Origin of the sequence: Streptomyces bluensis, from assembly GCF_014650715.1 — a bacterium.
Taxonomy (GTDB): domain Bacteria; phylum Actinomycetota; class Actinomycetes; order Streptomycetales; family Streptomycetaceae; genus Streptomyces; species Streptomyces bluensis.
Genome location: NZ_BMVM01000009.1, coordinates 57,672 through 114,508, shown reverse-complemented (window position 1 = coordinate 114,508; position 56,837 = coordinate 57,672). Strand labels below are relative to the sequence as shown.

Here is a 56,837-nt window from a genome sequence, read left to right as displayed (position 1 = left end):
CCCGCCCTCGACGGGACGCCGGCCACCCCCGAACTCCTCGCCCAGGTCGAGGCGCTGCCCCCGGCCACCGACACCCCGGGCATCGACGAGGCGCGGGCGGTCACGCCGGAGGAGTCGTACGGCCTGCGGCGGCTGCTGCGGGGCTTCGGGGTCCCCCTGCTCATCAGCCTCGGGCTCGTCGCCGTCGACGCCGGCATGGGACTGCTCCTCCCCGTCCTGATCCGGCACGGCATCGACAACGGCGTCTCCGAACTGGCCCTCGGCGGAGTGTGGGCGGCCTCCGTGCTGGCGCTGCTCGCCGTACTCGCCCAGTGGGCGGCGCAGATCGGCGAGACGCGGATGACCGGACGGACCGGTGAGCGCGTCCTGTACTCGCTCCGGCTGAAGATCTTCGCCCAGCTCCAGCGGCTCGGACTCGACTACTACGAGCGGGAGCTGACCGGCCGGATCATGACGAGGATGACGACGGACGTCGACGCCCTCTCCACCTTCCTCCAGACGGGCCTGGTCACCGCGTTCGTCTCGGTCGTCACGTTCTTCGGCATCATGGTCGCGCTGCTCGTGATCGACGTGCAGCTGGCGCTGGTCGTCTTCACCACGCTGCCGCCGCTGATCATCAGCACGTTCTTCTTCCGCCGGGCGAGCGTGAAGGCGTACGAACTCGCCCGCGAACGCGTGGCGCTGGTCAACGCCGACCTCCAGGAGTCGGTGTCCGGGCTGCGGATCGTGCAGGCGTTCCGGCGCGAGCGGGACGGCGGCGAGCGCTTCGCGGCCGGCAGCGACAGCTACCGCACGGCGCGCGTCCGCGGCCAGTGGCTGATATCCGTGTACTTCCCGTTCGTGCAGCTGCTGTCGTCGGTGGCCGCGGCCGCCGTACTGGTCGTGGGCGCGCAGCGGGTGGACTCCGCGACGCTGACGACGGGCGCGCTGGTCGCGTACCTGCTCTACATCGACCTGTTCTTCGCGCCCGTGCAGCAGCTCTCCCAGGTCTTCGACGGCTACCAGCAGGCCACGGTGTCGCTGGGCCGCATCCAGGAACTGCTCCGCGAACCCACCTCGACGAAGGCGGCGAAGGAGCCGCTGGAGGTGCTGTCCCTGCGCGGGGACATCGTCTTCGAGGACGTCCACTTCGCGTACGGCGACGACGAGGAAGCCCTCGGAGGGGTCGCGTTGACGATCCCCGCCGGGCAGACGGTCGCCTTCGTCGGGGAGACGGGCGCGGGCAAGTCGACCCTGGTGAAGCTCGTCGCGCGCTTCTACGACCCCACGAGCGGGCGCGTGCTCGTGGACGGCACCGATCTGCGGCACCTGGACATCACGTCGTACCGGCACCGGCTGGGCGTCGTCCCGCAGGAGGCGTACCTCTTCCAGGGCACCGTCCGTGACGCCATCGCCTACGGCCGCCCCGACGCCACCGACGCCGAGGTGGAGGCCGCGGCCCGGGCCGTCGGCGCGCACGACATGATCGCCACGCTGGAGGGCGGCTACCTCCACGAGGTCGCCGAACGCGGCCGCAATCTCTCCGCCGGACAGCGCCAGCTGATCGCGCTGGCCCGCGCCGAACTCGTCGACCCTGACATCCTGCTCCTCGACGAGGCCACCGCCGCCCTCGACCTGGCCACCGAGGCCCAGGTCAACCAGGCCACGGACCGTCTCGCGGGCCGCCGCACCACGCTCGTGGTCGCCCACCGGCTCACGACCGCCGCCCGCGCGGACCGCGTCGTGGTGATGGACCACGGCCGCGTGACCGAGGACGGCACCCACGACGAGCTGCTCCGACTGGGCGGCCGGTACGCGCAGTTGTGGCGCACCTTCGTGGGGGAGCCGGTCAGCGCGCCGAGCTGACACCTCGCCAGTGGACGTGCAACCATCCGGCATACGTCGCGCGTCCGTACACCAGTACGTCACACCAGTACGTCTGGCAGTACGTCTTCTGCGCGGGGAGGGATGTCATCCGGTGAGCGGTGGAGCGACGGGGACGCACGGTGCGGTACGCCGCCGGATGGCGCTCGTACTGGCCCTGCTGGCCGCGTCCGGGCTGCTCGTGGTGGCCGGGCCGGGCAGCGCCGAGGCGGCGTCCTGTGCGGGACGCAAGGTCCGTACGCTGCCCTTCTCCACCGGCCGCGTGGACGTCTACAAGCGCGGCGGTTACGTCTGTGCGGTGACCGTCGCCAAGAAGCGGGGCGCCGCCAAGTGGATGTCGGTCAGCGTGCAGGCTCGCGGGAGCCGGCCGGTGCGGCGGGAGGGCAAGCGGGAGGAGCGCATCGGGACGGGCGCCGTGCATGCCGGGCGACGGTGTGTGTGGGTGAAGGGGGCGGTGAGCAGGGGCAGTACGAGCTCGGGGTGGATCCTCTGCTGACGGGGGCTGTGCCCCTTTGAGGCATCCCCCCGTCCGCCCGCACAGGGTTTTCCCTAAGCTCCCCTCCTGACTGGCCAGTTGGCGCCCTCCTCCCCTGGTGCCGGCACCGGTCGCTCGACTAGGTTCCGGCGCACGATGAGTCACAGGGGAGATTCCATGCGCAAGGCGCTCAGATGGATGCTGGCGCTCGTGGTGCTCATAGGCACGGTGAGCACGGCAGGGGCGGCGACCGCCGCCCAGCCGGACGACACGGGAACCGGCACCAGTGCCACCACCGACATCAAGGACCAGCTCCTCGCGATCCCGGGCATGAGCCTGATCGAGGAGAAGCCGTACCCCGGCTACCGCTTCTTCGTCCTCAACTACACCCAGCCGATCGACCACCGGCGTCCGTCCAAGGGCACGTTCCAGCAGCGGATCACCGTGCTGCACAAGGACACCAGCCGCCCGACGGTCTTCTACACCGGCGGCTACAACGTCTCCACGAACCCCGGCCGCCGCGAACCCACCCAGATCGTGGACGGCAACCAGGTCTCCATGGAGTACCGTTTCTTCACCCCGTCCCGCCCCGCCGCCCCGGCCGACTGGTCCAAGCTCGACATCTGGCAGGCGGCCAGCGACCAGCACCGCATCTTCACCGCGCTGAAGAAGATCTACTCGAAGAAGTGGATCTCCACCGGCGGCTCCAAGGGCGGCATGACCGCCACCTACTACGAGCGGTTCTACCCGCGTGACATGGACGGCGTCGTCGCCTACGTCGCCCCGAACGACGTGGTGAACAAGGAGGACTCGGCCTACGACCGGTTCTTCGCCACCGTCGGCACCAAGGAGTGCCGCGACCGCCTGAACGCCGTGCAGCGCGAGGCACTCGTGCGCCGTGAAGCGCTGGAGAAGAAGTACGCGGAGTACGCCGCCGCCGAGGGCTTCACCTTCGACACGATCGGCGGCCTGGACAAGGCGTACGAGGCCGTCGTGCTCGACTACGTGTGGGGCTTCTGGCAGTACAGCCTGCTCGCGGACTGCGACAGCGACGTCATCCCGAAGGACGCCAAGACCGCGACCGACGACGAGATCTGGACGTCCATTGACACGATCGGCGGCTTCTCCTCGTACACCGACCAGGGCCTGGAGCCGTACACGCCGTACTACTACCAGGCGGGTACGCAGCTGGGTGCGCCGACCATCGAGTTCCCGCACATCGAGAAGAAGTACATCCGCTACGGCTACCAGCCGCCGCGGAACTTCGTGCCGCGCGAGATCCCGATGACGTTCCAGCCGTCCGCCATGCGTGACGTGGACACCTGGGTCCGCCACAACGCCACCCGCATGCTCTTCGTGTACGGCGAGAACGACCCGTGGGGCGCCGAGCCGTTCCGCCTCGGCAAGGGCGCGCGTGACAGTTACGTCTTCACGGCGCCCGGCCGCAACCACGGCGCGAACGTGGCCGGTCTGGTGGCCGACGAGAAGGCCCTGGCGACGGCCCGCATCCTGGAGTGGGCGGGCGTGGCCTCCGCCGCGGTCCAGGCGGACCCGGACGCGGCGAAGCCGCTGGCCAGGTACGACGCCAAGCTGGACAAGCGTGACATAGAGCGGGAGATGACGCTCAGGCCGTAATCGGCCGCAGCCGCCCGGTGAACGCTGGGTGAGCCCCGGTACCGCCGTGATCGTGACGCGGTACCGGGGCTCACTTCTGCCCGGTGTCCTCCGTGTCGAGCGTGTCCAGACTCACCCAGCCCGCCTTCGACGACGGGGCGTAGATGATCCCGCCCGCCACCATCGGCTCCGTGTCCAGGCCCAGCTCCATACCGCTGTCGTCCTCGATGTCCGGCACGCTGTGCTGGTAGAGGAGCTTGCCCGTGCGCGCCGCGTAGACGGCGACTCCCCGGAGGTTGGCGACGTACACGCGGTCGCCGGCCTGCACGGGGGGCGCGTCGGCCGGGCCCCTGCCGGGCAGGGACCTGCGCCACAGCTCGGTCCGCGCGACCGGATCGACGGCGACCAGTTCGCCGCCCGTCTCGGTGGGCGCCACGAACAGCACCCGGCGCGGGGTGACCGACAGTTCGGGCGCCCCGACCTGACCGTTGCCCAGCATCGCGTCGACCGGCGTGCGGACGCCCCTGGCGCCCTCCGCCAGCTCCTGACGCAGGATGGCGCTCTTCGTACCCGTCGCGTCCGTCATGGCGCAGTACAGCCGCGTGGTGCCGTCCTCGTCGAGCAGCGCCTCGCTGCCGGCGTCGCACGACGCGGACAGGCCGAACGCGGCGACGCGCGACCCGTTGGCGGTGCTGAACACCGTGACGAAGTCCTCGCCGACCGAGTCGGGGGAGGCGCTCGCGAAGACGTAGAGCCGGTCGCCCACGACCCGCAGCGCGGGCGGATGCCCGGACCCGCCCTCGGCGGACACACGGGCCGTCACCGTCCACCTGCTCCTGCCCGACGCCGCGTCGACGGCGTGCACCCGCCCCTCGTGATCCACCGCGTACACCCGCTGCCCGTCGCCGATGAGCCGCTGGGTGAGCGTCGGCGTCGTGTAGCGCCACTTCACCGCGCCGTCGGTGAGCGACAGACCCACGATCCGGTCACCGATGTCGACGATCGCGGTGTCACCGACGACGACGGGGGTGTTCTGGCCGTACGCCGACGCCTTGTCGGTCCGCCACAGCTCCTTGCCGGTCGCGGCGTCGATCCGGACGGTCCGGTCGCCGACGCACACCAGGGACGCGTCGGCGTACACGCAGTCGCTGTTCTGGAGGTTGTACTGCCACTGCCGCCAGCCCTGCGGCCGGCGCTCCGGGCTGTCGCGGTACGTGAACGTGAAGCCGCCCGACCCCGACTGCGTGCTCATGTAGCCCGCCGAGCCCTCCGGCTGCGCGACGGTGTGCGCGCTCCCGCCGGGTGCCGTGCCGGGACCCGCGGGGCCGCGGTCCTCGCCGCCGTCGAGCGCGTACATCAGCCCGCCCGTCAGGAAGGCCGCGACGACCGCGGACGCCACCGAGAGGACGAGGCGCCGGCGCCGCCGGGGCGGGGGAGTGGGTGCGGAACCCGCGCCCGCGGTGGTCGGCTCCGCCGGAAGGCCGGGTGCGCCGGGTGCGCGGGGTGCGGGCGCGCGGAGCACCACGGTGTCCGGCGAGTCGAGGACGGCCGGCCCTGACGTGCTCTGCAGCAGGGCGAGCAGCTCGTCCGCGTCCGGCCGCTCGGTCTGCTCCTTGGCCAGACAGCGCTCGACCACCGGCAGCAGCCAGTCGGGCACGCCGTCCAGGTCGGGCGGCTCGTGGACCAGTTGGTACGCCACCGCGTACACGTCCGTGGCGTCGAACGGCACATGGCCGCTCGCCGCGTACGTCAGCACCGAGCCCAGCGAGAAGATGTCGCTCGGCGGCCCGACGTCCTTCTGGGCGCGGATCTGCTCGGGCGACATGAACGGCGGGGTACCCACCGTGATCCCGGTACCCGTGGGCATGTCGGCGTCGGCGGCGCGCACGATGCCGAAGTCGATGACGCGGGGGCCGTCGTCGGCGAGCAGGACGTTGGCCGGTTTGAGGTCGCGGTGCACTATTCCGGCGCGGTGGATGTCCCGCAGCGCCTCGGCGAGGCCCGTGGCCAGGCGGTACAGCTCCTCGGCGGCCAGCAGGGGTCCCCGCTTGATGCGCTGGTCCAGCGGCTGTCCCGGGACGAAGAGGGTCGCCATCCAGGGCGGGTCGGCGTCCGGGTCGGCGTCCACGACCGGTGCGGTGAAGGCGCCGCTGACCCGGCGGGCGGCGGTGACCTCGCGCCGGAACCGCTGCCGGAAGTCGGGCCGGTGGACGAGGTCGGTGCGGATCACCTTGACGGCGACCTGGCGGCCCGAGGGCGACGTACCGAGATAGACGCGGCCCATGCCGCCGGAGCCGAGAAGCGAGTCGAGACGGTACCCGGGGATCTCCGGCAGTTCGCCCTTGCCCGGACCGTCCTGAGCGCCCTTGGTGTCCTTGGCGTCCTTGGTGTCCTTGGCGTCCTGGGCCATCGTCCCCCCATCCTCGGACTGCGATCGCCGGACTTTCATCGCCGGACTTTCATCGTCGTACTGCCGTCGCCGTACGGTCGGCAAGCGGATGATATCGATCCCGAGTGCCGCTCCCGGAGCCCGGAGACCCTCGTACGCCGGGAGCTGAGGGCTCAGACGGGCCGGGCGCAGCCCACCGGGTCGTCGCCGCCGAGCTGGACGTAGAGGGCCGTGGACGCGGGGCAGTCGCCGCGTTCGCCGACGGCCGAGGTGACCTCGTACTCGGGTTCGTTCTCGCCCTTGCCGTCGCAGGACGTCTCGCGGACCTCACCCTCACCGGTGCTGTAGACGCAGTCGCCGACGATGGTGCGGGGCCCGCCACCGCCGCCCGGGTCGCCCGGATGCGGCGGCGTGAGCTTCCGCATACAGGCGTAGCCCTCGTGGTCCTGTCGGGCCTCGCTGACGTGGAGGACGAAGTCCGTGGTCGCGGGGCAGGCCGGGCCCTCGGACACGGTGCCCGCGTACCGGGCCACCACCCGGGCCGCGGCCCGCTCGCCGGTGCAGGGCACCTCCGTGAAACGTGTCGTGCCGAAGGAACTGCACTCGTCGACCCCGAGGAACACCGCCCCGAACCCCGACGAGCGTGCCGACGACGCGGCCGAGGCGGGAGCCCCGCCCCCGGACCCGCCCGCCCCCGACCATTGCCGGCACCCGCTGAGCACCGCCGTCGCCACCAACACGGCCACCGCGGTCATCGCAGCCATCGCCACCGCGGCACCCCGCGAAGCGGACCGCACGCGCAGGCGGAGACCCCCGCCACCCCCGCCCCGCACGACCATGAATCCGTCCCCCCGACGCACCCCCGACGCACCCCGCCGTCCAGCGTGACCCGCCGGGAAGGGGTCACGCCAGACGAACGGGGCGCTTTGCGAACTCTTGGGGGCGTTAGGCCCGTTCTGTGACGTAGGTCTAGTACGTCAGCCCGTGCCCGACCGGGTACAGCACCTGCGCCGGGTCGTCCGCGTGCTGCACCGGCACCGGCAGCCGCCCGCGCGGCGCCACGCGCCCGGCCACCACCCGCGCCGCCGCCCGCAGCTCGACGTCCGTCCACGAGTACGACGCCAAGCAGGCACCCACGCCGGGGAGGTGGGCGACGTCGTACGGATTGCGCATCGCGAGGGCGACGACGGGTACACCGGTGGCGGCGAGCGCGTCGACGAGGGTCCTCTGCGCGTCGGCCGCCGTCACGTTGTACGTCCCCACGACCACCGCGTCCTTGCCCTGTGCCGCCGCCACCGCCCTGTCGATGGTCGCCTGCGAGGGCGCCGTGCCGGTGGACAACGCCGTGGCGGTGAAGCCCAGTTCGGTGAGGGCGGTGGCGAGGACGGTGGTCGGCGGCCCCGTGGTGCCGGAAGGGGAGGCCGGGTCCGCGCCCACGACGAGCACGTTCCGGTGGGTACGGCGCGACAGCGGCAGCAGCCGCTGCCTGTTGACCAGCAGCGTGGTCGTCCGCTCGGCGATGCGGTCGGCGGTCGCGAGATGGGCGTCGCTGCCCACGACCCGGTCGACCTCGTCCTGGCTGACGTACGGCTTCTTGAAGAGCCCGAGCTTCGCCTTGAGCCGCAGCACGCGCAGAATCGATTCGTCGAGGCGGGCCTCGGTGAGCTCGCCGCTTCGTACGGCGTTCAGGACCGCGTTCCAGGCGATGTCCAGCGAGGGCGGGTTGAGGAGCTGGTCGACACCGGCCTTGAGCGCGAGCACGGGCACCCGGTCGTCGCCGTACTTGGTCCGCACTCCCTGCATGCCCAGCGAGTCGGTGACGACCACGCCGTCGTAACCGAGCTCCTCGCGCAGGATGCCGGTGAGGATCGGGCGGGACAGGGTGGCCGGGTCCCCGGACGGGTCGAGGGCCGGGACCATGATGTGCGCGGTCATGACGGCGTCGATGCCGGCGCGGATCGCGGCCCTGAACGGCGGGGCGTCGAGCCGGGTCCACTGCTCCCGGGTGTGCTTGATCTCGGGGAAGCCGTAGTGGCTGTCGGTCTCGGTGTCGCCGTGCCCCGGGAAGTGCTTGGCCGTGGCGGCCACGCCGGAGCGCTGGTACCCGCCGACCTGCGCGGCGACCATCCCGGCCACGGCCCCGGGGTCGGCTCCGAAGGAACGGACACCGATGACCGGGTTGGCCGGGTTGACGTTCACGTCGGCGACGGGTGCGAAGTCCTGCCGGATGCCGAGGGCGCGCAGCTCGGCGCCGCCGATGCGGGCGGCCGTGCGGGCATCGGAGCGGGAGCCGCCCGCGCCGAGGGCCATCGCGCCGGGGAAGAGCGTGGCGGGCTTGCCCACGCGCGCCACGATCCCGTGCTCCTGGTCGGTGGAGATGAGCACGGGCAGTCCCCGGGGCAGACCGAGGGAGGCGCGCTGGATGCCGTTCGACAGATCGGCGATCTGCCGGGGGTTCCGGGTGTTGTGCGCCCAGGCGAAGTAGATGATCCCGCCGACGCGGTACCTGGCGATCAGCTCGGCGGCCGTCCGTACGCCGATCTCCTTGAGGTTGGCGTCGATGTCGGCCTGGTCCGGCGTGGTCGCCGAGTGCCCGTACACCCGCATCACGAAGAGCTGGCCGACCTTCTCCTCCAGCGTCATACGGGAGATGAGGGCGCGGAGTTCTTTGTCGTCCGCACCCGCTTGCGTCCCTGCCGCGTCGGCGGACGTGGCGTCCAGGGCCAGGGTGGCGGTGACACCTGCGGTCGCGGCGAGGACGGTGCGTCTGGAGGGGCGGCTGGAGGTGCTTCCTGTGCTGGAGTCGCGCATGGGCGCTCCTTCCCTCATGAAGGAAACTTCCGAGGAGTCACGAATAACCGGGAAGTTTCTTCCGGTCAAGGGACCGCACCGAACCTGGTGAGGGGCCGTCACGGGCGCTGTGCGGGTGTGTGCGGAGCCCGCGGTGCGTTGCGGCGGCGGGTGCGCCCGCGCTCTTAAGGGGCGCGGGGCTGTGCTGAATATGCGGCTCCGCCGCGTGGGCGCGACCAGCCACGACGAACCCGCAGCCGACCACCGACAAGAACCCGGCAGACGAGACTTACCGACCAACTTCAGTCACGGACCATCACCTTGGGCCAGTGCCCCTGAAGCGTCCGCACCGTTTCCGCTATCGCCGGACGGCGAGACGCCCCCGTACGCCACAGGGCGTACAGACGACGCACCGGCATGGGATCGAGCGCCACCTCGACAACCCCCGCGGGCAGCGGCCCACGCCCCAGGCGGGGAATCAGCGCGACCCCGAGCCCCGCCGCGACGAGGGCGACGAGCGTCGGGTTCTCCTCGGCCTGGTGGACGATGTCGGGCTCGCACCCGGCCGCCCGGAGCGTACGGACCAGCCAGTCGTGACAGACCCGCCCCGGCGGCTGGCAGATCCAGCGCTCACCCTTGAGATCCGTACGGCGCACGGAGCGGCGCGCGGCGAAGGGGTGCCCGGAGGGGACCAGCAGGTCGCACAGATCCTCACCGATCACCGCCTGCTCCACGCCCTCAGGGGCCGGCAGCGGCGCGATGTCCCAGTCGTGGGCGACCGCCATGTCGACCGCGCCCTTGGCCACCAGGTCCACGGACAGGTGCGGCTCCACCTCCGTGAGGCGCGCGTCGAGCGCCGGATGGCGCACCGCCAGGTCGGCGAGCACGCCCGGCATCAGCCCCCGCGCCGCGCTCGCGAACGCCGCCACCGTCAGCCGCCCCGCCGGCACCCCGCGACGCTCCTCCAGTTCGGTCTCCGCCCGCTCGACGATCGTGAGCAACTCCCCTGCCGTGGCGACGAGATGCTGCGCCTGCTCGGTGAGCCGGACACCGCGGCCCTGGCGCTCCAGCAGCACGGTCCGCGTCTCCCGCTCCAGTTTCGCTATCTGCTGGGACACGGCGGAGGGCGTGTAACCGAGGGCGGCGGCCGCGGCGCCGACCGTGCCGTGGACGGAGACGGCGTGAAGGGCGCGCAGGCGCTGGAGGTCGAGCATGCGTGCATCTTACGTAAGCACTGCTTCATCCAAACATGCAGAAAACATCGCTGGTGCTGAACGGTCCGGGCCCCGATGCTCGAACCATGCGCCCCACCCACCTTTGTCTCGCCGTTCTCGTCGCCGCCGTCTGGGGCGTGAACTTCACCGTCATCGAGATCGGCCTCGGCCACTTCCCGCCCCTCCTCTTCTCGGCCCTGCGCTTCCTGGCGGCCGCCCTGCCCGCCGTCTTCTTCGTGGGGCGGCCCAAGGTCGCGTGGAAGTGGATCCTGGGGGTGGGCCTCGCGCTGGGGGTGGCCAAGTTCGGGTTGCTGTTCGTCGGCATGGACGCGGGTATGCCCGCCGGGCTGTCCTCGCTCGTCCTGCAGATCCAGGCGGTCTTCACGGCTCTCATCGCGTTCGCGGTCCTCGGTGAACGGCCCACGCGCATACGGCTCCTGGGCATGGCGGTCGCCCTGTGCGGGGTGGGCCTCGCCGCCGTGGACGAGGGGGCGGGCGGCCCGCTCGGCGCCTTCGCGCTCGTCATCGCGGCCGCGGTCTGCTGGGGAGTCTCCAACGTCCTCACCCGCAGGGCGTCCCCGCCCGACTCCCTGAACTTCATGGTGTGGGTCAGCACGGTGCCGGTCCTGCCCCTGCTGCTCCTGTCCCTCCTCACCGAGGGCCCCTCCGCCGACCTCGCCGCCCTGCGCGCGCTGGACTGGCAGGGTGCGGGAGTGATCCTGTACGTCGCCTGGGTCACCACGGTCTTCGGTTTCGGTGCCTGGGGCTGGCTGCTGCGCCGGCACCCGGCGTCGACGGTGGCCCCCTTCTCGCTCCTGGTACCGGTCTTCGGGATGTCCTCGGCGGCCCTGTTCCTCGGGGAGCCGGTCAGCGGACTGCGGTGGTGCGCGGCGGCCCTGCTCGTGGGCGGCGTGGCGCTGACCTCGCCAGTGCCCCAACAGGCACTGGCTCCGGCGTCGACGAAGGCTTCCAGGGCTTCCGTGCGGCCGGCGAAGGTCCATGCCCGTCTGCCGGGCGCCCCGGCACGGGACCGGGGGCAGCGCTGGACGGTGGGGCGGCGGGGGTGAGGGCGCTCACCACTTCTGGACGTGCTGCGCCCGCGACCTCTGCCAGTCCTTGGCGTGGCGGGCCGCCGGAGGCGGCGGCTCGAAGAGGGACTCGGCGCGCGGCGCGGTACGCGAGGCTTGGCGGGGTATGGCGCCCAGTCGCCGTCCGGAGCGGTCCGTCTCCACGTCGCCCAGCAGCAGCGGATCGAACATCACCACCACCCCGGCCAGGACCAGGAAGACGACCGGACCGATGAGCATGGGCAGCAGGAGCGAGGTGGGCGACTGACCCGTCCACATGTCGCCGGGCGTGGTGTGCAGTTGCACGCTCACGGCGGCTATCCCCGTGTAGTGCATGCCCGACACGGCGAGCCCCATGATCAGGCTGGCTCCCAGGCTGGGCAGGAACCCGTGGATCGAGACGGCCGCCCACAGCGCGCTGGTCGCCGCGACGACGGCGATCAGCACCGAGAGCGCGACGGTGAACGTGTCGTACCGGATGGTGCCGTTCATGTGCATGGCCGCCATGCCCAGGTAGTGCATGGCGGCGACACCGAGGCCGGTGACGGTCCCCGCGATGCCCAGCGTGCGCCTGTCGACCCCGCGGTATCCGACCGCGAACACGCCGATGCCGACGACGGTGATCGCCACGGCGAGGCTCAGCACCGTCAGCCCCACGTCGTAGCGGATCTGGGTCTCCTCGACCCGGAAGCCGATCATGGCGATGAAGTGCATGGTCCAGATGCCGCACCCGATCGACGTCGCGCCGAGCGCCAGCCAGCCGGGCTTCCAGGACTGCTCGTTGAACACGGACCGGACTACGCAGCGTAGCCCCAGGGCGCCGCCCAGGCAGGCCATGATGTACGCCGCCAGCGGGGTGACCGCACCGTAACTGAAGGCGTCAATTGTGCCTTGCATATGCCAACTCTCCCCGGGATATGACCAGTTGGGGGAGGGTCTCCCGCGACGGGAGGGCTTTGCAATCCCTTACCGCAGGTAGCCGAACAGCTTTGTACTGTCGGGTAGGGGGCCGATATTGAATCCGGTCAGTAATGGACACGATTCAGTCGAGTTCGTGGTTTCCCTTGCGGCGCCGACTCAGATGTCACTCGGGTGCCACTCGGGTGCCACTCGGGCCTGCCAGTCACGCTCAGCTCAGGTCAGTCCCCTGGCCCCCCGTCACGCCGCGTCGTTCAGGAGACGGCCCAGGTGCTCCCGGCCCGCCCGCAGCAGTCCGGGCAGCGGCGCGATCCCCTCGTACCAGCGCTTCTCGTACTCCCAGCACAGCCAGCCGTCCCAGCCCTCCCGGGTGAGCAGGTCCACGCACTCGGTGAGCGGCAGCACGCCCGCGCCGAGCGGCAGCGGAGTGGTGTCGTCGGCCGAGGCGATGTCCTTGACCTGCACGTACCCCAGGAACGGAGACAGCGCCGCGTACGACGCCGCCGGCTCCTCGCCGCCCAGCCAGGTGTGCATGACGTCCCAGAGCGCGCCGACCTGGCGGTGGCCGACCAGCCCGAGCACGCGGGTCACGTCGGCGCCGGTCCGGTGTGAGTCATGGGTCTCCAGCAGGATGCGCACGCCCGCGTCGGTGGCGTACTCGGCCGCCACGCCGAGCCGCCGGGCCGCCGCCGCGTCCGCCTCCCGGACGTCCTGCTCACCGCCTCCGGGGAAGACACGGACGAACGGGGCGCCCAGGTCCCGTGCCAGGTCGAGCAGCGCGCGCAGTTCGGCGAGTACGGGGTCGTCGTCCCCCGGCGCCGCCACGCGCGCGTACCCCGCCAGGCCCAGGATCTCCACGCCCGCCGCCTTGAATCCGGCGGCGATGTCGGCCCGTTCGGCGGCCCCGAGTCCGGGGTGCACCGGCTCGTCGGGGTGTGTGCGCAGCTCGACGCCGTGGTAGCCGTGCTCGACGGCCAGCCACTGCACGTCGGTCGGTGGGAGACCGGGGACGCCGAGGGTGGAGAAGGCCAGTTTCACCGTGACTCCTTTTCGTGGTCCGGTTTTCGTGGTCCGGCCGGGGGTCGGTGCTTCCGTCTCAGTCCTACTCTCACTCAGTCTCAGTCCGAGTGTCCCTCGGGACGCACGGCATAACGGGGGACGATCCTCATCACTCGTCCGCACCGTGGAGATCCAGTCGCCAGTCCTGGCCCACGAGGTCCACGCCGAAGGAGTGGTGGGGCTTCTCGGCGACGAGCGTGAAGCCGTGGTGCTGGTAGATCCTGCGCGCCGAGGCGAGGCAGTCGTTCGTCCAGAGCACCATCTCGCGGTAGCCGGCCTCACGCGCGAACTCGACACAGGCCCGCACCAGCCGGTTGCCGATCCCCAGCCCCCGCGCGTCGGGCTCGACCAGCAGCAGCCGCAGCCGGGCCGCACCCGGCGGGTCGTTGTCGTCCCGTACGCACATCACACCCCCGACCGGCCGCCCGTCCAGCTCCGCGATCCACACCCGCTCCCGGTCCGGGTCGTGGTCCTCGGCGAAGTCCGCGACGATCCTCGCGACCAGGCCCTCGTAGTCCGCGTCGAAGCCGTACTCCGCCGCGTAGACGGCGGCGTTGCGCTGCACGATCCAGCCCAGGTCGCCGGGGGCGGGCCCACGCAGGACCACATCCTCGGGACGGGGTTCCCGGCCGTCGGCCAGGACCGTCCGGATCGTGCGCATGGCCTCGGCGAGCCGCGGCCGGTCCGCCGCCGGGACCCGGGCCAGCAGCGAGCTCACCGAGTCGTTGGACCGCTCGTTCAGCAGATCGGCCGTCTCGCGCCCGCGTGCGGTCAGCGTGACCCGGCGGCGACGCGGATCACGCGTCGACCGTGACCGCTCGACCAGCCCGTCCTCCTCGAACTTGCTCAGCAGCCGGCTCAAGTACCCCGAGTCCAGCGACAGTTCGGTCCGCAGGTCCGCCGCGTCCGTCCGCGAGGAGTGCGCCAGCTCCCACAGCACGCGCGCCTCGGTGAGGGTGTACGGCGCGTAGAGGTGGCGGCCGTAGTCCAGCGCGCCGATGACGTTCGTGTAGAAGCGGTTGAACGAGCGGATGTCCTGCACGGTCATGATCGTCGCCCCCGTCCGTTACGGGCCCGAGCCCGATAGTTGACTCAGTCAGAGATGTGTGTGGGGTGAGCGTACGACCGCGCCCCCTCGGGCGTCCAGGGACACGGACGGGTGACGGCCCTGTCAGACGAGGCCCGCCCGGTACACCAGAAGCGCGATCTGGACCCGGTTGTTGAGGTCGAGCTTGGTCAGGATGTGGGAGACGTGCGCCTTCACCGTGGGCAGGCTCATATAGCAGGTCTCGGCGATCTCCGCGTTGGTCCTGCCCTCGGCGACGGCGAGGGCCACTTCCCGCTCCCGGGGGCCCAGTTGGTTCAGCATCGCCTCGGCCTTCGCACGTTCCTCGCCGGGGGACGGTGCCGGGTCGCCCGCGCCGCCGGTGACGGTGACGGCGTCGATCAGTTGCGCAGGGCCTGCAGAACGTAGCTGTCCGTGGTGAACGTGGTCAGGATCAGCACCTCCGGCGGCCGGGGCTGCCGCCGGAGCGCCGCGGTGGCCGCGAGACCGTCGATGCGCCCGCCGCGGGGACGGACCGACGACGACGTCTCCGCCGTGATGAGGAGACTCGGCCTGGCCCAGGTCCTGTGGAGCGTCACGGCCAAGGACTACGCCACGACGGACACCACCCTGATCACCCGCCGGGTACTGGACCAGACCCGCCGTGACGGCATCATCCTGCTGCACGAGCGCTACAAGGGCACCATTCCCGCCGTGCCGGACGTCATCGACACCCTCCGGCAGCGCGGCTACACCTTCGTGACGGTCTCGCAGCTCCTGGCTCCGGCCACGCCGGAACCCGGGGCCGTGTACCGCCCCTGACCAGCGGCTACGAGGGGCAGCCTGCCCTGCGTGGTGGTGAGGGCAGGCTGCCGTGCCGTCCTTGTCGTCACACGGCGCCCCTACGCCGCGTGCTCCACGAACCGTGCCGCCGTCTCCGCCAGCACCTCACGGCCGTCCCGGGCCCACAGCCCGTCGTTGAACAGCTCGACCTCGATGGGGCCGGTGTAGCCGGCGGCCTCGACGTACCCCTTCCACTCCCGCATGTCGATCGCGCCGTCACCGATCTGACCGCGCCCGGTCAGCACGCCCTCGGGCAGCGGGGTCGTCCAGTCGGCGAGCTGGAAGGTGTGGATGCGGCCACCCGCACCCGCGCGGGCGATCTGCGCGGGTGCCGTGTCGTCCCACCAGATGTGGTACGTGTCCACGGTCACACCCACCTGGTCCGCGGGGAAGCGCTCCGCGAGGTCCAGGGCCTGGGCCAGGGTGGACACCACGCAGCGGTCCGAGGCGTACATCGGGTGGAGGGGCTCGATGGCCAGCCGTACGCCACGGGCGGCGGCGTACGGACCCAGCTCGGCCAGCGCGTCCGCGATGCGCTCGCGGGCGCCGTGCAGGTCCTTCGAACCGGCCGGGAGGCCCCCGGAGACCAGCACCAGAGTGTCCGTGCCGAGGGTGGCCGCCTCGTCGACGGCCCGCCGGTTGTCGTCCAGGGCCTTCGCCCGCTCCCCGGGGTCGATCGCCGTGAAGAAGCCACCCCGGCACAGTGTGGTGACCGCCAGGCCCGCGTCGCGGACCAGCTTGGCCGACGCCTCCAGGCCGTACGACTGGACCGGCTCCCGCCACAGGCCGACACCCGGAACGCCCAACTCGACGCACGCGCCGACCAGTTCGGGCAGGGACAACTGCTTCACCGTCATCTGGTTGATGGAGAAGCGCGACAGATCACCGATCGAGCGGGACAGATCACCAACCGTGCCAACTCGGCTGTTCATCGGGCTGCTCACTGGGCCACCCCGTACACCGCCAGCAGGTTCTTCATCCGCGCCTCCGCCAGCGCCGGGTCCGGGAACAGGCCCAGGCCGTCCGCCAGCTCGTACGCCCGCGCGAAGTGCGGGAGCGAGCGGGCCGACTGCAGGCCGCCGACCATCGTGAAGTGCGCCTGGTGCCCCGCCAGCCAGGCGAGGAAGACGACCCCCGTCTTGTAGAAGCGGGTGGGCGCCTGGAAGAGATGGCGGGACAGTTCGACCGTGGGGTCCAGCAGCTCGCGGAAGCCCTTCACGTCACCCGTGTCCAGCACGCGGACCGCCTCGGCCGCCAGCGGGCCCAGCGGGTCGAAGATGCCGAGCAGGGCGTGGCTGAAGCCCTGGTCGTCGCCCGCGATCAGCTCGGGGTAGTGGAAGTCGTCGCCCGTGTAGCAGCGGACGCCGTCGGGCAGGCGGCGGCGCAGATCGATCTCCCGCTGGGCGTCCAGGAGGGAGACCTTGATGCCGTCCACCTTGTCCGGGTGCGCCGCGATCACGTCCAGGAAGGTGTCCGTGGCCGCGTCCAGGTCCGACGATCCCCAGTAGCCCTCCAGCGCCGGGTCGAACATCGGGCCGAGCCAGTGCAGGATGACCGGCTCGGCGGACTGGCGCAGCAGATGACCGTAGATCTCCAGGTAGTCCTCGGGGCCCGAGGCGGCCGCGGCCAGCGCACGGGAGGCCATCAGGATCGCCTGGGCACCCGACTCCTCGACGACGGCCAGCTGCTCCTCGTACGCCTTGCGGATCTCCTCCAACGAGCCGGGGGCGATCAGGGAGCCGGCGGTGATCTGGTCGGTCCCGACCCCGCACGCGATCCGGCCGCCGACCGCCTTCGCCTCGGCGGCGCTGCGGCGGATCAGCTCCGCCGCGCCCGCCCAGTCCAGGCCCATCCCGCGCTGGGCGGTGTCCATGGCCTCGGCGACGCCCAGCCCGTGCGACCACAGATGGCGGCGGAAGGCGAGGGTGGCGTCCCAGTCGACGGCGGCGGGCGAGTCGGGGGACACGTCGGCGTACGGATCGGCGACCACGTGCGCCGCCGAAAAGACCGTACGGGAGGTGAAGGGCGCGCCCGTGGTGAGGGCGAGGGGCTGAGTGCGGGGAGTGTAGGCGCGCGACTCCCCGCCCGCACCCGGTAGTTGGATCGTCACAGCTGGATCTCCGGTACGTCGATACGGCGGCCCTCCGACGAGGACTTCAGGCCCAGCTCGGCGAGCTGCACGCCACGGGCACCGGCCAGCAGGTCCCAGTGGTAGTCGGCGTCGGCGTAGACGTGCTTGAGGAACAGCTCCCACTGGGCCTTGAAGCCGTTGTCGAACTCCTCGTTGTCCGGGACCTCCTGCCACTGGTCGCGGAAGGAGTAGGTGGCCGGGATGTCCGGGTTCCACACGGGCTTGGGTGTGGCGCTGCGGTGCTGGACGCGGCAGTTGCGCAGCCCGGCGACCGCCGAGCCCTCCGTGCCGTCCACCTGGAACTCGACCAGCTCGTCACGGTTGACGCGCACCGCCCAGGAGGAGTTGATCTGGGCGACGGCGCCGCCGTCCAGCTCGAAGATGCCGTACGCGGCGTCGTCGGCCGTGGCGTCGTACGGCTTGTCCTGCTCGTCCCAGCGCTGCGGGATGTGGGTGGCGGTGAGCGCCTGGACGGACGTGACCCGGCCGAAGAGCTCGTGGAGGACGTACTCCCAGTGCGGGAACATGTCGACGACGATGCCGCCGCCGTCCTCCGCGCGGTAGTTCCAGGAGGGGCGCTGGGCGGGCTGCCAGTCGCCCTCGAAGACCCAGTAGCCGAACTCGCCGCGCACGGAGAGGATGCGGCCGAAGAAGCCGCCGTCGATCAGCCGCTTGAGCTTGAGCAGGCCGGGGAGGAACAGCTTGTCCTGGACCACACCGTGCTTGATGCCGGCCGCGTTCGCGAGCCGGGCCAGCTCCAGGGCGCCCTCCAGGCCCGTCGCGGTCGGCTTCTCGGTGTAGATGTGCTTGCCGGCGGCGATCGCCTTCTTGATCGCCTCCTCGCGGGCCGAGGTGACCTGGGCGTCGAAGTAGAGGTCCACGGTCTCGTCGGCGAGGACCGCGTCCACGTCGGTCGACCAGTGCTCCAGGTCGTGCTGCTCCGCGAGCGCCCTGAGGGCGTGTTCGCGGCGGCCGACGAGGACCGGTTCGGGCCACAGCAGGGTGCCGTCGCCCAGGTCGAGACCGCCCTCCTCGCGGATGGCGAGGATGGACCGGACGAGGTGCTGGCGGTAGCCCATGCGCCCGGTCACGCCGTTCATGGCGATACGCACCGTCTTGCGTGTCACGTCATTCCCTTCGTACGCGCGTGCGCCGCGTACGCCCCCGTCGGCCGGTTCGTCGATGAGGGTGACAGCAAGCGCTTTCTATGTGATGAGACGCTAGCCTCTGTGCGGCGGATCGGACAAGACCGCGCGGGCGAGAGTCGCGCGGTTTCGTGCACGACTTTCCCGTGAGGGTTTCTGAAGGTGTCTGAGGGCTGTCTGAGGATGTCCGTGAGGCTTCTGTTCGGTTGCCGCAGGGCATCAGCCCATCGGCCGGAGGTGCGGGCGGTACGGCAACGGTGTCCGGCGGCCGGTACGGCAACGGTGTCCGGCCGAGGCGCTCCACGGCAACCGCGACGGCCGCACGGGGCGTCTGTACCGCTGCGCCGGGCGCCTGTAGCGGCGGGCGAGGGCGGGTGCGAGTGCGACGGCGAGACGACGAGTCGAAGAGACAAACGGACGACGGACGACGGACGACCGACACGGTGACGAGCAGGCGTGACGAGCAGATGTGACGAGTAGACGTGACGAGCAGACGTGACGAGCAGACGTGACCAAGAGACGTGAGAACTGGACGTGGGCGAGGACCGGACCGGAGGACGAGGAACGATGACTGTGACCCTGGCGGACGTGGCGGCCCGCGCGCAGGTGTCGCCCGCGACCGTCTCCCGGGTGCTGAACGGGAACTATCCGGTGGCCGCGTCCACCCGTGAGCGGGTACTGCGGGCCGTGGACGAGTTGGACTACGTCCTGAACGGCCCCGCGAGCGCGCTGGCGGCCGCCACCTCGGACCTGGTCGGCATCCTGGTGAACGACATCGCCGACCCCTTCTTCGGCATCATGGCGAGCGCCATCCAGTCGGAGATCGGCGGGCCTGGCGGCCGTGCGGGCGGCGAGCGGCTGGCCGTGGTGTGCAACACGGGCGGCTCCCCCGAGCGCGAACTGACCTACCTCACGCTCCTCCAGCGCCAGCGCGCCGCCGCGGTCGTCCTCACCGGGGGCGCGGTCGAGGACGCCGCGCATGTGGCCGCCGTCGACAACAAGCTGCGCAAACTGGCGGACGCGGGCACCCGGGTCGTCCTGTGCGGACGTCCGCCCTCGCCCGACGCGATCGCGCTCACCTTCGACAACCGCGGTGGCGGCCGGCAGCTCACCGAGCACCTCATCGGCCTCGGCCATCGTCGCCTCGGCTACATCGCCGGTCCCGAGGAGCGCACGACCACCCGCCACCGGCTGGAGGGCCACCGCGACGCGCTGGCCGCCCACGGCATCGAGGACGACCCGAAGCGCACGGTGTGGGGCCGCTACGACCGCCGCGCCGGGTACGACGCCACCCTTGAACTCCTGCGCCGCGACCCGTCGTTGACGGCGGTGGTGGCCGCCAACGACACGGTAGCGCTGGGCGCCTGCGCGGCACTCCGTGACGCGGACCTGCGCATCCCCGACGACGTCTCGGTGGCCGGCTTCGACGACCTCCCCTTCAGTATCGACGCGGTACCGGCCCTGACGACGGTCCACCTGCCCCTCTCGGACGCGGGCGCGCGGGCGGGCCGCATCGCGATGGGCCGCGAGGACCCGCCACCGGGCGGGATCGCCACGGTGCGCGGGGAGTTGATGGTGCGGGGCTCGACGGGGGCGCCGCGGGAGTGACCCGGGTGTGCGGCGGCCCGGCGGGGGCCCCGGGAGCCCCCGAAGGGCCGGGGGTCGTCGGCCGGGCGCACCCGTGCCCTGCTCGCCGAGCGCTTCTGCTCAGACCTGCCTGACCTCGATGTTCTTGCCGCAGAGCGGTGCGAGGCCGTCGAGATCGGAAGTGAGGACGGTGACGGGGGGCTGTGCGGTACGGGCGGTGGCGGCGATGATCGCGTCCAGTGCGTACTTGTGTCCGCCGGTCCTGCCGCTCTCCTTCATCCGTGCGACGGCTTCCTTGGCGGTGTCCTTGGTCACCGGCTCCACCACGAGCTGGGAAAGCGCCCAGTTCAGGCGGGCGGTGTGCATGCCCTGTGGGTCGGCTTCGACGATCGCGACCGCACTGGTGATCACACGGACGTCTCGCCTGCGGGCTGCGGCGAGCCTGGCGGTCATGGTGCGGTCGGCACGAAGGTAGAGAGACAGGGCCTGACTGTCGAGGACCCAGGTGCCGCTCAAGCCGCCTCCCGGTTGTCCTTGGTATCGCCGAACATCTCGCGTTCGGCTGCGTCAATCTCCTCCTGGGTGAGAGGGCCGTGGAGTTCTTCGTTCGCAGCGATCAGCTCGTCGAGTTGGTCGCGCTCGATCTGGCGTTGGATGGCGGCTTCGACGTAGGCGGAGAGGCCACGTTTGCCGACGCGGGTGCGGACAGCCGCGATGGTGCCTTCATGGACGGATACCGACACGGTCTTCGTGGGGCCCTCGCCGGGGCTGTAGCTGGGATCGCTCACGCACCCACTCTAACAAAACTTCTATGAGAACCTGCCGCGCGGCGGGGTGGCCGTCACTCCTGCTCCAGCCGGATCGCCGCGGCCGGGCAGACGGCTGCCGCTTCCCGGACATCGTCGTGGTGCTCGGCGGTGGGGCGCTCGTCGAGCAGGAGGACGATGCCGTCGTCGTCCTGGTCGAAGACCGCGGGTGCCATCAGAACGCACTGCCCGGATGCGACGCACTTGGGCTGGTCGACTTCCACGCGCATGGGGTTTCTCGATTCCCTTCGTGAGGGGAGGTATGGGCGTTGTTCGTGAGCGGGACGGTGGAGCGCTACCAGGTGACGGGGAGTTCGTACACGCCGTAGACGAAGCCGTCGTGCTTGAACTCCAGGTGGTCGACGTCGGTGGCCAGGGCCAGGGTGGGGATGCGGGAGTACAGGGTGTTGTAGACGACCTGGAGTTCCACGCGGGCCAGCGGCTGGCCGAGGCACTGGTGCACGCCGTACCCGAAGGCGACGTGGCGCCGGGCGTCGCGGGTGATGTCGAGCTGGTCGGGTGCGGGGAAGGCTTTCGGGTCCCGGTTGGCGATGTCGTTGGCGAAAACGACGCCGTCGCCGGCGCGGATGACCTCGCCGCCGATCTCGATGTCCTCCAGCGCCACGCGGCGCCGACCGGAGTGCGTGATGTTCAGGTAGCGCAGCAGCTCCTCCACTGCCCCGGCGACCGTCTTGGGGTCCTCGGCGTCGCGGATCAGGGCGAGTTGGTCCGGGTGCTGGAGCAGGGCCAGGGTGCCCAGCGCGATCATGTTCGCGGTGGTCTCGTGACCGGCCCCGAGCAGCAGGACGCCCATCTCGGCGGCCTCCCGCCGGGTCATCTCGCCGGTGGCCACCCGTTCCGTGGCGAGCACGGAGAGCAGGTCGTCCTGGGGGTGGGCCCGTTTGGCGGCCAGGAGGTCGTCCAGGTAGTCGGTGAGCGTGGTGAGGGCCGCCAGGACCTGCTCGGGTGTCGACGTACGGCGAACGACGACTTTGGTGTTGCGCTGGAAGAGGTCGTGGTCCTCGTAGGGCACGCCCAGCAGTGCGCAGATGACCAGGCTGGGAACCGGCAGCGCGAACGCCTCGACCAGATCGACCGGTTTCGGCCCGGCGAGCATCTCGTCGATCAGGTCGTCGACGATCTTCTGGATCGACGGCCGCAGCGCCTCCATCTTCTTGATCGCGAAGGGTGCCGTCACCATCCGGCGCAGGCGGGCGTGGTCCGGGTCGTCCATGGTGATGAACGTGCGGCGGGCCTGATCGCCCGCTTTGGTGCCGGCTGTGCGGTGCGGATAGCCGGGGCGTGTGGCGTCGGAGCTGATGCGCGGGTCGCCCAGCAGGCTCCGCAGATGGTCGTAGCCGGTGATCAGCCACGGGGTGCTGCCATCCCAGATCCGCACCTTGGCCAGGGGCTTGTCGGACTGCAGGGCATGCAGTGCCGGCGGCGGGTCGAAGGGGCAGCCGGCGGCCCGGGGGCTCGGGTGGTGAGGAAGGCCGACTGCCGCGCCCGCTTGTGCCTCGGTTTGTGCCTCGGTCATGCGTGCCTCCGTGGGGGAGAGGGGGATGAGACCGTCACCGTCCTCACTTTCCTCACAAGGTTAGGCGACTGAGGCAACCATATTCCTGGAGTGCGACCGCTCGTACCGCGCTATTTGGTCATGGCGAGATCAAGGAGGTCGTCCGCCATCTCCTCCAGCCCCCGCCGACTGGCCGCGAACGGCATCGCCATGACCATGGCCGCGATCCCGTGCAAGGAGAACCACACCAGCTCGGCCACACGCTCATCGTCCGCCGTCCCGATGCGGTCAGCACCCGCGGTGGCGGCCAGGGTAATTGGCAGATCTGAGCCACTCGTGCCCCCGTCCTCCATGGTCATGGCCATCGAGGCTGTCCTAAATCTGCCAATGGCGCCCCCTGCGGTCTCGACGGCCGTCAGTGGCAAAGCGCCGGCGGCCCGCTCGGCGTCCTCGATCAGCCCTCGATCAGTCCTCGATCAGCCCTCGATCAGCCCTCGGCGGTCGATCCCCGTGGTGGGCGGGAGTCCACGACTCGGGTGACGAAGGCCGCCAGCTGGGCCCGAATTCTCTCGCGCGGCACGCCCTCCTCTCCGGCCCGGCGTTCGACGAGGTCGGCCCGGACGGCGGCGAGCAGGGCATGGGCGGTGAATTCGCTGTCCGCCGCCAGGTCGGGGATCTGCTCCAGTACGGCCTGGAGCAGGCGGTGCCACCGCTCGTAGTGCTCCGCCTGGTACGGGCTGGTGCTTCCGCTCTCCTCCAGGGCCAGCGCGAGACCGCGGTTGTCGAGTTTGAAGCACAGGAGGGCGTCGAGCAGGGCGGGTACGCGCTGATGCGGTGGGGAGCCGGGCCCCAGGGGCGGCGGGCCCGCCTCGACGGCCTCTCTGACCGGTTCGAGCCGTGCCTCGTGCAGCGCGCGGAGCAGCCCGCCGCGGTCGCCGAAGGCGCGGAAGAGCGTTCCCTTGCCGACGCCCGCCGCCGCCGCGACGTCGGCCATGGTGATGTCCTCGGGACTCTCGCTGCGGGCGAAGAGTGCGTCGGCGGCCGCGAGGACGGCCTCCCGGTTGCGGGCGGCGTCCTTGCGGGGTTTGCGCTCGGGCACGCGGTTCCTCCAGTCCTCCGTTTGCAAAGCGGACCCCGGGTCCGTATCGTCGAAACGGACTCACGGTCCGGATTCTATGGGATGACGAGACCACGCGATGACGAGACGGAGGACACCCATGTCCGCACCCACCTCACCGGCGGATGTGTACCGCCACAGCCTGCGCCTGCTGCTGGACAAGGACATTCCCGCATGGGTCGGCCTGTGGGCCGAGGACGGCCTCATGGAGTTCCCCTTCGCCCCCGACGGCTGGCCCCGGCGCCTGGAGGGCAAGGAGGCCATCGCCGCCTACATGCGCCCGTACCCGGACCACATCGACCTGCACGACTTCCCTGACCTGCGGATCCACCCGACCACCGATCCGGAGACCATCGTGGTCGAGATGCGCGGCGTCGGCCGCCTGGTGCAGACCGACAGCCCCTTCGACATGACGTACATCGCCGTCGTGACCGTCCAGGACGGGCTCATCACCTCCTACCGCGACTACTGGAACCCGCTCGCCGTCCTCGAACCCGGCACCGACTTCACCGGGAGCACCCGTTGACCACCACCAGTACCTCCGCCAGCACCACCGGCACCCCCGGCACCACACTGGTCATCGGCGCCACTGGCACCACCGGCAGCCGCACCGCCGCGCGGCTGACCGCCGCCGGCTACCGCGTCAAGGCCGCCAGCCGTCACGCCACGCCCGTCCCCGGCGCGCAGCCGGTCCGCTTCGACTGGTACGACGCCGCCACCCATGCCGCCGCCCTCGACGGAGCCGACCGCGTCTACCTCATACCGCCCCTGGGCGACCCCGACCCGGCGGCGGTCATGCTGCCCTTCCTCCGGCAGGCCCGCACCGTCGGCGTCCACCGCGCGGTGCTGCTCAGCTCCTCGGCCATCCCCGAGGGCGGCCCGGCCGTGGGAACGGTGCACCGGGCCCTGCCCGGCCTGTTCGACCAGTGGGCGGTACTGCGGCCCTCCTGGTTCATGCAGAACTTCACCGGCACGCACGCGCACGCGGTGAGCATCCGTGAGGACGGCATCATCGCGACCGCCACCGGGACCGGCCGGGTCGGCTTCGTCGACGCCGAGGACATCGCGGCCGTCGCCGTCCACGCGCTGACCGACGAGCACGCCCCCAACACCGATCTCGTCCTCACCGGGCCGGAGGCGCTCAGCTACGACGACATCGCCACGATCACCACCGAGGTCACCGGCCGGCCCGTGGCCCACCGCCCGCTGTCCTACGAGCAGATGCGCGACCGGCTCGCGGCGCTGATGCCGCTGGAGTTCGCCTCCATGCTGGCCGGCCTGGACCGTGCCATCGCCGAGGGGGCGGAGGACCGCGTCACCGACACCGTCCAACGCCTCACCGGCCGCCCCGCGCGCACTTTCCGCGCCCTCCTGGAACGGCAACGTCCCTGACCAGGAGCGCTCCTGATCAGGAGGCGGCCCTGAGCGCGGCAGCCATCCGCCGTACCGCCTCCGTGATCAGCTCCGGCGAGGTGGCCAGGTTCAGGCGGACGAAGCCCGCGCCGCCGGTCCCGAAGTCCGTCCCGGAGCTGAGGGCCACACGGCCGCGTTCGAGGAAGACCGCGGCCGGGTCGTCGCCGAGGCCCAGCTCCCGGCAGTCCAGCCACGCCAGGTAGGTGGCCTGCGCGGGGGCGTAACGGACGGCGGGCAGGTGCTCGGCCAGCAGCTCCGCCAGGAGACGGCGGTTCTCGTCGAGCCCGGACAGTACGGCGTCGAGCCAGTCGCCGCCCTCCCGCAGGGCTGCCGTGTGGGCGATCACCCCGACATGGCTCGGGCCGTGGCCGACCTCCTCGGGCAGCCGGGCGAGGTCGTCAGCAGCGTCAGGTCCGGCGATGGCCAGGGCGGCCTTGAGTCCGGCCAGGTTCCACGCCTTGGACGCCGACATCACGGACAGGCCGCTCTCCCCGCCGGGGACACTCAGATACGGCACGAAGGACGCGCCGGCGGCCACGATCGGGGCGTGGATCTCGTCCGCCACGACACGCACCCCGTACGTCCGCGCCAGCCGCGCGACCCGCGTCAGCTCGTCGGCGGTGTGCACGGTTCCGGTCGGGTTGTGAGGGCTGCACAACAGATACACGGGCTGGTCCGCCTGCTCAGCCACCTCCCTGAACGCGCTCTCCAGGACGGCGAAGTCGATCCGGCCGTCCACACCCAGCGGAGCCTCCACGACCGGCCGCCCCATATTGCCGACGAACTGGTAGAACGGCGGGTACACAGGGGAGTTGACGACCACGGGGTCCCCGGGGCCGGAGACCAGCTTGAGCATCTCGACGATGCCCAGCATCACATCGGGCACGATCGCCGTACGCTCCGCGGCCGGCCCGTCCCAGCCCCACCGCTCCCGGGCGAACCCGGCCAGCGCCTCGGCGTACGCCGTCCCGGCCGGATAGCCCGTGTCCCCGAGCGCCACCGCCTCACCGATCGCCCGCACCACCGGCTCGGCCAGCGGCACGTCCATCTCGGCCACCCAGAGCGGCAGTACGTCCTCGGGGTACGTCCGCCACTTCATGCTCGTACGGCGTCGCAGCTCCTCCAGGGAGAGCTGGCTCAGCGGATCAGCTTCGCGAGGCATAGGCGAGGAAGTCGGCCCAAGCGGTGGGGGAGAGGGTGAGGTGGGGGGCTTGGGGGTTCTTGGAGTCGCGGACGTGGACGGTGTCGGGGGTGGTGGCTATTTCGACGCAGTCGCCAGAACCGCTGCTGCTGTAGCTGGACTTGAACCAAGTCAGTTCGCTGGTGCTCATAGCGCTCCTCGCATCCGCTGCAACAGGCCCACGGAGTCTTCGGGGGTGAGAGCCTGTGAACGCATCCTGGCATATCGCCCTTGAAGCACACTTACGATCTTGCGATCAGAGATCAACTGGCCGCTCTCGGGTGCCTCTGTATAAGCGAACCACTCGTTGTCCTGAGTTTCCAGCAACTGCATGGAGCCGTGCAGTCCAGCATGCGATTCTCGCACCAGCGGCATGATCTGGATCTCGATGTTCCGCAACTCGGCGAGTTCCAGCATGTGATCGATCAGCTCCCGTGTGACGTCGACCCCGCCGGTGCGCCGAAGGAAGAGCTGCTCTTCGAGGATGAAGCTGAACTCGGTGTGTGGGCGTTCTCGCAGCAGCCGCTGACGCATTGCACGCGCTTCCCACTGGGCCTCGATCTGTTCGTCGACCAGTGGGGGCAGCTCGTCGGCGAACAACTGCCGTGCGTACGCCTCTGTCTGCAACAGCCCAGGAACGAGGCGGCACTCATACGTGTAGAGCTTGATCGCCACCGACTCCAACCGCGCCCACTGCCGAAACCAAGCCGCCAACCCAGGCTGTCGCACAAGCTTCCCCGCCGCCTTCCGCAGCGCACCCGTGTTCCCCAACGCCTCGTCCGCCCGTTCCACGAACGTCACGTCGGGCATGCGTCTCCCCAACTCCACGGAGGCCACCGTGTGCTTGGAGAAGCGGACCAGGTCGCCGAACTCCTCCCGGCTCAGCCCCGCATGCTCCCGCAACCCCTGGATCACCGCCCCGAACGTCCGCAGACTGTCCGACGACTCCGGCTCCCCGCCGCCCGTCCCCACCGTGCTGTCGACCACCGTCGGCCACCTCCCACGCACCTGCCTCGCTGCACCACACCCAACAACGGCCATGATTACGCACAGTCACGAGTACTGTCCAGTGAGTTACCGCGTACATCACGCAGCGTACGCCGCGTCGACCTGGCGAATTCCCCCTCTCAGCCGCCAGATTGGCCGCATGACAGCACCACCCGCCCCCCAACGCCCGGTCACCGTACGTGTGTTCACCCAGCGTTTCAGCTCGACCCCACTGGGCGCCCGACTGGCCCGTCACCTCACCCTCAACCAGCTCCAGGCCTGGGGCATCCCGTACGGCTCGGACGTCTCGGAGACGGCCGCGGCGGTCGTCGCCGAACTGGCGGCCAACGCGGTGACCCACGGCCGCGTACCGGGCCGGGACTTCGAGCTGCGGCTCACTCTGGCCGCCGACTCCCTGCGCGTCGAGGTGACGGACACACGAGCCGAACGGCTCCCGCCCGCCCCCGGTGACGTACGCCCCGCGCACCCCCTAGACGAGTCCGGACGCGGACTGCTCCTCGTCGACGCGCTCGCCGACCGCTGGCAGGTGCTGGACCGAGACCCGCCGGGCAAGACCGTACGCGCCGAGATCGACCTGCCGCTCAAAAACTCCCAAGGCTCCGTGCAACCGTTCCGGCACCTGGCGGGTCGTACTTGGCATCAGGACCACTCGGGGGGATCTGGGGGATCGCGGGGGTTCTGACAGGGGGAAGCCGAGGGCCCGGTCCATGGACGGGGCCCTCGGAGCATGTGGGCCAAGATGCGTTGCCGCTGGCCGTGCTGCCCTCTGTGGCGGCCGCGCCCCACACTGCTCCCCGGTGCGGTACGACCGTAGGGGGTTTGGTGCTGCGCATCCACTTCACGTCCGAGGACTTCCCACGTATCCGACTGGCCAGGAACCCAGATCCCCTGTGGGAGATCGTGTGCAGCCTGCACCGGCTTCAGACCACACGGGGGCGATGGGCCCACGCCGACTGGTATCGCACCACCCGTGACACCCTCGCCGGTACACCGCTCGGTGCGTTGGCGCGCCGACTGCTTGTTCCGATCATTCCGCGGGCACGCTACTTTCCGGACTTCCTGACCCCACATGAGTCCGCGGATGGACTGACCGCGGCGCTCAAGGCGATCGTCGAAACCCCACCCACCCGGGTCGCCCACGAGGTGAACACGATGAAGCGGGTCTGCGGTGCTCCCGACTGGGCCCCGACTCTGGTGGAGCGGTCGGCGCGCGAGGAGGTCGTCAAAGCGCTCCGCACGTATCACGACGCCGTCATCGCACCCCACCACGACCGGATCTGGGCGAGCATCGCCAGCGAGCGTGCCCTCCGCGGCCGCGAGGCCATGGACACGGGCATCGACGGACTGCTCGCCGGCCTGACGCCCGCCATGCGCTGGAGGCCGCCGGTCCTCCACGTCGACTACGTGGAGGACCGCGATCTGTATCTCGCCGGACGCGGACTGCGCCTCGTCCCCTCCTACTTCTGCTGGCAGAGGCCGATCTCCCTGGCCGACGACACCCTTCACCCGGTGCTCGTCTATCCCGTGAACGGCTGCGAGCCCCCGGCGCCCCAGCGTTCCCCCGACGCCTCCCTCGCCGCCCTGCTGGGCCGAACCCGCGCTGCGGCCCTGCACGCAGTCGCCCTGGGAGCGACCACGTCGGAACTGGCCCGGACTCTGGGCGTCTCCGCCGCCACTGCCACCCACCACACCACGGTGCTGCGCGACGCGGGCCTGGTCATGAGCCGACGTTCGAACAACACCGTGCTGCACACACTCACTCCGCTCGGGGCGTCATTACTCCGTCCCGCACGTCGGCCCGGAGCAGCCGCACCGGCAACGCTCGCCGAGCTCCAGCCGACCGCCCCATAGAGCGTCTCCCTGAATCGTCCTGGTCCAAGAGCCGCACGAACACCTCCCGGAGTAACGGCCTCCGCCGTTCCGGCTGGCACTTTCAACGCTGGTCGAAGGACCTGGAACGAGCATGGCCACGTCTGCGAGCGTTTCCAGCGAAGCACGGCCGGACGAGGCAGGCAGCACCTGCCCGTACTACGACCCAAGTGGGGAAGCCATGAAGAAGACCGTCGTCGCCGGCGCCGTGGCGCTCGCCTCCGCCGCGACCTGCCTGGTCGCGTTCGCTCCCGCGGCCTCCGCCGCACCGCAGGCCTGCGTGGCCCAGGGCCTGACTACCGGGACCTACGAAGGTGTGGGCACGACCCGCACCAAGTCCTCCTCCAGCAGTTGCGGTGACCTCAACCTCACCTACTCCAACGACTCGACCTCCACCTACGACTACTACGCGGGCCGCCTCCGCCGTTCCAACGGCACCTGGTTCACCTGTGCCAAGGGCTACGTCTACGCGGCGGACGGAAGCCACAGCATCAACGACTCCAAGTACTGGCTGTGCACGGACGTCGATGGGGGAACCCCCTTCACGGTGGCGAGCTTCATCGACAGCGGCGACTCCGTCACCATCACTCACTGACCCGGACTCTGTGTTCCGGCCGGGGCTGCCGTCGTCCGCCGACATGCCCCGGCCACCCAGAAGAAAGGCGTGGTCAGCGTGAGAGGACGAAAAGGAGTGGTCCGGATGCGCCGTCCAGAGATCATGTCCCGGCGCGCGGCACATATCACTTCCGCGGCCATGGCCGCGGCCCTGCTCGCCGCGTGCTCGCCTACCCCCGGCTCGTCGGACACGGCAGACGCGTCCCCCGCGCCCGCGACCCCGGCCCGCCTCACCCGAACCCTGCCGGACGACCCGGCCCGCATGCTCTTCCCCGTGACTGGTGCCGAGTCCCGCTGGACACAGGGGCTGGACATTTTCGGACAGCAAGTGTCCCGCGCCGCCGCGGCCTCCTGTGCGCGTGACCGGGGGATCGCCCTCCCCGAGCAGGTTCCCCTGGCGTTCATCCGCTTCTCCGATGTCCCCGACCTGGACTTCATCGCCCGGCACGGTTTCGGTCAGAGCGCCGAGGTTCCCGCTCCCGAGGCGACCCATGCCGTGGCCCGTCCTGGCAGGCCCGCCGCGGTCCGCGGCTGCCGGGCTGAGGGCGAGGCTGCCGTCAAGGCACTGCGCGAGCCCTACGCCGAACTCCAGGGGCAGTGGTTCGGACGGCTCGCCTCCGTGCGCCGCGACCCGGTGACGGCCCGCGCGCTGCGCACCCTGCCCGACTGCTTCGCCGAACACGGCGTCCAGGCCCGTGATGAGAACGGTTTCTTCTCCCGCGTCGACGCCCGCCTCAACTCCGCTGCGCCCGCCGACCTGCCACGCGTCGATCGTGAACTCGGCCGTGCCTACGCCACCTGCATGCGCCCCGTCGAAGCAGTCCGCGAACGCGCCCGCCTCCGCCTGCGGACCCGCTTCCTCGCCGAGAACACCGACGACGTCCGCGAGCTGCGCGAGACCCTCGTCCCGTCGCTCCGCCGTGCCGAGAAGGAGCACGGTGTCCACCTCGCCTTCCCAGCACCCTGACGACGGGTCAGAAGAACACCCCGCACCTCAGCAGCACATTCGCGTACGGTCGTGCCTCCCCGGTCCGTACGATCAGCCGGGCGTCCGCCGACAGGGCCTTGAGTTGCTCGTGGGAGACCAACTCCAGCTCGGTGAAGCGGGCCTGGAGCAGGGCGCTCGCCTCCGGGTTCGCCGTGCGGACCTCGTGTGCGGCGGTCGCGCCTTCGATCACGAGCTCGTCGAGCAGGCCGTCCAGCACCTCGGCGAAGGACGGCACTCCGGCCCGGAAGGCGAGGTCCACCACGCGGGGGCCGACGGGGATGGGCATGCCCGCGTCGCAGATCAGCACCCCGTGCCCGTGGCCGAGTTCGGCGAGGGCGCCCGACAGGTGGCGGTTCAGTATTCCGGTCCGCTTCACCGGGACTCACCTCGCAGGGACGCGACCTCCTCCGCGGTCGGGAAGGACACCTGGGCGCCCGCCTTCGTGACGGCGGCCGCGCCGACGCGGGCCGCGTACGCGGCGGCCTCGGCCAACTCCGCACCCGTACCCAGCTTCCAGGCGAGCGCCGCGGTGAACGCGTCCCCCGCACCCGTCGTGTCCACGGCCTCCACCTTCACCGACGGCACACGCACGCTGCCCTCGGCGGACGCCACCAGCGCGCCCTCCGCGCCCAGCGTCACGACCACCGACCGCGGCCCGAGCGCCAGCAGGGCCCGTGCCCAGTCCTCGGGTGAGCCCGTCAGGTCGCCGCCGGCGATGACCCGCGCCTCGTGCTCGTTGACGATGAGCGGGTCGCAGGCGGCGAGCAGCTCGTCGGGCAGCGGGCGGGGCGGGGACGGGTTGAGGACGAAGCGGGTGCCGTCCGGAAGGTTCCGTGCCACCTCCACGACCGTCTCCAGGGGGATCTCCAGCTGGGCCGAGACCACCGAGGAGGCGTGCAGCAGGCTCAGCGCCGAACGGATGTCCTCCGGGGCCAGCCGCCCGTTCGCACCCGGTGACACCACGATGCTGTTGTCCCCGGACGGGTCCACCGTGATCAGCGCGACCCCGGTGGGCGCCCCACCGACCAGCACGCCCACGGTGTCGACGCCCGCGTCCCGCTGCGAGTCCAGCAGCAGCCGCCCGTGCGCGTCGTCGCCGACCCGCGCCAGCAGGGCCGTACGGGCTCCGAGCCGGGCGGCGGCCACCGCCTGGTTGGCGCCCTTGCCGCCCGGGTGGAGGGCCAGGTCGGAGCCGAGCACCGTCTCGCCGGCCCCCGGCCGCCGCTCGACACCCACCACCAGGTCGGCGTTGGCCGATCCCACGACCAGGAGGTCGTAGTCGTACATGAACTGTCTCCCTTTACAGATGAGTCCTGAGCACGCGAGCCGCCTCAGCCGTCAACCGTCAGCCGCTGAACTCGTCCACGTTCTCCGCCGTGACCACCTTCACCGGCACCTTCACCGTCTTCTCGACCTTCTCGCCCTCCGCGGCCTTGAGGGCGTTCTGGACCGCTATTCGGCCGAGTTCGGTCGGCTGCTGGGCGACGGAGGCGTACAGGGCGCCGTCCTTGACCGCCTTCAGACCGTCCGGGGTGCCGTCGAAGCCGATGACGGCGACGGACTTGCCGGCCTTGGAGCCGAGGGCCTTGATCGCGCCGAGGGCCATCTCGTCGTTCTCGGCGAAGACGCCGTCGACGTCCGGGTGGGCCTGGAGCAGGTTGGTCATGACGTCGAGGCCCTTGGTGCGGTCGAAGTCGGCGGGCTGCCGGGCCACGACCTCGATACCGGGGTAGGCCTTGAGGCCCTCCGCGAAGCCCGCGCCGCGCTCACGGCTCGCGGACGTGCCGGCCAGTCCTTGCAGGATCACGATCTTTCCCTTGCCGCCCAGCTTCTCGGCCAGGGCCTTGGCGCCCAGCTTGCCGCCCTCGACGTTGTCGGAGGCGACGAGCGCGGCCGTGTTCGCCTTGTTGACGCCCCGGTCGACGCCGACGACGGGGATCGCGGCCTTGTTCGCGGCACGTACCGAGGGGCCAGCCGCGTCCGAGTCCACCGGGTTGACGATGATCGAGCCGACGCCCTCGCTGGTGAAGTTCTGCAGCTGGTTGGCCTGCTGCGAGGCGTCGTTCTGCGCGTCGGTGACGGTCAGGTCGGCGCCCAGCTTCCTGGCCTCCTCCTGCGCGCCCTTCCTGATCTGCACGAAGAAGGGGTTGTTGAGGGTGGAGAGGGACAGCCCGACCTTCTGGTTCGCCGACGAGGACGAGCCGCTGTTGACGAACGACATCGCGCCCACGACCGCCGCGACCACCACGGCCGCCAGCGCCAGCTTCAGCGGACTCCTCCCGCCCGAGAGCACCGAGCCTCCGACTCCGCCCGTACCGGCCGCGGCCCCGGGCGAACCGGCCTTCCTGCGCAGCGTGTCCAGCAGCACCGCCAGCGCGATCACGACACCGATGACGACCTGCTGCCAGAACGCCGACACCGACAGCAGGTTGAGGCCGTTGCGCAGCACCGCCAGGATCAGCGCGCCGATCAGCGTGCCGGACGCCTTGCCCGTACCGCCGGCCAGTGAGGCACCGCCGATGACGACCGCGGCGATCGCGTCCAGCTCGTAGCCCTGCGCGGCCTGCGGCTGCGCGGAGGACAGGCGGGAGGCGAGGACGATGCCCGCGGCGGCGGCGAAGAGACCGGACAGCGCGTAGATGACGAGCTTCTGCTTCTTCACGCGCAGACCGGACAGACGGGCGGCCTCCTCGTTGCCGCCGATCGCGTACATGGCGCGGCCGATGTACGTACGGCCCAGGATCACGGCCGTGACCAGCCCCATGACGATCATCACGAGCACGGGCACCGGCAGCCAGCCGCCGAGCGTGTCACCGAGGTGCGAGACCGAGTCGGGGAACGCGATCGGGCTGCCCTGCGAGATCACCAGGGACAGGCCGCGGCCCACCGACAGCATGGCCAGCGTGGCGATGAACGGCGGGAGTTTCCCGTACGAGACGAGGACGCCGTTGACGAGGCCGCAGGCGATGCCCGTGGCGACCGCGAGGATCACGGCGATCCAGACCGGTATGCCCTGAGATGTCGCGCTCCATGCCAGCACCGTGGCGGACAGGGCGGCGACCGAGCCGACCGAGAGGTCGATGCCCGCCGACACGATCACGAAGGTGACGCCGAAGGCGAGAATGGCGGTCACGGCCGCCTGGACGCCGATGTTGAGCAGGTTGTCCGTCGTCAGGAAGTCGCCCGACAGGGCCGACATCGCGACGACGAGGAGGATCAGCGCGGTGAGCGCGCCGTTGTCGAGGAGCAGGCGGCGAAGCCCCTGGGCGCCACTCGCGCCCGCCTGGCTCTTGAGCGTGTCAGTGGCCACGGGGGGCCTCCACTTCGGTCTGGTCGGTCTTTTCAGTAGCGGATTCGGATGCGGAGGTGGGTGTGCCGACGGCGAGGGCCATGACCGCGTCCTGGGTGGCCTCGGCGGCGGGGAGTTCGCCCGCGATACGGCCCTGGGCCATCACCAGGACCCGGTCGCTCATGCCGAGCACCTCCGGCAGATCACTGGAGATCATCAGGACGGCGGCTCCGGCGGCCGTCAGCTCGTTGATGAGCTGGTAGATCTCGACCTTGGCGCCGACGTCGATGCCGCGTGTGGGCTCGTCGAGGATGAGCACCTTGGTGTCGGCGAGCAGCCACTTGCCGATGACGACCTTCTGCTGGTTGCCGCCGGAGAGGGTGCGCACATGCTGGTGGAGCCCGGCCATGCGCACACCGAGCTGCTCGGCGATCCGGGCGGCCGCCTCGTGCTGCCCCTTGAGGTCGACGAAGCCGCCCCTGGTCGCGCCGCGCAGGGTGACCAGGCCCAGGTTCTCCGCCACGGAGGCGTCCAGGACGAGGCCCTGGCCCTTGCGGTCCTCGGGGACGAGCCCGATCCCGGCCCGCATGGCGGCGTTCACGTCGTGGCGGCGCAGTTCGGCGCCCGCGACCTTGACGAGGCCCTTGTCGTAGGGGTCGGCGCCGAACACCGCCCGTACGACTTCCGTACGGCCGGCCCCGACGAGGCCCGCGACGCCGACGACCTCGCCGGCCCGCACCTCGAAGCTGACGTCGTGGAAGACGCCGTCCCTGGTGAGTCCTTCGACCTTCAGCAGTGCCTCGGTGTGCGGCGCCCCGCTGCCCAGTGCCCCGCTGCCCAGTGCCTCGCCGGTGCCGGGCCGTTCGCGCGGGTACTGCGCCTCGATGGAGCGGCCCACCATGAGCCTGACGAGCTCGTCCTCGGGTGTGGACGCGGGGACCCGGCCGACGCTCCTGCCGTCCCGGATGACCGTGACCCGGTCTCCCAGGGCGGCGATCTCCTCCAGGTGGTGGGTGATGAAGACGATCCCGACGCCGTCCTCGCGCAGCCTGCGCACGATCGCGAAGAGCTTGTCCACCTCCTCGGAGGTGAGCACGGCGGTCGGCTCGTCCATGATCAGCACGCTGGCGTTCAGGCTCAGCGCCTTCGCGATCTCGACCATCTGGAGGCGGGCGATGCCGAGTTCACGCACGCGCGCGTGTGGAGACACGTTGACTCCGACGCGCTCCAGGAGTGCGGCCGCGTCGGCCTCCATCCTCTTCCGGTCGATCAGCCCGAAGCGGCGCGGCTGCCGCCCCAGGAAGATGTTCTCGGCGACCGTCAGATCGGGAACCAGGTTGAACTCCTGGTAGATCGTGGCGATCCCGAGGCGTTCGGAGTCCTGCGCGCCATGGATGCGCACCTCCTCGCCGCCCACCACGATGCGCCCGGCATCGGGGCGGTAGGCGCCGGACAGCATCTTGATGAGGGTGCTCTTGCCCGCGCCGTTCTCGCCGAGCAGCACGTGCACCTCGCCGCGGCGCAGATCGAAGTCGACGCCGTCGAGCGCGACCACGCCGGGGAAGGTCTTCCGTATGCCTTCGATGCGCAGCAGTTCGTTGCGCGGCAGTTCATCGCGCTGTGGTTCGTTGCGCGGCACCTCGTCCGGGTTGCTCACGGCTTGCTCCTTTCGGGGGCGGGCTCGCCGCAGGAGCGGCGTACGACGAGACGGGCGGGGAGGGTGACGGACTTCGGGGCGCGGCCCTCGATACGGTCGACGAGGGCGCGTACGGCGGCCCGGCCCAGCTCGCGTGTCGGCTGGGCGACCGCGGTGATCGGCGGATCGGTGTGCACGAACCACGGGATGTCGTCGAACGCGGCCAGCCCGATGTCCTCGGGAATCCGCAGCCCACGCGCGCGGACGGCGTCCAGCACGCCGAGCGCCATCAGGTTGTCGGCGGCGAAGACGACCTCGGGCGGCTCGGGCAGGTCCAGGAACCGCTCGGTGGCCCGCCGGCCGCTCTCGGCCTGGAAGTCGCCCTGGCCTATGTGGTCGTCGGGCAGCTCCAGGTCGTACGCGCGCAGGGCCTCCCTGAAGGCCTCGACGCGTTCCCGGCCGGTCGTGGTCGCGGCGGGGCCCGTGATGATGGCGAGCCTGCGGTGGCCGAGCCCGTGCAGATGGGCGACGAGGTCCCGTACGGCCTCCCGCCCGTCCGCCCGGACGACCGGCACGTCCGTGCCGGCGATCCACCGGTCCACGAACACCATCGGCGTCCCGGCCCGCACGGCGTCCAGCATCAGCGGGGAGCCGCCGTCGGCGGGGGAGACCAGGAGCCCGTCGATCCGGCGGTCCCGGAGGGTACGTATGTGGTGGTCCTGGAGGTCGGGCCGCTCGTCGGCGTTGCCGAAGATGACGCTGTAGCCGAGGGCGCGGGCCTCCTCCTCGACGGCGCGGGCCAGTTCCGTGAAGTAGGGGTTCATCACGTCGCTGATGACCAGGCCGAGGGTGTGGGTCTGGTCGGTGCGCAGGGAGCGGGCGACGGCGTTCGGGCGGTAGCCCAGGGCCTCGACGGCGGCCAGCACGCGCGTGCGTGCCTCCGGGCTGACCGACGGGTGGTCGTTCAGGACGCGCGAGACCGTAGCGGCGGACACTCCCGCCTCGGCGGCGACGTCCTTGATGCTCGCCATCGTCGCTCCACCTCCTCGTGGAATCGATTACACGGAGGGATTGGAATCGATTACACGAGGCTGGGGCAAGACCCGGGTGGGACCCCGAGACCAGATCGTGATGGGACGGTGACCTGGTGAAAGGGCGTCAGGGTGGCTTGGGGGTGCGAGCCGCACGAAGGCGTCCCGGCCCCGAGCGTCCGAGGCGAGCGGTAGCGTCGGATCATGGCCCATCAGGCGGGGAACGCAGGGAACGCGGGGAGCGCGGCGAACGCGGGGAGCGCGGCGAACGCGGGGAACGGGGGGACGCGGTGAACACGGGCGACTCGACGTCGACCGGGGCACGGCACCTGGCCGTACTCGAAGGTGTCCTGGAGCGGATCACGTACGCCAACGAGGAGAACGGCTACACCGTCGCGCGTGTCGACACCGGCAGAGGCGCCGGCGACCTGCTCACGGTGGTCGGCGCCCTCCTCGGCGCCCAGGTCGGCGAGTCGCTGCGGATGGAGGGCCGCTGGGGCTCGCATCCCCAGTACGGCAAGCAGTTCACCGTCGAGAACTACACGACGGTGCTCCCGGCCACCGTCCAGGGCATCCGCCGCTATCTGGGCTCGGGCCTGGTCAAGGGCATCGGCCCGGTCTTCGCCGACCGCATCACCCAGCATTTCGGCCTGGACACCCTGACGATCATCGAGGAGGAGCCCAAGCGGCTCATCGAGGTCCCCGGCCTCGGCCCCAAGCGCACCAAGAAGATCGCGGACGCCTGGGAGGAGCAGAAGGCGATCAAGGAGGTCATGCTCTTCCTCCAGACCGTGGAAGTGTCGACCTCGATCGCGGTGCGCATCTACAAGAAGTACGGCGACGCCTCGATCTCGGTGGTCAAGAACCAGCCGTACCGCCTGGCGGCCGACGTCTGGGGCATCGGGTTCCTCACCGCCGACAAGATCGCCCAGTCCGTCGGCATCCCGCACGACAGCCCGGAGCGCGTCAAGGCCGGCCTCCAGTACGCCCTGTCGCAGTCCGCGGACCAGGGTCACTGCTACCTCCCCGAGGAGAAGCTGATCGCCGACGCGGTGAAGTTGCTCCAGGTGGACACGGGCCTGGTCATCGAGTGCCTGGCCGAGCTGGCGGCGCCGGCCGAGGACGACGGGGACCCCGGTGGCGTACGGGAGCCCGGTGTCGTACGGGAGAAGGTCCCCGCCCCCGACGGCGGCGACCCGGTCACGGCGGTCTACCTGGTCCCCTTCCACCGGGCCGAACTCTCCCTCTCCGGCCAGTTGCTGAGGCTGCTCCGCACGGACGAGGACCGCATGCCCGCCTTCCGTGACGTGGCCTGGGACAAGGCGCTGGCCTGGCTCAAGGGGCGTACGGGCGCCGATCTCGCCCCCGAGCAGGAGGAGGCGGTCCGGCTGGCGCTCACCGAGAAGGTCGCCGTCCTCACCGGCGGCCCCGGCTGCGGCAAGTCCTTCACGGTCCGCTCGATCGTGGAGCTGGCCCGTGCCAAGCGGGCGAAGGTGGTGCTGGCCGCGCCCACGGGCAGGGCCGCCAAGCGTCTCGCCGAACTCACGGGCGCCGACGCCTCCACCGTCCACCGCCTCCTGGAGCTCAAGCCCGGCGGCGACGCGGCGTACGACAGGGACCGCCCCCTGGACGCGGACCTGGTGGTCGTCGACGAGGCGTCGATGCTCGACCTCCTCCTCGCCAACAAGCTGGTGAAGGCGGTGCCGCCGGGCGCCCATCTCCTCTTCGTCGGGGACGTGGACCAGTTGCCGAGCGTGGGCGCGGGTGAGGTGCTGCGCGACCTGCTGGCCGACGGCAGCCCGATCCCGGCGGTCCGCCTGACCCGCGTCTTCCGCCAGGCCCAGCAGTCGGGTGTCGTGACGAACGCCCACCGGATCAACTCCGGGCAGCATCCCGTCACCGACGGCATGAAGGACTTCTTCCTCTTCGTGGAGGACGACACGGAGGAGGCGGGCCGGCTCACGGTGGACGTGGCGGCCCGGCGGATTCCCGCGAAGTTCGGGCTGGACCCACGCCGTGACGTCCAGGTCCTGGCGCCCATGCACCGGGGCCCGGCGGGCGCGGGCACCCTGAACGGCCTCCTCCAGCAGGCCATCACCCCGGCCCGCCCGGACCTCCCCGAGAAGCGGTTCGGTGGCCGGGTCTTCCGCGTCGGCGACAAGGTCACCCAGATCCGCAACAACTACGACAAGGGCGCGAACGGCGTCTTCAACGGCACCGTCGGCGTGGTCACCGCGCTCGACCCGGTCGACCAGCGCCTGACCGTGCTGACGGACGAGGACGAGGAGGTGCCGTACGAGTTCGACGAACTGGACGAGCTGGCGCACGCGTACGCGGTGACGATCCACCGCTCGCAGGGCAGCGAGTACCCGGCGGTGGTCATCCCGGTCACGACGGGCGCGTGGATGATGCTCCAGCGCAACCTGATCTACACGGCCGTGACGCGCGCCAAGAAGCTGGTCGTCCTCGTCGGCTCCCGCAAGGCGATCGGCCAGGCGGTCCGTACGGTGTCGGCGGGCCGCCGCTGCACGGCGCTGGACTTCCGGCTGTCGCCCCGGGTGTTGGATGCTTGAGGGAGGCACCCCGGCCGCCCCCAACCGCGTAGGCCGTCCCCGCCGCCCCTACCCGTCCCATCCCAGGGGCGCCGCCCCTCCGCCCTCGCCAAGGGGGCTGCCCCCATGCGAGGACGACGTCCGTTCGCGGACACCTCGTGAAAATGATCGATCAACTGAGTCGGAAAGGTCACACAGCACTTCCAGATGTCGGGCAGAGGGGGCAGGATGAGCAAGTTGGCGGCACTGAGTGCCGCCAATAAGCCCGATAGTCGACCCCGAGTGCACTCTTCTGAGCCAATTGGGGGATGGTAGAGACAGTCAGGGCACCTCGAAGGTGAGGCACTACGTCGGTGAGGGAAGACGTGAGCGACAACTCTGTAGTACTGCGGTACGGCGACGGCGAGTACACCTACCCGGTGATCGACAGCACCGTCGGCGACAAGGGCTTCGACATCGGGAAGCTCCGCGCCCAGACCGGTCTGGTGACTCTCGACAGCGGGTACGGCAACACCGCCGCCTATAAATCCGCCATCACCTACCTCGACGGTGAGCAGGGCATCCTCCGGTACCGCGGCTACCCGATCGAGCAGCTGGCCGAGCGCTCCACCTTCCTGGAGGTGGCCTACCTGCTGATCAACGGTGAGCTGCCGACGGTCGACGAGCTGACCAGCTTCAAGAACGACATCACCCAGCACACCCTGCTGCACGAGGACGTCAAGAACTTCTACACGGGCTTCCCGCGCGACGCACACCCCATGGCGATGCTGTCGTCCGTGGTGAGCGCCCTGTCGACGTTCTACCAGGACAGCCACAACCCGTTCGACGAGACCCAGCGCAACCTCTCCACGATCCGGCTGCTCGCCAAGCTTCCGACGATCGCGGCTTACGCGTACAAGAAGTCCATCGGCCACCCCTTCGTCTACCCGCGCAACGACCTCGGGTACGTCGAGAACTTCCTGCGCATGACCTTCTCGGTCCCCGCCCAGGAGTACGAGCTGGACCCGGTGGTCGTCTCCGCGCTCGACAAGCTCCTGATCCTGCACGCGGACCACGAGCAGAACTGTTCGACCTCCACGGTCCGCCTGGTCGGCTCGTCGCAGGCGAACATGTTCGCGTCGATCTCGGCCGGCATCAGCGCCCTCTGGGGCCCGCTGCACGGCGGTGCCAACCAGTCGGTGCTGGAGATGCTGGAGGGCATCCAGACCTCCGGCGGCGACGTCGACACCTTCATCCGCAAGGTGAAGAACAAGGAAGACGGCGTCAAGCTCATGGGCTTCGGCCACCGCGTCTACAAGAACTTCGACCCCCGGGCGAAGATCATCAAGGCGGCCGCGCACGACGTCCTCTCGGCGCTCGGCAAGTCCGACGAGCTCCTCGACATCGCGCTCAAGCTCGAAGAGCACGCACTCGCGGACGACTACTTCGTCTCCCGCAAGCTGTACCCGAACGTGGACTTCTACACCGGTCTGATCTACCGCGCCATGGGCTTCCCGACCGAGATGTTCACGGTCCTGTTCGCCCTCGGCCGCCTCCCGGGCTGGATCGCCCAGTGGCACGAGATGATCAAGGAGCCGGGCTCCCGTATCGGCCGCCCGCGCCAGATCTACACGGGCGTCGTCGAGCGCGACTTCGTGCCGGTCGAGGCCCGCTAGGCGCTCCACTCGGAGGGGCGTGGGCGGTCGCGCAGTTCCCCGCGCCCCTTCAAACCCAAAGCGGAACAAACGAAAAGCGGATCAAACAAAAGCGGAAGGCGCCCCGCCGCCGGTCCCCCCACGGGCCGACGGACGGGGCGCCTTCCCATGTCCCGGTGCGGATTCCCCCCACGGGATCCGGCCGGGCGTCTGGTGGGCCAGCGCCTGAATCGCTGGTGAGCAGAACGAGCAGAACTCGATCCACTGCTCCAGTGCGATCTGCCGGGGTACGTACGGACGGGAGGGCCGCTCAAAGCTCCCCGGTGCACGTGCCCCGGCTTCGCAGTTCCGGGAACGTCCCCCAAGACATCCCCAGATGTCAGTCACGCCCCCCAAGACGCTTCTGACATCGCCAACTTAGACTCACGAACCCCTTCGATGGTTACGTTGACAACACTGTGATGTGCGTCTCTTGCATATGTCCTGAATCTACGCAAGAGCCCCAATGCGGTGATCGGGGTCCAAGCGTAAGGATGATGCGCGAGCCTTGTGAAGAGCTTATGTGAGGCCGTTGCCGGACTCTAGAGGGACTTTTACCTCAGCTCAGGAGAACGGCCCGAGTCTCGGGTCGCTGGTCACCACGAACGCGGACGAAAAGCCTATCGCGGCCACCGCGGTCATCGGGCGGGCCCACCCTCGGGACCCTCAGGCCTTGCCCACGAGCTCGAAACCGGCCTCGTCGACGGCGGCGCGCACGGCACCCTCGTCGAGCGGGGCGGCGGAGACCACGGTGACCTCGCCGGAGGAGGCCACGGCCTGTACGGAAGCGACACCGGCGATCCCGGAGATCTCACTGGAGACGGAACCCTCGCAGTGCCCGCAGCTCATTCCGCTCACCTTGTAGACGGTGGTGACAGTGGTGGCGGTGCCGGCAGTGTCGGTCTGGGCGGTCATGGCGTTGCTCCTTGTAGAGGCGGATGTGGCTTGCGTGACGTCGACTATACCCCTCGGGGGTATGGGTACGGTAACCGGTTGGCGTTCCCTGGACGGTGATCTCCCGGGTGCATCCGGGTGAGTCGGGTGAGTCGGGGCGGATCCGGGTGGAGGGGCGTGGGCGTATGCGTGCGGTGGTGTTCGAGCGGTTCGGGGAGCCGGCCGAGGTGCGGCGGGTTCCGGACCCGGTGCCTTCGGAGCACGGGGTCGTGGTGCGCGTCGAGGCCACGGGACTGTGCCGCAGCGACTGGCACGGCTGGCAGGGCCACGACCCGGACATCACGCTCCCGCACGTGCCGGGCCACGAACTGGCCGGAGTCGTGGAGGCCACGGGGGACCGGGTGGGCCGCTGGCGCCCCGGTGACCGTGTCACCGTCCCCTTCGTCTGCGCCTGCGGCACCTGCCCCGCCTGCGCCGCAGGGGAGCAGCAGGTGTGTGAGCGGCAGACACAGCCGGGATTCACCCACTGGGGGTCGTTCGCCGAGTACGTGGCCCTGGAGCGGGCGGACGTCAACCTCGTCGCCGTACCGGACGAGTTGTCCTCCGCCACGGCGGCCGCGCTGGGCTGCCGGTTCGCCACGGCCTTCCGGGCGGTGGTGACCCAGGGCCGCGTCGCGCCGGGGGAGTGGGTGGCCGTGCACGGGTGCGGCGGCCTCGGGCTCTCGGCGGTGATGATCGCGGCGGCCGCGGGCGCGCGGGTGGTGGCCGTCGACGTGTCCGCCCGAGCGCTGGAGCTCGCCCGGAGGTTCGGTGCGGCCGAGTGCGTGGACGCCTCCCGGGTTCCGGACACCGCCGAGGCCGTGCGCGACCTCACGGGCGGCGGCGCCCATGTCTCGCTGGACGCCCTCGGCTCACCCACCACCTGCGCGGCCTCCGTGAACGGTCTGCGCCGCAGGGGCCGCCACATCCAGGTCGGCCTGCTCCCGTCCCCGACCGGCACCACCCCGGTCCCCATGGCCCGCGCCGTCGCCCTCGAACTCGAACTCCTCGGCAGCCACGGCATGGCCGCCCACGCCTACCGGCCGATGCTGGAGCTGGTCCGGACGGGCGCGCTGCGCCCCGACCTGCTGGTCACGTCCACGATCGCCCTGGACGCGGTCCCGGCCGCGCTGAAGGCGGTCGGTACGGCACCGGGTGCCGGGGTGACGGTCATAGAGCCCTGGAGTTGACCCCGCCCCGGCCCGCCTCGTCACTCGGTCCTGCGGCCCCGGTTGCCGGGGCGGGAGGCCGCCCAGGCCCGTACGGTATCGGCGTACCAGTACGGTCTTCCGCCCTCCACGTGGTCGGGCGGCGGCAGGAGCCCGTGCTTGCGGTAGGAGCGGACGGTGTCGGGCCGCACCCGGATGTGTGCGGCGATCTCCTTGTACGACCACAGGTGACGGTCGGCCATCAGGGGCACCTCCTCGTGCGCGCCGGGCGCTGCGCCGGCGATCACCATGCCTGGTGACCGGTCAACGACAACGAGCGGCCAAGGGGCGGTGGCTGTGGTGGAGGCGTGACCCATCGGTCGCGGGCATGCGACATCCGTGACAGAGGGATGTTCTTTGTGACACGAGTGATGAATTCGGCGACGGCGACGGCGACGGCAAGGAGAAGGGCGACGGCGACGGCAAGGGGAACGGCGACGGCGACGGGAACGGGCGCGGTCCCGGGTGACGCGCGTCAAGCCATGGTCCGAATGTCCGGACAAAATATTGACAGGGGTCCGTGGGCGAGGCTAGACCTTGGGGCACGAGGCCGGGCGTGAGACGCGTCGCGGTCGCGTGCGGCCCGCGACGTCCGGGCCCAGATCGCCTCCGGCGCGGGAGGCCGCTTTGCTTTGGCAGGAGCGAAGTGCGAGCGATGACTCCCCGCCCGCTACGGCCCCGCGCCGGAGGTCCCGATCCCCTTGCGGGCAGCGGGACCCGCCGTATGCCCGATCCGGCCGGGAGCGGCGCACCATTGAAACGTGGGCACGGCGGAGCCGTACCGCAGGTGGTGGATCTGCGGCTGGTGGGTCCGCTTACATCCGGCCCACGGAGAGACACAGGGGGATGCCGATGACCTCGACGACCGCAACGACGAGGCTGACGGTCGCTCAGGCGCTGGTGCGGTTCCTGGCCGTCCAGTACACGGAACGGGACGCCGAGCGGCAGCGGCTGATCTCAGCCACCTGGGGCGTCTTCGGCCACGGCAACGTCGCCGGGCTCGGCCAGGCGCTCGTCGAGTACGGCGACGACATGCCGTACCACCAGGGCCGCAACGAACAGGCCATGGTGCACGCGGCGGTCGGCTACGCGCGTCAGTCGAACCGCCTGTCCACGCACGCCGTGACGACGTCGATCGGTCCGGGCGCGACCAACCTGGTGACCGGCGCCGCGCTCGCCACGATCAACCACCTCCCGGTCCTGCTGCTGCCCGGCGACATCTTCGCCACCCGCCCGGCCGACCCCGTGCTCCAGCAACTCGAAGTCCCGTACGCCGGCGATGTGTCCGTCAACGACTGCCTGCGTCCGGTGTCGAGGTACTTCGACCGGATCACCCGCCCCGAGGCCCTGATCCCGGCCGCGCTCCAGGCCATGCGTGTGCTGGCGGACCCCCTCGACACCGGCGCCGTGACGCTGGCCCTTCCGCAGGACGTGCAGGCCGAGGCGTACGACTGGCCGGAGGAGTTCTTCGCCGAGCGCACCTGGACGGTGCGCCGCCCGGCCCCCGACACGAGGGAACTGGCCGCCGCGGTCACGGCGATCCGCCAGGCCCGGCGCCCGCTCATCGTGGCCGGCGGCGGCGTCCACCACAGCCGCGCCGAGGAGGCGCTCGCCGAACTCGCCGACGCCACCGGCATCCCCGTCGCCTCGACCCAGGCGGGCAAGGGCTCCCTGCGCCACGACCACCCGCAGGACGTGGGCGGCATCGGCCACACCGGCACCGCCACCGCCGACGAACTCGCCCGCACCGCGGACCTGGTGATCGGCGTGGGCACGCGCTACACGGACTTCACCACCGCCTCCGGCACCCTGTTCACCGGCGAGGGCGTCCGCTTCCTCAACCTCAACATCGCGCCCTTCGACGCCCACAAGCTCGCCGGGCTGCCGATCGTCGCCGACGCGCGCGCGGGCCTGGAGGAACTCACCCAGGCCCTCGAACTGCACGACCACCGGGCCGGCGACTCCTACGTCAGCGAGTACACCGACGACAAGCAGCGCTGGGAGTACCGCGTCGACGCCTGCTACGAGTGCGACGAGCCCGACGTCCGGCCCACCCAGCCCCAGGTCCTCGGCCTGCTCGACGAGATCGTCACCGAGGAGGACATCATCGTGGGCGCGGCCGGCTCCCTCCCCGGCGACCTGCACAAACTGTGGCGGACACGGTCGCGGGACCAGTACCACCTGGAGTACGGCTACTCCTGCATGGGCTACGAGATCCCGGCCGCGATCGGCGTACGCATGGCCGCGCCGGGGCGTCCCGTGTGGGCGCTGGTCGGCGACGGGACGTACCTGATGATGCCGACGGAGCTCGTGACGGCCGTGCAGGAGAACATCCCGATCAAGGTGCTGATCATCCAGAACCACGGGTCCGCGTCCATCGGCGGCCTCTCCGAGTCGGTGGGCGGCGAGCGGTTCGGCACCGCGTACCGTTACCAGTCCGACGACGGCACGTTCACCGGCCCGCCCCTGCCCGTGGACCTCGCGGCCAACGCGGCCAGCCTGGGCATGCGGGTGCTGCGCGCGAAGACGGTGCGCGACGTGCGGTCCGCCCTCATCGAGGCGCGGGCCGCCGACACCCCCACCTGTGTCCATGTGGAGACCCAGACGGCGGACACGGTGTCGGGCGCGCCTCCGGCCCAGGCCTGGTGGGATGTTCCCGTGGCGGAGACGGCGACCCGGTCTTCGGCGGTCAAGGCCCGCGAGCTGTACGAACGACAGGTCTCCACCAGGCGCCGCCATCTGTGAAGCAGCACTCGCCCCCGCCGCCCCTACCCGTCCCATCCCTGGGGGCTGCCGCCCCCAGACCCCCGCTGTCGGCCTGAACGGCCTCGTCCTCAAGCGCCGGACGGGCTGACATTCAGCCCCTCCGGCGTTTGAGGAGCGGGGGTCCGGGGGCCGGCCCCCGGGACGGGGTCCGGGGCGGAGCCCCGGTTGGGGTCGAAGGGGCGGAGCCCCTGGGGATGGGACGGGTAGGGGCGGCGGGGGCGAGACAATCTGCGCGTACCCCCCGGGGGCCTACCACGACCGCAGTACACGCCAAGGGACTCGTACGCCTGTGGGAGGTAGGCCACTTCCGCCCGGGGTCTGCCCCCGGCTGTCAGCGCCCGCCCTTACCGTTGACGCATGGATCTTCGACTGCCCGCATTGCGAGGCCCGAGGCGCTGGGCGGCGACGGCTGCGGCCGCCGCCGTCGTCGTGCTCGCCGGCACCGGCGTGTGGACGGCCGCCGCCTCGGACGACGCCCCCGAGGTTCACCGGGCCGACAGAGTGATGGCCACGGGCGGCGGGGTGAAGATCGACACCTCGTACTTCACCGCGGGCTCGGGCCGCCGCCCCGCCGTGCTGCTCGCGCACGGCTTCGGCGGCAGCAAGGACGACGTACGGCAGCAGGCGGAGGACCTCGCCCGCGACGGATACGCGGTCATGACCTGGTCGGCGCGCGGCTTCGGCGGGTCGACCGGCAAGATCGGGCTGAACGACCCGAAGGGCGAGGTCGCCGACGTCTCCCGGCTCATCGACTGGCTGGCGAAACGGCCCGAGGTCGAACTCGACAAGAGCGGCGACCCGCGCGTGGGCCTCGCCGGCCCCTCGTACGGCGGCGCGATCTCGCTGCTGGCGGCCGGGTACGACCAGCGGGTGGACGCGATCGCACCCGCGATCACGTACTGGAACCTGGCGGACGCCCTGTTCCCGAACGGCGTCTTCAAGAAGCTCTGGGCCGGCATCTTCGTCAACACCGGCGGCGGCTGCGACAGGTTCGAGGACCAGCTCTGCACGATGTACGACCGGGTCGCCGAGTCCGGGACCCCGGACCCGGAGGCGGTGAAACTGCTTCAGGAGCGCAGCCCGAGCGCCGTCGGCGAGCGCATCAAGGTGCCCACGCTGCTGATCCAGGGCCAGACCGACTCCCTCTTCCCACTCGGCCAGGCGGACGCCGCGGCCAAGGCGATCCGCGCGAACGGCGCCCCCGTGGACGTCGACTGGATCGCGGGCGGGCACGACGGCGGTGACATGGAGGCCGACCGGGTCAACGCCCGCGTCGAGGCCTGGTTCGACCGCTACCTCAAGGACGAGTCCGGCGCCGACACCGGCCCCGCCTTCCGCGTCACCCGCACGGGCGGCGTCGACTCCACCGACGGAGCCGCCCAGCTGCGGGGTGCGAGCGCGGACACGTACCCCGGGCTGGAGAGCGGCCGGCGGACCATCGCCCTGAGCGGACGCGGGCAGGAGTTCGCCAACCCGGCGGGCGCCAACCCGCCCGCGGTGTCGGCACTGCCCGGCATCGGCGGCGCCGGCGGCCTCTCGCAGCTGTCGTCGCTCGGCGTGGGCGTCTCCCTCGACTTCCCCGGCCAGTACGCGGGGTTCGAGTCCCGGCCGCTGAAGGACAACCTGTGGATCACCGGGTCGCCCACGGTGACGGTGCGCGTGAAGTCCTCCACGGACGACGCGGTGCTCTTCGGCAAGGTGTACGACGTAGGCCCGGACGGCCGGCAGCAGGTGCTGCCCTCACAACTCGTGGCCCCCGTCCGGGTCCAGGGCGCGAAGGAGGGCAAGGACGTCACGCTCACCCTGCCCGCCATCGACCGTGAGATCGAGCAGGGCCACCGGCTCCGCCTGGTCCTCGCCTCCACCGACCTCGGCTACGCGTCACCGATGACCCCGGCGACGTACACCGTGTCCCTGAAGAGCGAGCTGAACGTCCCGACCGCGCCGGGCCTGTCGACCGCGGCGGCGCCCCTGCCGTCATGGGTGTGGTGGCTGCCGGCGGCCAGCGCCCTGGTCGCGGTGGCGCTGCTGCTGACCGGACGCCGCCGCGGCACCGCCACGCCGGCCGACGCGGAGCTCGCGGACGTCCCGCTCCAGATCACCGGCCTGAGCAAGCGGTACGCGGGGTCGACGGACCGGTACGCCGTCCGGGACCTGTCCTTCCGCGTGGAGAAGGGCCAGGTGCTCGGCCTGCTCGGTCCCAACGGCGCGGGCAAGACGACGACCCTGCGCATGCTGATGGGCCTGATCAAGCCGGACGGCGGCGAGATCCGCGTCTTCGGCCACGCGATCCGGCCGGGTGCCCCCGTGCTGTCCCGCGTCGGCGCCTTCGTGGAGGGCGCGGGCTTCCTGCCGCACCTCTCGGGCCGCGAGAACCTGGAGCTGTACTGGCAGGCCACGGGCCGCCCGCCCGAGGACGCCCACCTCGACGAGGCCCTGGAGATCGCGGGCCTCGGCGACGCCCTGGCCCGCGCGGTCCGCACCTACTCCCAGGGCATGCGCCAGCGCCTCGCCATCGCCCAGGCGATGCTCGGTCTGCCGGACCTCCTCATCCTCGACGAACCGACCAACGGTCTCGACCCGCCACAGATCCGCGAGATGCGCGAGGTCATGATTCGGTACGCGGCCGGCGGGCGCACGGTCATCGTCTCCAGCCACCTCCTGGCCGAGGTCGAGCAGTCCTGCACGCACCTCGTCGTCATGGACCGCGGGCGCCTGGTCCAGGCGGGCCCGGTGGGCGAGATCATCGGCGCGGGCGACACCCTCCTCGTGGGCCTCGCCACCGACATCCCCGACGCGCTCGTGGAGAAGGTCGCGGTCCTGCCGGACGTGGAGTCCGCGGTGCGGACGGAAGGCGGGCTGCTGGTGCGGCTGACCCCGGCGGCGGCACCCACGGGGACCGTCTCCGGCGCACCGGTCTCCGACGGCGCGCCCGGTGGCGTCAGCGAGCGGAGCGCCTCGCTGCTCGTCGAACTCGTACGGCTCGAAGTCCCTGTGGCCTCCCTCGGCGCCCACCGCCGTCTGGAGGACGCCTTCCTCACCCTGATCGGAGGTTCCGCGTGAGCACGCTCACCGCGCCGAGCGAGGTGGCCTCCGGCTACCGGGCGGCCCGCACGCTGCCGCTGCGCGTCGAACTCGTACGCCAGCTGAAGCGGCGCCGCACCCTGGTCATGGGCGGAATCCTGTTCGCACTGCCGTTCGTGCTGGTCGTGGCGTTCGCCATCGGCGGGAGTCCGGGCGACGACCCCGGCGGCCGGCTGACGCTGATGGACACGGCCACCGCGTCGGGCGGCAACTTCGCCGCGGTGAATCTCTTTGTGTCCGCTGGGTTTCTGCTGGTCATCCCGGTCGCGCTGTTCTGCGGGGACACCGTCGCCTCCGAGGCGAGCTGGTCGTCGCTGCGCTATCTGCTCGCCGCGCCGGTGCCCCGGGCGCGTCTGCTGTGGTCCAAGCTCATGGTGGGCCTCGGCCTCAGCCTGGCCGCGATGATCCTGCTGCCGGTCGTGGCGCTGGCCGTGGGCACGGTGGCGTACGGCTGGGGGCCGCTCGCCCTGCCCACCGGCGGCAGCATCCCCGCGGGCACCGCCGCACAGCGCCTGGTCGTCGTGGTGGCGTACATCTTCGTGTCCCAACTGGTCACCGCCGGGCTCGCGTTCTGGCTGTCCACCAAGACGGACGCGCCCCTCGGCGCGGTCGGCGGCGCGGTCGGACTGACCATCGTGGGGAACGTCCTGGACGCGGTCACCGCCCTCGGCGACTGGCGCGACTTCCTGCCCGCGCACTGGCAGTTCGCGTGGGCGGACGCCGTGCAGCCCCGCCCGGAGTGGGGCGGCATGATCCAGGGCACGGCGGTTTCCCTCACGTACGCCCTGCTGCTGTTCGCCCTGGCCTTCCGTGGTTTCGCCCGGAAGGACGTGGTCTCCTAGGCCAAGCGAGGATCACCCACCGGTCTCGACGGGCCCCCGCCGTGGCCGCTTCGCAACCCATTCGCAACGCCCCGTGCCGCACGTTCCGGCCCCCTCGCCCGTCACAGTCACAGACATCGGCGACAACGGACCAATGGACCAATGGACCAATGGACCAATGGATCCACGGACCAAGGGGGCACGGATGCTGGAGCGGCACCGGGTACGACGACTGCGCGCCGGGCTGCTGGCGCTCACCGCCGCGGGCGGCCTGCTGCTCACGGGGTGCAGCGCGGGCGACGGCGGCGGCCACGGCTCCGCGTCGGACGGTGCGAACGGGAAGAGGGGCGGCGCATATGCCCCCGCCCCCGCCCCGGGCGAGCAGTGGGGCGAGGACACCGGCGAGCAAGAAGGCGAGCAACGGGGCGACGGCTCCCGCGAGATCGCCCCGTCCCCCGACTATCTCTCCACGTTCGCGCTCGACGTCGACACCGCCTCGTACGGCTACGCGCGCCGCACTCTCGCCGAGGGGCGGACGCCCGATCCGTCGACGGTCCGTCCCGAGGAGTTCGTCAACAGCTTCCGCCAGGACTACCGGCGTCCCGACGGCGACGGCTTCTCCGTGACCGTGGACGGCGCCCGCACGGACACCGAGGACTGGTCCCTGGTCCGGGTCGGCCTCGCCACCCGGCCGCAGGAGGACGAGAGCGAACGCCCGCCCGCCGCGCTCACGTTCGTCATCGACATCTCCGGCTCCATGGGCGAACCGGGCCGTCTCGACCTGGTCCGGGACGCCCTCGACGTGATGACCGAGCGGCTGCGCGACGACGACTCGGTCGCGATCGTGACGTTCAGCGACGAGGCCGAGACCGTCCTGCCGATGACCCGTCTCGGCGGCCACCGCGACCGCGTCCACGACGCCGTCGACGAACTGGAGCCCACCGACTCGACCAACCTCGGCGCGGGCGTCGAGACCGGGTACGCCACGGCCGTCGAGGGCCTGCGCGAAGGCGCCACGAACCGGGTCGTCCTCCTCTCCGACGCCCTCGCCAACACCGGTGACACCGACCCGGACACGATCCTGGAACGCATCGCCGACGCCCGCCGCGAGCACGGCATCACGCTCTTCGGCGTCGGCGTGGGCAGCGACTACGGCGACGCCCTGATGGAGCGTCTCGCCGACAAGGGCGACGGCCACACGACGTACGTCTCCACCGAGGCCCAGGCCCGCACCCTCTTCTCCGAGCAACTCCCGCGCACCGTCGACCTCACGGCCCGCGACGCCAAGGCCCAGGTGGCGTTCGACCCGGAGACGGTCGCCGAGTTCCGCCTCATCGGCTACGACAACCGCCAGGTCGCCGACGAGGACTTCCGTGACGACCGCGTCGACGGCGGGGAGGTCGGCCCCGGCCACACGGTCACCGCCCTCTACGCCGTGCGCACCAGGCCGGGCGCCTCGGGCCACCTGGCCACGGCGACCGTCCGCTGGCTCGACCCGGACACCCGTACCCCGCACGAGGAGTCGGGCGACCTGGAGGCCCGGTCCCTCCACGACGGCCTGTGGACCTCACCCGAAGGCCTCCGGGTGGCCGCCGTCGCCGCCTACTTCGCCGACGCCCTCCGCCAGGGCCACAGCCGGGGCACACTCCCGGGACAGCCGTCCCTGCGGCAACTCGCCGGCCGGGCTGAGGAGTTGGCGCGGGACCGCGAGGACAAGGACCTGCACGGCCTCGCGGAGGCGATCAGGGCGGCGAACCAGCGGTACCCCGACTGAGCCCACGTTCCCGTCAGACAGCGGTCTTCCGTCAGACGGCGGCCTTCCGTCAGGGGGCGCCGGGCCGTTGACCCACACCGTGCAGCAGCGTGTCGGCCACGAGGGCGGCCAGTGACTCCGGGTCCCGCCCTCGTGCGTCGTTCAGCGCCTCCCCGATGAGCGCGTAGTACACCCGCCGCGTCCACTCCAGATCGGCCTCCGGGTGGAACAGCCCCTCGCGCTGCGCCCGCCCGAAGAGTTCGAGGCAGCGGGCGTTGACGCCGGCCCAGACGGCACCGGTGGTACAGGCCTGGGCCGCCGGGTGGCCGAGCGCGAAGCTCCACGCTCCCTTGACCCGCAGCACGTTCGCGGTGACCCGGTGCAGTGCCACGAGCGGCGGCGCGGTGTCGGGCCGGGCCTCCTCGATGGCCTCGGCGAGTTGCCGTTCGGCGGACTCGGTGAGCGCCTCCAGAAGCGCCTGACGGTTCGCGAACCGCCGGTGCACCGTCGTCCGGGCCACGCCCGCCGCCTCCGCGATCTGCTCCAGGGTGGCGCCCGGATCGGCCGCGAGCACCCGCTCGGCCGCCTCAAGGATCAGCCGCACACTCCGCTCCGCGTCGGCCCGCAACGCCCGGCCCATGGGTGCCTCCATTCCGTCCGCCCACCGCGTCAGCCCATTGCTTCATCCCACTGCTTCCGCCAGACGATACGCCTGAGCTCCAGTTCAGACGCTATGTGCGTCATTCGTGTTGCAGTTAATGAGAAAACGGCTACGCTCATGTGGCAGCTAGCGGGCCTCTGCCCTCCCCTCCCGCCTCCCGAAGGGACCCCCCATGTCTCTCGCCCTCGTCACCGGCGCCTCGTTCGGACTCGGCGCCGAGTTCGCCGACCAGCTCGCCGCCCGCGGCCACGACCTGGTCCTCGTCGCCCGCTCCCGTGACCGCCTGGAGGAAACGGCCGAGCGGCTGCGCACGGCGCACGGCGTCCAGACCCACGTGGTGCCCCAGGACCTCGCCGAACCGGACGCGGCCGACCGCGTTGCCCACGAGCTCTCGGCCCGCGGACTCACCGTCGACGTCCTGGTCAACAACGCCGGCCTCGGCACCTGCGGCCGCTTCGAGGAGATCGACCCCCGCCGTGAGCACGACCAGGTGATGGTGAACGTCGTCGCGCTGGTGGACCTCACCCACGCCCTGCTGCCCGGCATGCTCGCCCGCGGCTCGGGCGCCGTCCTCAACGTCAGCTCCGTGGCGGGCTACCAGCCGAGCCCGTACTTCGCCGTCTACAGCGCCACCAAGACGTTCGTGCTCAACTTCTCGCTCGCGTTGCGGGAGGAATACCGGGGCCGCGGCATCACGGTCACCGCCCTGTGCCCGGGCCCGGTGGAGACGCGCTTCTTCGACACGATCGGCCGCCGGGCCGCCGTGGGCAGCTTCACCACACCCGAACCCGTCGTACGGGCCGCCCTGCGCGCCCTCGACCGCGACCGCGCCTACGTCACCCCCGGCCTGAGCAACCAGGTCGTGGCGCATCTGACGCCCAGGCGCCCGCGCACCCTGGTCGCCGCCATCACCAAGCGCATCACCCGCCCGGCGCTGGAGCCGGAACCGGCGGCACAGCCCGCAACCACCTGACCGGCCGTGGAGATCCGGGCTGATCCGGCCAGTTGATTTTGGCGTGGCATTCGGGTGAATCCCCGAGTGCCCCCGCGTTCCGTGGTTTCTTCATTCGACCATCCCTCGTTTACAGCCTGCAGGCCATGACACGAGCCGTCCGAACTCGTCGGCTCGGATTCATCCGTCATGGTGCATGACCGTAAGGAAGGGAAACACGTGAAGGTCAAACAGCGCGCCGCTGTCTCCACCGGCGCGATCACTGCCATAGGCATGCCCGCCCCGGCCATAGCCGACGCGAAGGTCACGGGCTTCGCAGCCCACTCCGCGGGTTTCCTCTCCGGCGACGTGGTCCGGATTCCGGCTGTGTTCTGGCCGGCCTTGGAGCGCCCCCACGGCGCCAGGGTCGGCCTTTCCCCCTTCTACGAGCAGGAAGACAAAAGACTTTGCGACAGACCCTGAGCAAGGGAATGGTTGCGGCGGCGGCCGCGACGGGAATTCTGTCCCTGTACAACACCTCGGCGCTCGCGGATTCGAGTGCGCAGGGCGCCGCCGAGGGCTCGGCCGGTGTCCTGTCGGGCAACACCGTGCAGGCTCCCGTGCACATTCCCATCAACGTATGCGGCAACACCGTCGAGCTCGTCGGTGTCGGCAACGCGGCTTTCGGCAACTCCTGCGGCAATGAGTCCAAGGAGTCCAAGGAGTCCAAGTCCCGCGATGCCTCCCGCCACGCCGACTCCGAGGGCGGGGAGAGGAAGGGAGCGCGCGGTCCGGAATCGCTCGCTCGCGGTGGTTCCCAAGAGCGCGGTGCTTCGGAAGAGCGCGCCACGTCGGACAAGGACAAGCCCTCGGGTGCCTCGGCACAGGGTCAGGCGCTGGGCTCGCCCGGGATCGGCTCCGGCAACGTCATCCAGGCGCCGGTGGAACTCCCGGTCAACATCTGCGGCAACAGCGGGAACGTGCTCGCCCTGCTGAACGGCGCCTTCGGGAGCAAGTGCGCCAACGAGGCACCCCCGAAGGACCAGGCGAACCCGCCCGAGGACTACCCGGACAGCCCGGACGCCCCGGAGACTCCTGACGCTCCGGACACCGACAAGCCGCGGCACCAGCCGCCGACCTCTCGGGTGACTCCGTCCAAGCCGCCCACCACCTCGGTGGACAAGCCCTCCGTCACTCCGTCGGCCATGGCGGAGACCGGCTCCGAGGGCGTGCTCGCGGCCTCGGCCGCCAGCGCCGTGCTGATCGCGGGCGGCGCCCTCCTGTACCGGCGGAGCCGCACGGCCTCCCGCCGGTGACGCCACGGGTGCCGGACGCCCCGCGTCCGGCACCCGATGCCCGCCCGGTCCGTCAGTGGCCCCGGACGACGGTCTCCGTCCCGGCCAGCCGGGCCCGGCTCCCGGGCCGCGGAATCCGCGTACCCGGCACCCCCGAGTACAGCCGCCGCCGTACCCCGCGCACCAGCGTCCCCGCCGTGAACGTCGCACCGAGCACGAAGCGCATCGAGGGACCGAAGCCGGCGGCCGTCGTCAGGCCCGCGAGGAACAGTCCGGGCACCGACGACTCGAAGTCCCGCCCGACCGCGGGCGATCCGTCGCCCACGGCCGCCAGGCCCTCGCGTACGTCCTCCGCCAGCAGGCCCAGCCGGTCGCAGGTGGCCTTGAACCCGGTGGCCGCGATGACGTGCTCGGTCTCCAGCGTCGCCGGCTCACCGCCACGGCCCGCCATCTCCAGCCGCACACACCCGCCGGACTCCTGCGCGGACGTGATCCGCTGCCCCAGCCGCACCTCGACGACCGGCTCGACCCGGTCCCGCACCCACCACGCGCCCGCCGGACCGAGAGCCGTCGCCGCGATGTGCGTGCGCTTGGCCTCCGGGAGGCGGTGGAACCAGGCCGGCCGCTCGGAGTAGAACCAGTTGCGCCAGCCGATGCCCAGGCCGCTCTGCGGGGAGCGGACCGACTGCCACGCCGAGCGCTCCAGGGGCGTGGGAAGGCCGTTCCACACCAGACGCGGGGCGCGCACCAGGACCCGGGTCCGCGTGCCCTGTTCGGCGAGCAACGCGGCCGTCTCCAGAGCCGCCTGTCCGCCGCCGACCACCGTGACGTCCCGGCCCCGGAAGCGGTCGAGGTCACTGTGCTCGCTGCTGTGCGAGACATGCGCCGGCGTCAAGGGCCGCAACGCGGACGGTACTTCGATGAACGGCATGACACCGACCGCCAGTGCCACCGTCCTCGCGCGCAGCGTCTCGCCGTCGTCCAGCACGGCCTCGAAGCCGCCGGGGCAGAAGTGGACGGCCGTCACCATCCGTTCGTCGACGGGCGGTACGGCGTGCTGCGCGAACCACAGGCCGTAACTGGCGAACATCTCCACCGGAATCGGCTCGCCGTGCCGGGCCGTCGTGCCCTGCTCCGCGCAGTACACCTCCAGGCGCCACTTGCCCTCCGGGTCGGAGAGGTTGGACGCCCACGGCTCCGACTTCAGGAACATGCCGCGGGGCATGTGGTCCCGCCAGGACGCCATGGGCCGCCCGACGACGCGCAGGTTCAGCCCCGCGGCCGCGGCGTGGGCCGCGATGGACAGTCCGTAGGGGCCGGCGCCCACCACCAACAGGTCGTACATCAGAATGTGCTCGCTCTCTCGTCATCGTTCCGGTAGGTCGGCGCGCCCGTCTGCCGTACGATCCGCACCTCGGGAGCGGATCTCCGCTGCGACAGGCGACGGACCGCGTGCCTGCACCACAGCGCCCACAGCGCGAGTCCCGGCACGAGGTCGTCCCGGGCGTGCCAGGCGAGTTCGCGCCGGCGGCGCGGAAGCAGCGCGGTCAGCGGGGCGTAGTTCTCCACGACGAAGTCCCGGCCGGGCAAGGGGCTGCCGTCCGGGACCGCGCGGTGGGTCAGATCCAGGTGCAGGGCGCGGACGACGTCCACTCCCCCCTTGTCCGCGAAGAGCCGGAACTGGGCTCCGGGGCGCGGATTGAAGTCGAGCAGGTGGTAGGCGCCCGCGCCGTCCCGGCGGAAGTCGAGGTCGAACACCCCTCGGTAGCCGAGCGCGCTCACCACCTGCTCGGCCAGCGCCTGCACGTCGGGGTTCGGCGTCCAGCGGCCCACGGTGGTCAGGCCCGCGCCCGGCGGCCAGGCGCGCTGCTTGAGGCCGGGGCCGCCGCCGCGCACCACGCCGCCGCGGTCGGCGTACCCGTGGAAGAACCAGTCACGGTCCGGCCCCGGCGGCAGATACGCCTGGAGCAGCAGCCGGCTGCCCGCCTCCTCCGTCCGGCGGAACAGCGCCCGCGCCTCGTCCGCCGAGCGCACCACCTGTGTGCTGCGCAGCCCCGTCCCGGCGGGCACCAGCCACGGCCGGCTCCACTTCGCCACCAACGGCAGCCCCAGTTCCCAGGCGAAGGCGGCTGCCTGGGCGGCGTCGTCCGGGACCAGCGTCACCGGATGGGGGACGCCCAGGCGCTCGCACAGGGCGGCGAGTTCCGCCTTGTCGGCCACCCGCTCGGCGAGGCCGGCGGGCTGGTCGGGAAGCAGATAGCGGTCCCCGAGCTCCGCGCGCAGCCGGGACACGGCGAGGGCGCTCGCGTCGTCCATGGGGATGAGGACGGCGGGCCGGGCGATCCTGGCGGCCACCCGGTGCAGGACGGCGGCGAACTCGTCGGGGGACGCGCCCGGCGGCGGCGGGGCGTGCGTGTCGGCCACGTAGCGCGACCGGGCGTGCGGACCGGCGGATTCGGCGACCACATGCACCTCCACACCGGCTCGGCCGAGGGAGCGCACGGCTCCCAGGGTTCCGTGGTGGAAGGGATTCCGGTCGATCCGCAGCACAA

The 56,837-nt window shown here is 71.2% G+C and carries 50 protein-coding genes and 3 pseudogenes (2 of these 53 cut by a window edge); 23 read left to right on the top strand and 30 right to left on the bottom strand.

From position 1 onward, the window contains the following. The 3 genes from IE262_RS22425 to IE262_RS22415 all read left to right on the top strand — a co-directional run. Positions 1-1,845, top strand: the end of a protein-coding gene (locus IE262_RS22425; RefSeq protein ID WP_189875990.1) for an ABC transporter ATP-binding protein. 2,001 nt of this gene lie to the left of the window's left edge; only the last 1,845 of its 3,846 coding nucleotides appear in the window; the start codon falls outside the window, past its left edge; its stop codon occupies positions 1,843-1,845. A 157-nt stretch (positions 1,846-2,002) separates the two neighbouring features. Then, positions 2,003-2,359 (top strand): hypothetical protein, encoded by a 357-nt coding sequence (locus IE262_RS22420; RefSeq protein WP_134042962.1) that lies wholly within the window; start codon positions 2,003-2,005, stop codon positions 2,357-2,359. A gap of 156 nt (positions 2,360-2,515) precedes the next feature. Continuing rightward, positions 2,516-3,973 carry a S28 family serine protease gene (locus IE262_RS22415; RefSeq protein ID WP_189875988.1) on the top strand — a complete coding sequence of 486 codons (1,458 nt, stop codon included), beginning with the start codon at positions 2,516-2,518 and terminating at the stop codon, positions 3,971-3,973. A gap of 70 nt (positions 3,974-4,043) precedes the next feature. Here IE262_RS22415 and IE262_RS22410 read toward each other — a convergent pair whose 3' ends face one another. From IE262_RS22410 to IE262_RS22395, 4 genes are all read right to left on the bottom strand, one after another. Continuing rightward, positions 4,044-6,362 carry a protein kinase domain-containing protein gene (locus tag IE262_RS22410; RefSeq protein WP_189875985.1) on the bottom strand — a complete coding sequence of 773 codons (2,319 nt, stop codon included), beginning with the start codon at positions 6,360-6,362 and terminating at the stop codon, positions 4,044-4,046. Positions 6,363-6,514: 152 nt separating this feature from the next. Then, positions 6,515-7,096: a hypothetical protein gene (locus IE262_RS22405; RefSeq protein WP_189876232.1), complete on the bottom strand. Its 582-nt coding sequence runs from the start codon at positions 7,094-7,096 to the stop codon at positions 6,515-6,517. A 214-nt stretch (positions 7,097-7,310) separates the two neighbouring features. Next, positions 7,311-9,152, bottom strand: a complete 1,842-nt coding sequence (locus IE262_RS22400; RefSeq protein WP_189875983.1) for a glycoside hydrolase family 3 protein — start codon at positions 9,150-9,152, stop codon at positions 7,311-7,313. 281 nt (positions 9,153-9,433) lie between these two features. Then, positions 9,434-10,345, bottom strand: coding sequence for a LysR family transcriptional regulator (locus IE262_RS22395; protein ID WP_189875981.1), 912 nt, complete (start codon positions 10,343-10,345; stop codon positions 9,434-9,436). 86 nt (positions 10,346-10,431) lie between these two features. Here IE262_RS22395 and IE262_RS22390 point away from each other — a divergent pair, with 86 nt between their 5' ends. After that, positions 10,432-11,412, top strand: a complete 981-nt coding sequence (locus IE262_RS22390) for an EamA family transporter (RefSeq protein WP_189875980.1) — start codon at positions 10,432-10,434, stop codon at positions 11,410-11,412. A gap of 6 nt (positions 11,413-11,418) precedes the next feature. Here the strand turns inward: IE262_RS22390 and IE262_RS22385 are convergent, their stop codons facing one another. From IE262_RS22385 to IE262_RS22370, 4 genes and pseudogenes are all read right to left on the bottom strand, one after another. Continuing rightward, positions 11,419-12,309, bottom strand: a complete 891-nt coding sequence (locus IE262_RS22385; RefSeq protein WP_189875978.1) for an MHYT domain-containing protein — start codon at positions 12,307-12,309, stop codon at positions 11,419-11,421. A gap of 261 nt (positions 12,310-12,570) precedes the next feature. After that, positions 12,571-13,368 carry a sugar phosphate isomerase/epimerase family protein gene (locus tag IE262_RS22380; RefSeq protein ID WP_134042924.1) on the bottom strand — a complete coding sequence of 266 codons (798 nt, stop codon included), beginning with the start codon at positions 13,366-13,368 and terminating at the stop codon, positions 12,571-12,573. A gap of 130 nt (positions 13,369-13,498) precedes the next feature. Beyond that, on the bottom strand, positions 13,499-14,437 hold the full coding sequence (locus tag IE262_RS22375; protein WP_189875975.1) for a bifunctional helix-turn-helix transcriptional regulator/GNAT family N-acetyltransferase: 939 nt from the start codon (positions 14,435-14,437) through the stop codon (positions 13,499-13,501). Between the two features lie 123 nt (positions 14,438-14,560). Continuing rightward, positions 14,561-14,949: pseudogene (locus tag IE262_RS22370) on the bottom strand (response regulator transcription factor); the annotation flags it as partial. On the opposite strand from IE262_RS22370, the pseudogene IE262_RS22365 reads away from it, so the two are divergent. After that, positions 14,948-15,256: pseudogene (locus tag IE262_RS22365) on the top strand (polysaccharide deacetylase family protein); the annotation flags it as partial. The pseudogenes IE262_RS22370 and IE262_RS22365 overlap by 2 nt on opposite strands. An 80-nt stretch (positions 15,257-15,336) precedes the next feature. Here IE262_RS22365 and IE262_RS22360 read toward each other — a convergent pair. From IE262_RS22360 to IE262_RS22350, 3 genes are read right to left on the bottom strand one after another with little or no spacing between them, the layout of a single operon-like run. Continuing rightward, on the bottom strand, positions 15,337-16,209 hold the full coding sequence (locus IE262_RS22360; protein ID WP_189875974.1) for a sugar phosphate isomerase/epimerase family protein: 873 nt from the start codon (positions 16,207-16,209) through the stop codon (positions 15,337-15,339). An 8-nt stretch (positions 16,210-16,217) separates the two neighbouring features. Continuing rightward, positions 16,218-17,387: a dihydrodipicolinate synthase family protein gene (locus IE262_RS22355; RefSeq protein ID WP_189875971.1), complete on the bottom strand. Its 1,170-nt coding sequence runs from the start codon at positions 17,385-17,387 to the stop codon at positions 16,218-16,220. Further along, on the bottom strand, positions 17,384-18,535 hold the full coding sequence (locus IE262_RS22350) for a Gfo/Idh/MocA family protein (protein ID WP_134042912.1): 1,152 nt from the start codon (positions 18,533-18,535) through the stop codon (positions 17,384-17,386). The genes IE262_RS22355 and IE262_RS22350 overlap by 4 nt, the downstream gene beginning before the upstream one ends. Before the next feature lie 585 nt (positions 18,536-19,120). On the opposite strand from IE262_RS22350, the gene IE262_RS22345 reads away from it, so the two are divergent. Beyond that, a complete protein-coding gene (locus tag IE262_RS22345; RefSeq protein WP_134042909.1) occupies positions 19,121-20,161 on the top strand; it encodes a LacI family DNA-binding transcriptional regulator in 1,041 nt (346 codons plus the stop codon). 99 nt (positions 20,162-20,260) lie between these two features. On the opposite strand, the gene IE262_RS22340 is transcribed toward IE262_RS22345, so the two are convergent. The 6 genes from IE262_RS22340 to IE262_RS22315 form a co-directional block, all read right to left on the bottom strand. Then, entirely contained in the window at positions 20,261-20,656 is a 396-nt protein-coding gene (locus IE262_RS22340; protein WP_189875969.1) for a DNA-binding protein, read from the bottom strand. After that, the gene (locus tag IE262_RS22335; RefSeq protein ID WP_134042903.1) at positions 20,653-20,928 is read right to left on the bottom strand and encodes a hypothetical protein; all 276 of its coding nucleotides are present in this window, start codon (positions 20,926-20,928) and stop codon (positions 20,653-20,655) included. Before IE262_RS22335 ends, IE262_RS22340 begins: the two co-directional genes overlap by 4 nt. Before the next feature lie 53 nt (positions 20,929-20,981). Beyond that, a complete protein-coding gene (locus IE262_RS22330; protein ID WP_134042900.1) occupies positions 20,982-21,176 on the bottom strand; it encodes a ferredoxin in 195 nt (64 codons plus the stop codon). Between the two features lie 65 nt (positions 21,177-21,241). Continuing rightward, the gene (locus IE262_RS22325) at positions 21,242-22,483 is read right to left on the bottom strand and encodes a cytochrome P450 (RefSeq protein WP_134042897.1); all 1,242 of its coding nucleotides are present in this window, start codon (positions 22,481-22,483) and stop codon (positions 21,242-21,244) included. 110 nt (positions 22,484-22,593) lie between these two features. Beyond that, positions 22,594-22,827 (bottom strand): hypothetical protein, encoded by a 234-nt coding sequence (locus IE262_RS22320; RefSeq protein WP_189875967.1) that lies wholly within the window; start codon positions 22,825-22,827, stop codon positions 22,594-22,596. Positions 22,828-22,949: 122 nt separating this feature from the next. Beyond that, complete coding sequence (locus IE262_RS22315; protein ID WP_189875964.1) at positions 22,950-23,561, bottom strand: TetR/AcrR family transcriptional regulator; 612 nt, start codon at positions 23,559-23,561, stop codon at positions 22,950-22,952. Between the two features lie 118 nt (positions 23,562-23,679). Between IE262_RS22315 and IE262_RS22310 the strand changes: the two genes are divergently transcribed. Continuing rightward, positions 23,680-24,105 carry a nuclear transport factor 2 family protein gene (locus IE262_RS22310; RefSeq protein ID WP_189875962.1) on the top strand — a complete coding sequence of 142 codons (426 nt, stop codon included), beginning with the start codon at positions 23,680-23,682 and terminating at the stop codon, positions 24,103-24,105. Further along, positions 24,102-24,971 carry an NAD(P)H-binding protein gene (locus IE262_RS22305; protein ID WP_189875960.1) on the top strand — a complete coding sequence of 290 codons (870 nt, stop codon included), beginning with the start codon at positions 24,102-24,104 and terminating at the stop codon, positions 24,969-24,971. The genes IE262_RS22310 and IE262_RS22305 overlap by 4 nt, the downstream gene beginning before the upstream one ends. Positions 24,972-24,987: 16 nt before the next feature. On the opposite strand, the gene IE262_RS22300 is transcribed toward IE262_RS22305, so the two are convergent. The 3 genes from IE262_RS22300 to IE262_RS22290 are packed head-to-tail and all read right to left on the bottom strand — an operon-like array spanning position 24,988 to position 27,159. Beyond that, positions 24,988-26,154, bottom strand: coding sequence for a MalY/PatB family protein (locus IE262_RS22300; RefSeq protein WP_189875958.1), 1,167 nt, complete (start codon positions 26,152-26,154; stop codon positions 24,988-24,990). Beyond that, positions 26,138-26,323 (bottom strand): DUF397 domain-containing protein, encoded by a 186-nt coding sequence (locus IE262_RS22295; RefSeq protein WP_189875956.1) that lies wholly within the window; start codon positions 26,321-26,323, stop codon positions 26,138-26,140. The genes IE262_RS22300 and IE262_RS22295 overlap by 17 nt, the downstream gene beginning before the upstream one ends. Further along, positions 26,320-27,159 carry a helix-turn-helix domain-containing protein gene (locus tag IE262_RS22290; RefSeq protein WP_229877392.1) on the bottom strand — a complete coding sequence of 280 codons (840 nt, stop codon included), beginning with the start codon at positions 27,157-27,159 and terminating at the stop codon, positions 26,320-26,322. Before IE262_RS22290 ends, IE262_RS22295 begins: the two co-directional genes overlap by 4 nt. A 160-nt stretch (positions 27,160-27,319) precedes the next feature. On the opposite strand from IE262_RS22290, the gene IE262_RS22285 reads away from it, so the two are divergent. From IE262_RS22285 to IE262_RS22270, 4 genes are all read left to right on the top strand, one after another. Then, positions 27,320-27,862, top strand: a complete 543-nt coding sequence (locus tag IE262_RS22285; RefSeq protein ID WP_189875952.1) for an ATP-binding protein — start codon at positions 27,320-27,322, stop codon at positions 27,860-27,862. A 140-nt stretch (positions 27,863-28,002) separates the two neighbouring features. Beyond that, positions 28,003-29,031: an ArsR/SmtB family transcription factor gene (locus IE262_RS22280; protein ID WP_189876230.1), complete on the top strand. Its 1,029-nt coding sequence runs from the start codon at positions 28,003-28,005 to the stop codon at positions 29,029-29,031. A gap of 112 nt (positions 29,032-29,143) precedes the next feature. Continuing rightward, complete coding sequence (locus tag IE262_RS22275; RefSeq protein ID WP_229877391.1) at positions 29,144-29,644, top strand: hypothetical protein; 501 nt, start codon at positions 29,144-29,146, stop codon at positions 29,642-29,644. Between the two features lie 105 nt (positions 29,645-29,749). Then, positions 29,750-30,631, top strand: a complete 882-nt coding sequence (locus IE262_RS22270) for a hypothetical protein (protein WP_229877390.1) — start codon at positions 29,750-29,752, stop codon at positions 30,629-30,631. 7 nt (positions 30,632-30,638) lie between these two features. Here IE262_RS22270 and rbsD read toward each other — a convergent pair whose 3' ends face one another. The 5 genes from rbsD to IE262_RS22245 are packed head-to-tail and all read right to left on the bottom strand — an operon-like array spanning position 30,639 to position 36,608. Beyond that, positions 30,639-31,028, bottom strand: coding sequence for a D-ribose pyranase (rbsD, locus tag IE262_RS22265; protein ID WP_134042873.1), 390 nt, complete (start codon positions 31,026-31,028; stop codon positions 30,639-30,641). Then, complete coding sequence (locus IE262_RS22260; protein WP_134042870.1) at positions 31,025-31,939, bottom strand: ribokinase; 915 nt, start codon at positions 31,937-31,939, stop codon at positions 31,025-31,027. Before IE262_RS22260 ends, rbsD begins: the two co-directional genes overlap by 4 nt. Before the next feature lie 58 nt (positions 31,940-31,997). Beyond that, on the bottom strand, positions 31,998-33,962 hold the full coding sequence (locus IE262_RS22255) for an ABC transporter permease/substrate-binding protein (RefSeq protein ID WP_189875950.1): 1,965 nt from the start codon (positions 33,960-33,962) through the stop codon (positions 31,998-32,000). Further along, complete coding sequence (locus tag IE262_RS22250) at positions 33,952-35,598, bottom strand: sugar ABC transporter ATP-binding protein (RefSeq protein ID WP_229877389.1); 1,647 nt, start codon at positions 35,596-35,598, stop codon at positions 33,952-33,954. The genes IE262_RS22255 and IE262_RS22250 overlap by 11 nt, the downstream gene beginning before the upstream one ends. Continuing rightward, on the bottom strand, positions 35,595-36,608 hold the full coding sequence (locus IE262_RS22245; RefSeq protein ID WP_189875949.1) for a LacI family DNA-binding transcriptional regulator: 1,014 nt from the start codon (positions 36,606-36,608) through the stop codon (positions 35,595-35,597). Before IE262_RS22245 ends, IE262_RS22250 begins: the two co-directional genes overlap by 4 nt. A gap of 290 nt (positions 36,609-36,898) precedes the next feature. Here IE262_RS22245 and recD2 point away from each other — a divergent pair, with 290 nt between their 5' ends. Both recD2 and IE262_RS22235 read left to right on the top strand, forming a co-directional pair. Continuing rightward, entirely contained in the window at positions 36,899-39,181 is a 2,283-nt protein-coding gene (recD2, locus tag IE262_RS22240) for an SF1B family DNA helicase RecD2 (protein WP_134042861.1), read from the top strand. Positions 39,182-39,525: 344 nt separating this feature from the next. Next, entirely contained in the window at positions 39,526-40,815 is a 1,290-nt protein-coding gene (locus IE262_RS22235; RefSeq protein WP_134042858.1) for a citrate synthase, read from the top strand. A 684-nt stretch (positions 40,816-41,499) separates the two neighbouring features. On the opposite strand, the gene IE262_RS22230 is transcribed toward IE262_RS22235, so the two are convergent. Then, the gene (locus tag IE262_RS22230; protein WP_134042855.1) at positions 41,500-41,748 is read right to left on the bottom strand and encodes a heavy-metal-associated domain-containing protein; all 249 of its coding nucleotides are present in this window, start codon (positions 41,746-41,748) and stop codon (positions 41,500-41,502) included. 164 nt (positions 41,749-41,912) lie between these two features. Between IE262_RS22230 and IE262_RS22225 the strand changes: the two genes are divergently transcribed. Then, positions 41,913-42,956 carry a zinc-dependent alcohol dehydrogenase family protein gene (locus tag IE262_RS22225; protein WP_189875947.1) on the top strand — a complete coding sequence of 348 codons (1,044 nt, stop codon included), beginning with the start codon at positions 41,913-41,915 and terminating at the stop codon, positions 42,954-42,956. Positions 42,957-42,976: 20 nt separating this feature from the next. On the opposite strand, the gene IE262_RS22220 is transcribed toward IE262_RS22225, so the two are convergent. Continuing rightward, positions 42,977-43,177, bottom strand: coding sequence for a helix-turn-helix transcriptional regulator (locus IE262_RS22220; RefSeq protein ID WP_134042849.1), 201 nt, complete (start codon positions 43,175-43,177; stop codon positions 42,977-42,979). A gap of 381 nt (positions 43,178-43,558) precedes the next feature. On the opposite strand from IE262_RS22220, the pseudogene IE262_RS22215 reads away from it, so the two are divergent. From IE262_RS22215 to IE262_RS22195, 5 genes and pseudogenes are all read left to right on the top strand, one after another. Further along, positions 43,559-43,630 (top strand): annotated as a pseudogene (locus IE262_RS22215) (5-deoxy-glucuronate isomerase); the annotation flags it as partial. A gap of 196 nt (positions 43,631-43,826) precedes the next feature. Beyond that, positions 43,827-45,719, top strand: coding sequence for a 3D-(3,5/4)-trihydroxycyclohexane-1,2-dione acylhydrolase (decyclizing) (gene iolD, locus IE262_RS22210; protein ID WP_189875945.1), 1,893 nt, complete (start codon positions 43,827-43,829; stop codon positions 45,717-45,719). A gap of 378 nt (positions 45,720-46,097) precedes the next feature. Then, on the top strand, positions 46,098-48,803 hold the full coding sequence (locus IE262_RS22205; protein ID WP_189875943.1) for an alpha/beta fold hydrolase: 2,706 nt from the start codon (positions 46,098-46,100) through the stop codon (positions 48,801-48,803). Continuing rightward, positions 48,800-49,666 (top strand): ABC transporter permease, encoded by an 867-nt coding sequence (locus IE262_RS22200; protein WP_134044017.1) that lies wholly within the window; start codon positions 48,800-48,802, stop codon positions 49,664-49,666. Before IE262_RS22205 ends, IE262_RS22200 begins: the two co-directional genes overlap by 4 nt. A gap of 184 nt (positions 49,667-49,850) precedes the next feature. Then, a complete protein-coding gene (locus tag IE262_RS22195; RefSeq protein WP_189876224.1) occupies positions 49,851-51,419 on the top strand; it encodes a vWA domain-containing protein in 1,569 nt (522 codons plus the stop codon). Between the two features lie 49 nt (positions 51,420-51,468). Here the strand turns inward: IE262_RS22195 and IE262_RS22190 are convergent, their stop codons facing one another. Further along, complete coding sequence (locus IE262_RS22190) at positions 51,469-52,038, bottom strand: TetR/AcrR family transcriptional regulator (RefSeq protein WP_134044020.1); 570 nt, start codon at positions 52,036-52,038, stop codon at positions 51,469-51,471. 193 nt (positions 52,039-52,231) lie between these two features. On the opposite strand from IE262_RS22190, the gene IE262_RS22185 reads away from it, so the two are divergent. From IE262_RS22185 to IE262_RS40370, 3 genes are all read left to right on the top strand, one after another. Further along, on the top strand, positions 52,232-53,032 hold the full coding sequence (locus tag IE262_RS22185; protein WP_189875941.1) for an SDR family NAD(P)-dependent oxidoreductase: 801 nt from the start codon (positions 52,232-52,234) through the stop codon (positions 53,030-53,032). 198 nt (positions 53,033-53,230) lie between these two features. Then, the gene (locus IE262_RS22180) at positions 53,231-53,473 is read left to right on the top strand and encodes a DUF320 domain-containing protein (protein WP_134044027.1); all 243 of its coding nucleotides are present in this window, start codon (positions 53,231-53,233) and stop codon (positions 53,471-53,473) included. Further along, on the top strand, positions 53,458-54,306 hold the full coding sequence (locus IE262_RS40370) for a chaplin (protein ID WP_189875939.1): 849 nt from the start codon (positions 53,458-53,460) through the stop codon (positions 54,304-54,306). The genes IE262_RS22180 and IE262_RS40370 overlap by 16 nt, the downstream gene beginning before the upstream one ends. Positions 54,307-54,358: 52 nt before the next feature. Here the strand turns inward: IE262_RS40370 and IE262_RS22170 are convergent, their stop codons facing one another. Further along, positions 54,359-55,630 (bottom strand): NAD(P)-binding domain-containing protein, encoded by a 1,272-nt coding sequence (locus IE262_RS22170; protein ID WP_189875937.1) that lies wholly within the window; start codon positions 55,628-55,630, stop codon positions 54,359-54,361. Then, positions 55,630-56,837: the 3' portion of a carboxylate--amine ligase gene (locus IE262_RS22165; RefSeq protein ID WP_189875935.1), read on the bottom strand. 31 nt of this gene lie beyond the right edge of the window; only the last 1,208 of its 1,239 coding nucleotides appear in the window; its start codon lies off the right edge, out of view; its stop codon occupies positions 55,630-55,632. The genes IE262_RS22170 and IE262_RS22165 overlap by 1 nt, the downstream gene beginning before the upstream one ends.

Excerpts from the sequence above, each read along its gene's own strand:
- IE262_RS22230 (WP_134042855.1), bottom strand. The coding sequence starts at position 41,748 with ATGACCGCCCAGACCGACACTGCCGGCACCGCCACCACTGTCACCACC.
- IE262_RS22390 (WP_189875980.1), top strand. The coding sequence starts at position 10,432 with ATGCGCCCCACCCACCTTTGTCTCGCCGTTCTCGTCGCCGCCGTCTGG.
- IE262_RS22275 (WP_229877391.1), top strand. The coding sequence starts at position 29,144 with ATGGCCACGTCTGCGAGCGTTTCCAGCGAAGCACGGCCGGACGAGGCA.
- IE262_RS22190 (WP_134044020.1), bottom strand. The coding sequence starts at position 52,038 with ATGGGCCGGGCGTTGCGGGCCGACGCGGAGCGGAGTGTGCGGCTGATC.
- IE262_RS22330 (WP_134042900.1), bottom strand. The coding sequence starts at position 21,176 with ATGCGCGTGGAAGTCGACCAGCCCAAGTGCGTCGCATCCGGGCAGTGC.
- IE262_RS22415 (WP_189875988.1), top strand. The coding sequence starts at position 2,516 with ATGCGCAAGGCGCTCAGATGGATGCTGGCGCTCGTGGTGCTCATAGGC.
- IE262_RS22395 (WP_189875981.1), bottom strand. The coding sequence starts at position 10,345 with ATGCTCGACCTCCAGCGCCTGCGCGCCCTTCACGCCGTCTCCGTCCAC.
- IE262_RS22285 (WP_189875952.1), top strand. The coding sequence starts at position 27,320 with ATGACAGCACCACCCGCCCCCCAACGCCCGGTCACCGTACGTGTGTTC.
- IE262_RS22400 (WP_189875983.1), bottom strand. The coding sequence starts at position 9,152 with ATGCGCGACTCCAGCACAGGAAGCACCTCCAGCCGCCCCTCCAGACGC.
- IE262_RS22170 (WP_189875937.1), bottom strand. The coding sequence starts at position 55,630 with ATGTACGACCTGTTGGTGGTGGGCGCCGGCCCCTACGGACTGTCCATC.
- IE262_RS22300 (WP_189875958.1), bottom strand. The coding sequence starts at position 26,154 with ATGCCTCGCGAAGCTGATCCGCTGAGCCAGCTCTCCCTGGAGGAGCTG.
- IE262_RS22205 (WP_189875943.1), top strand. The coding sequence starts at position 46,098 with ATGGATCTTCGACTGCCCGCATTGCGAGGCCCGAGGCGCTGGGCGGCG.
- IE262_RS22310 (WP_189875962.1), top strand. The coding sequence starts at position 23,680 with ATGTCCGCACCCACCTCACCGGCGGATGTGTACCGCCACAGCCTGCGC.
- IE262_RS22225 (WP_189875947.1), top strand. The coding sequence starts at position 41,913 with ATGCGTGCGGTGGTGTTCGAGCGGTTCGGGGAGCCGGCCGAGGTGCGG.
- IE262_RS22385 (WP_189875978.1), bottom strand. The coding sequence starts at position 12,309 with ATGCAAGGCACAATTGACGCCTTCAGTTACGGTGCGGTCACCCCGCTG.
- iolD (WP_189875945.1), top strand. The coding sequence starts at position 43,827 with ATGACCTCGACGACCGCAACGACGAGGCTGACGGTCGCTCAGGCGCTG.
- IE262_RS22405 (WP_189876232.1), bottom strand. The coding sequence starts at position 7,096 with ATGACCGCGGTGGCCGTGTTGGTGGCGACGGCGGTGCTCAGCGGGTGC.
- IE262_RS22195 (WP_189876224.1), top strand. The coding sequence starts at position 49,851 with ATGCTGGAGCGGCACCGGGTACGACGACTGCGCGCCGGGCTGCTGGCG.
- IE262_RS22220 (WP_134042849.1), bottom strand. The coding sequence starts at position 43,177 with ATGGCCGACCGTCACCTGTGGTCGTACAAGGAGATCGCCGCACACATC.
- IE262_RS22410 (WP_189875985.1), bottom strand. The coding sequence starts at position 6,362 with ATGGCCCAGGACGCCAAGGACACCAAGGACGCCAAGGACACCAAGGGC.
- IE262_RS22360 (WP_189875974.1), bottom strand. The coding sequence starts at position 16,209 with ATGAACAGCCGAGTTGGCACGGTTGGTGATCTGTCCCGCTCGATCGGT.
- IE262_RS22270 (WP_229877390.1), top strand. The coding sequence starts at position 29,750 with ATGCGCCGTCCAGAGATCATGTCCCGGCGCGCGGCACATATCACTTCC.
- IE262_RS22260 (WP_134042870.1), bottom strand. The coding sequence starts at position 31,939 with ATGTACGACTACGACCTCCTGGTCGTGGGATCGGCCAACGCCGACCTG.
- IE262_RS22295 (WP_189875956.1), bottom strand. The coding sequence starts at position 26,323 with ATGAGCACCAGCGAACTGACTTGGTTCAAGTCCAGCTACAGCAGCAGC.
- IE262_RS22375 (WP_189875975.1), bottom strand. The coding sequence starts at position 14,437 with ATGACCGTGCAGGACATCCGCTCGTTCAACCGCTTCTACACGAACGTC.
- IE262_RS22345 (WP_134042909.1), top strand. The coding sequence starts at position 19,121 with ATGACTGTGACCCTGGCGGACGTGGCGGCCCGCGCGCAGGTGTCGCCC.
- IE262_RS22185 (WP_189875941.1), top strand. The coding sequence starts at position 52,232 with ATGTCTCTCGCCCTCGTCACCGGCGCCTCGTTCGGACTCGGCGCCGAG.
- IE262_RS22320 (WP_189875967.1), bottom strand. The coding sequence starts at position 22,827 with ATGGCCATGACCATGGAGGACGGGGGCACGAGTGGCTCAGATCTGCCA.
- IE262_RS22325 (WP_134042897.1), bottom strand. The coding sequence starts at position 22,483 with ATGACCGAGGCACAAACCGAGGCACAAGCGGGCGCGGCAGTCGGCCTT.
- IE262_RS22245 (WP_189875949.1), bottom strand. The coding sequence starts at position 36,608 with ATGGCGAGCATCAAGGACGTCGCCGCCGAGGCGGGAGTGTCCGCCGCT.
- IE262_RS22420 (WP_134042962.1), top strand. The coding sequence starts at position 2,003 with ATGGCGCTCGTACTGGCCCTGCTGGCCGCGTCCGGGCTGCTCGTGGTG.